At 58.5% G+C, this 50,029-nt stretch carries 47 protein-coding genes and 1 pseudogene (2 of these 48 only partly in view); 34 read left to right on the forward strand and 14 right to left on the reverse strand.

The features are described from left to right. The 3 genes from ACK3EW_RS20380 to ACK3EW_RS20390 all read left to right on the forward strand — a co-directional run. Nucleotides 1-311, forward strand: partial view of an STAS domain-containing protein gene (locus tag ACK3EW_RS20380; RefSeq protein ID WP_493807601.1) — the 3' portion only. 28 nt of this gene lie to the left of the window's left edge; only the last 311 of its 339 coding nucleotides appear in the window; its start codon lies beyond the left edge, outside the window; it ends in the stop codon at nt 309-311. Beyond that, complete coding sequence (locus ACK3EW_RS20385; protein ID WP_493807602.1) at nt 277-735, forward strand: ATP-binding protein; 459 nt, start codon at nt 277-279, stop codon at nt 733-735. The genes ACK3EW_RS20380 and ACK3EW_RS20385 overlap by 35 nt, the downstream gene beginning before the upstream one ends. Nucleotides 736-1,034: 299 nt before the next feature. Next, the gene (locus ACK3EW_RS20390; protein ID WP_085630459.1) at nt 1,035-2,612 is read left to right on the forward strand and encodes a gamma-glutamyltransferase family protein; all 1,578 of its coding nucleotides are present in this window, start codon (nt 1,035-1,037) and stop codon (nt 2,610-2,612) included. 58 nt (nt 2,613-2,670) lie between these two features. On the opposite strand, the gene ACK3EW_RS20395 is transcribed toward ACK3EW_RS20390, so the two are convergent. From ACK3EW_RS20395 to ACK3EW_RS20405, 3 genes are all read right to left on the reverse strand, one after another. After that, complete coding sequence (locus ACK3EW_RS20395; protein ID WP_439118638.1) at nt 2,671-4,041, reverse strand: glutamate--cysteine ligase; 1,371 nt, start codon at nt 4,039-4,041, stop codon at nt 2,671-2,673. A 63-nt stretch (nt 4,042-4,104) separates the two neighbouring features. Continuing rightward, nucleotides 4,105-4,635, reverse strand: coding sequence for a hypothetical protein (locus tag ACK3EW_RS20400; RefSeq protein ID WP_493807603.1), 531 nt, complete (start codon nt 4,633-4,635; stop codon nt 4,105-4,107). Between the two features lie 64 nt (nt 4,636-4,699). Further along, nucleotides 4,700-5,431, reverse strand: coding sequence for a 16S rRNA (uracil(1498)-N(3))-methyltransferase (locus tag ACK3EW_RS20405; RefSeq protein WP_493807604.1), 732 nt, complete (start codon nt 5,429-5,431; stop codon nt 4,700-4,702). Nucleotides 5,432-5,443: 12 nt separating this feature from the next. Between ACK3EW_RS20405 and ubiA the strand changes: the two genes are divergently transcribed. From ubiA to ACK3EW_RS20425, 4 genes are read left to right on the forward strand one after another with little or no spacing between them, the layout of a single operon-like run. Continuing rightward, nucleotides 5,444-6,409: a 4-hydroxybenzoate octaprenyltransferase gene (gene ubiA, locus ACK3EW_RS20410; protein WP_493807605.1), complete on the forward strand. Its 966-nt coding sequence runs from the start codon at nt 5,444-5,446 to the stop codon at nt 6,407-6,409. A gap of 59 nt (nt 6,410-6,468) precedes the next feature. After that, nucleotides 6,469-8,385, forward strand: coding sequence for an OmpA family protein (locus ACK3EW_RS20415; protein WP_493807606.1), 1,917 nt, complete (start codon nt 6,469-6,471; stop codon nt 8,383-8,385). Beyond that, nucleotides 8,372-8,698, forward strand: a complete 327-nt coding sequence (locus tag ACK3EW_RS20420) for a hypothetical protein (protein WP_493807607.1) — start codon at nt 8,372-8,374, stop codon at nt 8,696-8,698. Before ACK3EW_RS20415 ends, ACK3EW_RS20420 begins: the two co-directional genes overlap by 14 nt. Nucleotides 8,699-8,726: 28 nt before the next feature. Continuing rightward, nucleotides 8,727-9,341: a hypothetical protein gene (locus ACK3EW_RS20425; protein ID WP_493807608.1), complete on the forward strand. Its 615-nt coding sequence runs from the start codon at nt 8,727-8,729 to the stop codon at nt 9,339-9,341. A 3-nt stretch (nt 9,342-9,344) separates the two neighbouring features. Here ACK3EW_RS20425 and ACK3EW_RS20430 read toward each other — a convergent pair whose 3' ends face one another. After that, nucleotides 9,345-10,283: a pirin family protein gene (locus ACK3EW_RS20430; protein ID WP_493807609.1), complete on the reverse strand. Its 939-nt coding sequence runs from the start codon at nt 10,281-10,283 to the stop codon at nt 9,345-9,347. A gap of 181 nt (nt 10,284-10,464) precedes the next feature. Next, a complete protein-coding gene (locus ACK3EW_RS20435; RefSeq protein ID WP_493807610.1) occupies nt 10,465-10,785 on the reverse strand; it encodes an HNH endonuclease in 321 nt (106 codons plus the stop codon). A 91-nt stretch (nt 10,786-10,876) separates the two neighbouring features. Between ACK3EW_RS20435 and ACK3EW_RS20440 the strand changes: the two genes are divergently transcribed. The 4 genes from ACK3EW_RS20440 (at nt 10,877) to ACK3EW_RS20455 (ending at nt 16,126) form a co-directional block, all read left to right on the forward strand. After that, on the forward strand, nt 10,877-12,205 hold the full coding sequence (locus ACK3EW_RS20440; protein WP_493807611.1) for a mechanosensitive ion channel family protein: 1,329 nt from the start codon (nt 10,877-10,879) through the stop codon (nt 12,203-12,205). Continuing rightward, nucleotides 12,202-13,383, forward strand: coding sequence for a TIGR03862 family flavoprotein (locus ACK3EW_RS20445; RefSeq protein WP_493807612.1), 1,182 nt, complete (start codon nt 12,202-12,204; stop codon nt 13,381-13,383). Before ACK3EW_RS20440 ends, ACK3EW_RS20445 begins: the two co-directional genes overlap by 4 nt. 66 nt (nt 13,384-13,449) lie before the next feature. Further along, nucleotides 13,450-15,477: a 2,4-dienoyl-CoA reductase FMN-binding domain-containing protein gene (locus ACK3EW_RS20450; RefSeq protein ID WP_493807613.1), complete on the forward strand. Its 2,028-nt coding sequence runs from the start codon at nt 13,450-13,452 to the stop codon at nt 15,475-15,477. A gap of 88 nt (nt 15,478-15,565) precedes the next feature. Further along, entirely contained in the window at nt 15,566-16,126 is a 561-nt protein-coding gene (locus ACK3EW_RS20455) for a type 1 glutamine amidotransferase domain-containing protein (protein WP_493807614.1), read from the forward strand. Nucleotides 16,127-16,177: 51 nt separating this feature from the next. Here the strand turns inward: ACK3EW_RS20455 and ACK3EW_RS20460 are convergent, their stop codons facing one another. Next, nucleotides 16,178-16,621: a DUF4399 domain-containing protein gene (locus tag ACK3EW_RS20460; RefSeq protein WP_493807615.1), complete on the reverse strand. Its 444-nt coding sequence runs from the start codon at nt 16,619-16,621 to the stop codon at nt 16,178-16,180. A 216-nt stretch (nt 16,622-16,837) separates the two neighbouring features. On the opposite strand from ACK3EW_RS20460, the gene ACK3EW_RS20465 reads away from it, so the two are divergent. The 4 genes from ACK3EW_RS20465 (at nt 16,838) to ACK3EW_RS20480 (ending at nt 19,873) form a co-directional block, all read left to right on the forward strand. Further along, nucleotides 16,838-17,743, forward strand: coding sequence for a LysR family transcriptional regulator (locus ACK3EW_RS20465; protein ID WP_439118652.1), 906 nt, complete (start codon nt 16,838-16,840; stop codon nt 17,741-17,743). A 143-nt stretch (nt 17,744-17,886) separates the two neighbouring features. Beyond that, nucleotides 17,887-18,675, forward strand: coding sequence for an exodeoxyribonuclease III (locus tag ACK3EW_RS20470; protein WP_493807616.1), 789 nt, complete (start codon nt 17,887-17,889; stop codon nt 18,673-18,675). Between the two features lie 148 nt (nt 18,676-18,823). Continuing rightward, nucleotides 18,824-19,078, forward strand: coding sequence for a DUF6356 family protein (locus tag ACK3EW_RS20475; RefSeq protein WP_493807617.1), 255 nt, complete (start codon nt 18,824-18,826; stop codon nt 19,076-19,078). 3 nt (nt 19,079-19,081) lie between these two features. Beyond that, complete coding sequence (locus ACK3EW_RS20480) at nt 19,082-19,873, forward strand: class II glutamine amidotransferase (protein ID WP_493807618.1); 792 nt, start codon at nt 19,082-19,084, stop codon at nt 19,871-19,873. Here the strand turns inward: ACK3EW_RS20480 and ACK3EW_RS20485 are convergent. Then, the gene (locus ACK3EW_RS20485) at nt 19,870-20,658 is read right to left on the reverse strand and encodes a FadR/GntR family transcriptional regulator (protein ID WP_439118656.1); all 789 of its coding nucleotides are present in this window, start codon (nt 20,656-20,658) and stop codon (nt 19,870-19,872) included. The two genes, ACK3EW_RS20480 and ACK3EW_RS20485, sit on opposite strands and share 4 nt — an antisense overlap. A 320-nt stretch (nt 20,659-20,978) precedes the next feature. Between ACK3EW_RS20485 and ACK3EW_RS20490 the strand changes: the two are divergent. From ACK3EW_RS20490 to lpdA, 6 genes and pseudogenes are all read left to right on the forward strand, one after another. Beyond that, nucleotides 20,979-22,031: pseudogene (locus ACK3EW_RS20490) on the forward strand (TRAP transporter substrate-binding protein). 115 nt (nt 22,032-22,146) lie between these two features. Next, nucleotides 22,147-24,213 carry a TRAP transporter large permease subunit gene (locus ACK3EW_RS20495; RefSeq protein WP_493807619.1) on the forward strand — a complete coding sequence of 689 codons (2,067 nt, stop codon included), beginning with the start codon at nt 22,147-22,149 and terminating at the stop codon, nt 24,211-24,213. Nucleotides 24,214-24,236: 23 nt separating this feature from the next. Next, nucleotides 24,237-25,919, forward strand: a complete 1,683-nt coding sequence (gene dld, locus ACK3EW_RS20500) for a D-lactate dehydrogenase (RefSeq protein WP_493807620.1) — start codon at nt 24,237-24,239, stop codon at nt 25,917-25,919. Nucleotides 25,920-26,103: 184 nt separating this feature from the next. Further along, nucleotides 26,104-28,764: a pyruvate dehydrogenase (acetyl-transferring), homodimeric type gene (gene aceE / locus ACK3EW_RS20505; RefSeq protein ID WP_493807621.1), complete on the forward strand. Its 2,661-nt coding sequence runs from the start codon at nt 26,104-26,106 to the stop codon at nt 28,762-28,764. A gap of 19 nt (nt 28,765-28,783) precedes the next feature. Next, a complete protein-coding gene (aceF, locus tag ACK3EW_RS20510) occupies nt 28,784-30,046 on the forward strand; it encodes a dihydrolipoyllysine-residue acetyltransferase (protein ID WP_493807622.1) in 1,263 nt (420 codons plus the stop codon). Between the two features lie 13 nt (nt 30,047-30,059). Next, nucleotides 30,060-31,799, forward strand: a complete 1,740-nt coding sequence (gene lpdA / locus ACK3EW_RS20515) for a dihydrolipoyl dehydrogenase (RefSeq protein WP_493807623.1) — start codon at nt 30,060-30,062, stop codon at nt 31,797-31,799. 55 nt (nt 31,800-31,854) lie between these two features. On the opposite strand, the gene ACK3EW_RS20520 is transcribed toward lpdA, so the two are convergent. Further along, nucleotides 31,855-32,508 carry a ChrR family anti-sigma-E factor gene (locus tag ACK3EW_RS20520; RefSeq protein WP_493807624.1) on the reverse strand — a complete coding sequence of 218 codons (654 nt, stop codon included), beginning with the start codon at nt 32,506-32,508 and terminating at the stop codon, nt 31,855-31,857. A gap of 7 nt (nt 32,509-32,515) precedes the next feature. Beyond that, nucleotides 32,516-33,055 (reverse strand): sigma-70 family RNA polymerase sigma factor, encoded by a 540-nt coding sequence (locus ACK3EW_RS20525; protein ID WP_085630509.1) that lies wholly within the window; start codon nt 33,053-33,055, stop codon nt 32,516-32,518. 232 nt (nt 33,056-33,287) lie between these two features. Here ACK3EW_RS20525 and ACK3EW_RS20530 point away from each other — a divergent pair, with 232 nt between their 5' ends. Genes ACK3EW_RS20530 through ACK3EW_RS20555 form a run of 6 tightly spaced genes read left to right on the forward strand, consistent with a single transcriptional unit; the run spans nt 33,288 to nt 38,247 of the window. Continuing rightward, entirely contained in the window at nt 33,288-34,586 is a 1,299-nt protein-coding gene (locus ACK3EW_RS20530) for an NAD(P)/FAD-dependent oxidoreductase (RefSeq protein WP_493807625.1), read from the forward strand. Next, nucleotides 34,583-35,338 (forward strand): DUF1365 domain-containing protein, encoded by a 756-nt coding sequence (locus ACK3EW_RS20535; RefSeq protein ID WP_493807626.1) that lies wholly within the window; start codon nt 34,583-34,585, stop codon nt 35,336-35,338. Before ACK3EW_RS20530 ends, ACK3EW_RS20535 begins: the two co-directional genes overlap by 4 nt. Next, nucleotides 35,338-36,570, forward strand: coding sequence for an MFS transporter (locus tag ACK3EW_RS20540; RefSeq protein ID WP_493807627.1), 1,233 nt, complete (start codon nt 35,338-35,340; stop codon nt 36,568-36,570). The genes ACK3EW_RS20535 and ACK3EW_RS20540 overlap by 1 nt, the downstream gene beginning before the upstream one ends. A gap of 4 nt (nt 36,571-36,574) precedes the next feature. Then, a complete protein-coding gene (locus ACK3EW_RS20545; RefSeq protein ID WP_439118667.1) occupies nt 36,575-37,141 on the forward strand; it encodes a DUF3833 family protein in 567 nt (188 codons plus the stop codon). After that, nucleotides 37,138-37,869 (forward strand): SDR family NAD(P)-dependent oxidoreductase, encoded by a 732-nt coding sequence (locus ACK3EW_RS20550; protein ID WP_493807628.1) that lies wholly within the window; start codon nt 37,138-37,140, stop codon nt 37,867-37,869. The genes ACK3EW_RS20545 and ACK3EW_RS20550 overlap by 4 nt, the downstream gene beginning before the upstream one ends. Nucleotides 37,870-37,929: 60 nt before the next feature. Next, nucleotides 37,930-38,247, forward strand: a complete 318-nt coding sequence (locus ACK3EW_RS20555) for a DUF3775 domain-containing protein (RefSeq protein ID WP_085630521.1) — start codon at nt 37,930-37,932, stop codon at nt 38,245-38,247. Nucleotides 38,248-38,250: 3 nt separating this feature from the next. On the opposite strand, the gene ACK3EW_RS20560 is transcribed toward ACK3EW_RS20555, so the two are convergent. Next, nucleotides 38,251-39,504: a DNA polymerase IV gene (locus tag ACK3EW_RS20560; RefSeq protein ID WP_493807629.1), complete on the reverse strand. Its 1,254-nt coding sequence runs from the start codon at nt 39,502-39,504 to the stop codon at nt 38,251-38,253. 65 nt (nt 39,505-39,569) lie between these two features. Here ACK3EW_RS20560 and ACK3EW_RS20565 point away from each other — a divergent pair, with 65 nt between their 5' ends. Next, a complete protein-coding gene (locus ACK3EW_RS20565) occupies nt 39,570-39,968 on the forward strand; it encodes an NUDIX domain-containing protein (protein WP_493807630.1) in 399 nt (132 codons plus the stop codon). On the opposite strand, the gene pyrF is transcribed toward ACK3EW_RS20565, so the two are convergent. Then, complete coding sequence (pyrF, locus tag ACK3EW_RS20570; RefSeq protein WP_493807631.1) at nt 39,953-40,669, reverse strand: orotidine-5'-phosphate decarboxylase; 717 nt, start codon at nt 40,667-40,669, stop codon at nt 39,953-39,955. The genes ACK3EW_RS20565 and pyrF overlap by 16 nt on opposite strands. A gap of 382 nt (nt 40,670-41,051) precedes the next feature. On the opposite strand from pyrF, the gene clpB reads away from it, so the two are divergent. After that, nucleotides 41,052-43,667 (forward strand): ATP-dependent chaperone ClpB, encoded by a 2,616-nt coding sequence (gene clpB / locus ACK3EW_RS20575; RefSeq protein WP_493807632.1) that lies wholly within the window; start codon nt 41,052-41,054, stop codon nt 43,665-43,667. A gap of 167 nt (nt 43,668-43,834) precedes the next feature. Continuing rightward, a complete protein-coding gene (locus ACK3EW_RS20580; RefSeq protein ID WP_439121165.1) occupies nt 43,835-44,491 on the forward strand; it encodes an MT-A70 family methyltransferase in 657 nt (218 codons plus the stop codon). Between the two features lie 60 nt (nt 44,492-44,551). On the opposite strand, the gene ACK3EW_RS20585 is transcribed toward ACK3EW_RS20580, so the two are convergent. From ACK3EW_RS20585 to ACK3EW_RS20595, 3 genes are all read right to left on the reverse strand, one after another. Further along, entirely contained in the window at nt 44,552-45,286 is a 735-nt protein-coding gene (locus ACK3EW_RS20585) for a BglII/BstYI family type II restriction endonuclease (RefSeq protein WP_493807633.1), read from the reverse strand. A gap of 128 nt (nt 45,287-45,414) precedes the next feature. Next, entirely contained in the window at nt 45,415-45,900 is a 486-nt protein-coding gene (locus tag ACK3EW_RS20590; protein WP_085630535.1) for a fasciclin domain-containing protein, read from the reverse strand. Between the two features lie 187 nt (nt 45,901-46,087). Further along, nucleotides 46,088-46,531: a DUF302 domain-containing protein gene (locus ACK3EW_RS20595; protein WP_493807634.1), complete on the reverse strand. Its 444-nt coding sequence runs from the start codon at nt 46,529-46,531 to the stop codon at nt 46,088-46,090. Nucleotides 46,532-46,632: 101 nt separating this feature from the next. On the opposite strand from ACK3EW_RS20595, the gene ACK3EW_RS20600 reads away from it, so the two are divergent. The 4 genes from ACK3EW_RS20600 to msrP all read left to right on the forward strand — a co-directional run. Further along, nucleotides 46,633-48,117: an FMN-binding glutamate synthase family protein gene (locus ACK3EW_RS20600; protein WP_493807635.1), complete on the forward strand. Its 1,485-nt coding sequence runs from the start codon at nt 46,633-46,635 to the stop codon at nt 48,115-48,117. Beyond that, nucleotides 48,114-48,545 (forward strand): VOC family protein, encoded by a 432-nt coding sequence (locus ACK3EW_RS20605; protein ID WP_493807636.1) that lies wholly within the window; start codon nt 48,114-48,116, stop codon nt 48,543-48,545. Before ACK3EW_RS20600 ends, ACK3EW_RS20605 begins: the two co-directional genes overlap by 4 nt. Before the next feature lie 93 nt (nt 48,546-48,638). Further along, nucleotides 48,639-49,079: a ribose 5-phosphate isomerase B gene (gene rpiB, locus ACK3EW_RS20610; protein WP_493807637.1), complete on the forward strand. Its 441-nt coding sequence runs from the start codon at nt 48,639-48,641 to the stop codon at nt 49,077-49,079. Nucleotides 49,080-49,218: 139 nt separating this feature from the next. Then, nucleotides 49,219-50,029, forward strand: the 5' portion of a protein-coding gene (gene msrP, locus ACK3EW_RS20615) for a protein-methionine-sulfoxide reductase catalytic subunit MsrP (RefSeq protein WP_493807638.1). Its footprint extends 95 nt past the window's final position; only the first 811 of its 906 coding nucleotides appear in the window; it begins with the start codon at nt 49,219-49,221; its stop codon lies off the right edge, out of view.

The raw sequence follows: 50,029 nt of genomic DNA on the forward strand, positions 1-50,029 counted from the left end.
CCGCCACGCTGATCCGGGTGCACGCCACCCGCATCGACGCGCCCACCGCGCTTCAATTCAAGGAAGACATGCGCAAGCTTACGGGCCGCGATCAAGGGCGCTTTATTCTCGACCTGCGCCAAGTGGACTTCATCGATTCCAGCGGTTTGGGTGCCGTAGTCGCGTCGATGAAACAATTGCGCCCCGGCCAGACACTGGAACTGGCCGCATTGCAACCGATCGTCGATAAGGTGTTTCGACTGACGCGGATGGACACGATCTTTACGATCCACGGGGATGCGGATCAGGCCGTTGCAGCGGATCCGGTCTGAACAAAGGACTGTCCTTGTCCAATGCCTTCCGGCGTTAGATGTGGTGACGCCTTGTCTTTTGCGACGGGTGGCAGAGGCCTTGTCGGCCACGCAGGCTGCCCAGCTGCAAGACGACGTGCAGATTGTCATTGCGGAAGCGGTCAACAATATCGTCGAACACGCATATGCAGGGCAATCTTTGGGTGCCTTGGTCTTGCACATGACCGTTTCCGGCACATCGCTCGAGATTGTTCTGCTGGATTGGGGCCGCCCATTTCCACACCCGTATGCGCCGCCGACGCTCCCTGATCCCTGCGGATTGAGCGAAGGAGGGTATGGATGGTTCTTGATTCGCAGTCTTGTGTCGCACGTATGTCACTCTCGTGATGCTGGAAAAAACCGACTCAGCCTTACGTTTTCACTGCCAGACCCGCTACCTGCATGACGTGGTTTCGTCAAAATTGGTGCGATTGTTCCCGCTTTGGAAATAATCAGTAAATTAAGGGGCTTTTGGCCAATTCTCACGCAGAGTCGCCTAGGAAAAGCCCCATTCTCTTCGAACTCCGGCCTTGGTTGAACGTCATACAGTAAGGGTAGCTGCACAAAGCTTCACCTCGGCGTCGCGCCATTAACAGCCCCCACCCAGTGTGCGGCGTCGAGGTACTTCCTCCCCCCAACCATCATCTGATTGACCTGCCCCCGCGTCTGCCTATTTTGTGCCGCAAAAGGGGAGGGACAGAACCTATGCGCGATTTTCAAATGCCGGGGCGCTCTGCGGTCATGGCGACAAATGGTATGTGTGCAACATCGCACCCGCTTGCCGCCCAAGCCGCAATCGACATCCTCAAACGAGGGGGCAACGCGGTCGATGCCGCCATCGCGGGCGCTGTGATCCTCGGTCAGGCAGAGCCGGCCATGACAGGGATCGGCGGTGACTGTTTCGCACTGATCTCTCCGGCAGGTGGAGATGACGTGATCGCGATCAATGGTTCGGGGCGCGCACCAGCAGCGGCCAAGGCCGATGACCTGCGCAGCCGGGGCGAGACCTCCGTTCCACTCTATGGGCCTGAAGCGGTCACGATACCGGGGGCCATCGACGCCTTCTGTACCATGTCCGAACGTTGGGGGCGCCTTGGCTTGGCCGACTCTCTTGCGCCAGCCATCGACTACATGGAAAACGGTCTTCCCGTGGCAGACCGGGTGTCTTGGGATTGGGAAAAGAACGCCCATCTGCTGCAAGGGCATGCCCGGACGCACTACCTTCTCGAAGGATCTACACCCAAGCGGGGACAGGTGTTCCGCTTGCCAGGCAACGCCGAAGTGCTGCGCCGCATCGCCAAAGAGGGCCGGGACGGTTTCTACAAAGGCGAAGTTGCCGAAGACATGCTCGCTACCCTCAACGCGTTGGGCGGTGTGCACTCAGAAGCCGATTTCGCGAATGCCGCCACCACCATAGGCGCGCCGATCAGTGGCACCTATCAAGGGCGCGAACTTTTGGAGCATGCGCCAAATGGGCAGGGCGCAACGGCGATTCTGCTGCTCAACATCCTGTCCCAGTTCGACATCGCCTCGCTCGACCCGTTCGGCGCAGAGCGCGCCCATATTGAGGCCGAGGCGACCAAGCTGGCGTACGATGCCCGCAATCGGTTCGTGGCCGATCCCGAGCATATGACCAAGCTCGACCATATGCTGTCGATGGAAACGGCGCAGAAACTTGCCACGCTGATCGACCCGAAGAAGGCGATGACCGGGCCCGCCGCGATCAGCGAGGCAGTCCACAAGGACACGATCTACATCACTGTGGTCGACAAGGACCGCATGGTCGTGTCGCTGATCTATTCGGTCTTCCACAGTTTTGGGTCAGGTCTGGCGTCCGAGAAATTCGGCATTCTGCTCCAGAACCGCGGTGCAGGCTTTACCCTGCAAGAAGGACACGCCAACGAATATGGCGGCGGCAAGCGTCCAATGCACACGATCATTCCGGGCATCATCCGCGATGCGGGTCGTGTCGCCATGCCGTTTGGCGTGATGGGCGGTCAGTACCAGTCGTGCGGTCACGCCCGCGCTGTTACCAACATGACCGATTTCGGCCTCGCGCCGCAGGACGCGCTGGATGCGCCGCGGTGTTTTGCCGAAAACGGTAAGCTCATGGTGGAGCGCGGCTATTCCGACGCTGTGCGCGCGCAACTGGTCGAGATCGGGCACGAGGTTGAAACACCCGAGGTGGCCATCGGTGGTGCTCAGGCGATCCTGATCCACGAACACGGCGTTCTGGAAGGCGCCTCCGATCCGCGCAAAGACGGTTGCGCGATCGGCTATTGATCAAGGGAGCCCGGCTTTTCGAAAAGCCGGGCGCACCTCTTCGAAGAGGTGCCGTGCCTCAGTAGCTGTAGTCGCGATAAATCCGGCTGATGTCGCCGTTCCAATCGCCATTGTAATGGTCGATGAACTCATCGGCCAATGTCTTGCCAGTCTCGACGCTTTCCTTCAGCGCATTCAGGAAATGGGTCTCGTCCGGAACCAGCCCACCGGCACCGGGACGCGCCCGTGCCACCAGACCGGCCTCTGAAATCTTCAACGCTTCGCGCGCAAGATCGTGCATCTTGATCCCGTTCACCTCGGCCTGAAGCCCGTCGATGGACGCAGCCACGCGCAGACCTTCGCGGGTCTCGGCATCCCAATCCTTGACCAGATCCCAAGCCGCATCCAGCGCTGATTGGTCATACGTCAAACCGACCCAGAACGCCGGCAAGGCACACAGACGCCGCCACGGGCCACCATCGGCGCCGCGCATCTCGATGTATTTCTTCACCCGCGCTTCGGGGAAGATCGTTGTCAGGTGATCGGCCCAATCCGAAAGTGTCGGAATTTCGCCCGGCATTGCAGGCAGTTCGCCCTTGAGAAAATCGCGGAACGATTGCCCCAACGCATTGTGATAAACGCCGTCGCGGTAGACGAAATACATCGGCACATCGAGCGCGTATTGCACCCACGCCTCGAACCCGAACCCGTCTTCGAACACGAACGGCAACATCCCGGTGCGTGCATTATCCAAATGCCGCCAGACCCGCCCGCGCCAGCTTTTGTGGCCGTTCAGCTTGCCCTCAAAAAACGGCGACGTGGCAAACAGCGCGTTAGCAACCGGCTGCAATGCCAGCGCCACGCGCATTTTCTGCACCATGTCCGCCTCGGACGAGAAATCGAGGTTCACCTGAACCGTGCAGGTCCGCCGCATCATGGTCGTGCCAGCGGTGCCGACCTTTTCCATGTAGCTGTCCATCAGCTTGTAACGCCCCTTGGGCATCAGCGGCATGTCGTCGTGCTGCCAGATCGGCGCCGCGCCGAGCCCGATAAAGCCCACACCGATCTTGTCGGCGATATCCTTCACGTCGCGCAGGTGGTCGTTCACCTCATCGCAGGTCTGGTGAATGGTCTCAAGCGGCGCGCCCGACAGCTCCAGCTGACCGCCCGGTTCGAGCGAAATGTTCGCACCATCCTTTACCAGCCCAATCAGGTTCTGGCCTTCCATCACGGGGTCCCAGCCGTGCGCGTCGCGCAGCCCCTGCAGCACCGCCAGAATTGACCGCTCGCCCTCAAAGGGCAGGGGTTTCAGACTGTCTTTGCAATAGCCGAACTTCTCGTGTTCGGTGCCAATGCGCCAGTCTTCCTTGGGCTTGCAACCAGAGGCGAGGTATTCGGCCAACTGGTCGTGATGTTCAATGGGCCCGCCGCCGGATTGGGGTATGGACATGGCGCGTCTCCGGTCTGTCTGATCTTCAATCGGGGTCAGCCTTGGGCTGATTTCCCGGGGCTGTCAATGCAGGCTCTGGATCCGTTTCGAGAGGTCGGGTCTGCGCCAAAGCACAATTGGGGCGGTGCCTTCATGTTTCAAGGTCGATGCGACACGGCCCGGACTAAGGCCGGGGAGGCTGGCGAAGGCGTCGAACAGCACATCCGCCCCTTCGGCGTTCACGGGAATGTGCAGCGCTGGCCCGCCCTCATGGGTGATGACCCAGTGGCGCGGGTGTTCGGTTGGGTCGAGGCTGAGCGAGGTCACCGCGTCCAGATCGACCAATCCGCCATTCAGCGGCCCGAAATACCCGATGCGCCGTTCTACCACCTGCACCACGCCCGGTCCTCCACCACCCATTCGGGCGCGCCCGCGTTGCAGACCGGCAAAGAACAAGGCGGCCCCCAGAAACAGCGCCAGATAGCCGATCCAGACAAGCAAGCCCGGCGTCACGCCAAGAACCCAGTAAAGCCCAAGCAAAAGGATCGCGGCCCCCACCAGCGCCTCGCGCCAGCGCAGGATCGCCGCGCGTACTTCCGGTCGGACAAAGCTCATCTTGCGGCTCCCGGTACGGCACATCCGTCGACGGATGTGCGATTTTCGGTCGACCGAAAATTCGTCACACCCAGTCCCCCAGGGTGCTTTGCCAGAGGGTCAGCGCCGCCACCGCCGCCGTATCGGCCCGCAGAATACGCGGCCCAAGGCTGATCGGCGTGGCATGGTCCATCCCTCGCAGGCGTTTGCGTTCATCTTCGGAAAACCCACCTTCCGGCCCGATCAAAATCGCCCAAGGCCCCGGCGCATCCGGCAACCGCCCGGTTTCTCCCGCCAGCGCTTCGTCGCAAAACGCGATTTGCCGGGCAATGTCCCAGGTGTTCAAAAGCCGGTCGAGTTTGGTCAGTTCCGCCACCTCGGGAACGAACACTCCGCCGCATTGCTCGGCGGCCTCGACCGCATGCGCCTGCAACCTGTCCTGCCGGATGCGTTGGGAATTGGTATGGGCTGTTTGTACTGGCACAATGCGCCGAACGCCCATCTCTACCGCTTTTTCGACGATGAAATCGGTGCCCGCCTTCTTGATCGGCGCAAAAAGCAACCAGACATCTGGCGGCATCACCTGCGACTGCGTCTGCTCGCGACAGACCAAGATGCCGCCGCGCTTGCCCGCCTCGGCGACGTCGGCCTGCCATTCTCCATCGCGCCCATTGAACAGCGCAACTGCATCGCCCACTGCCATCCGCATCACACCAAAAAGGTAATGGGCCTGTTCCCGCGTCAGAGGAACCGGTTGTACCGCCCCAAGCGGCTGCTCTACAAAAAGCCTGACTTTCGCACGCAGTTTTTCAGTCATGGAGCAACACATATGCCCGGTCCGCAGATTTCACCAGACCAGAGCGGTCAGGTTGCAGACGCCGTTACGGGCAATTGGGTCGACACACTGGCCCCTGCGTGGACCCGCCCTTATCTCCGGCTAAGCCGGGCAGATCGGCCCATCGGCACATGGCTGCTGTACTTGCCCTGCGTCTGGGGCACTCTCTTGGCGATGTTTCATACGGGCGAAGCCCGGCTCTTTGATGCGTGGATCATTCTTGGGTGTGGCATAGGTGCATTTCTCATGCGCGGTGCAGGCTGTACATGGAACGATATCACCGACCGCGATTTCGATGGCTCTGTTGCCCGCACCGCGTCGCGACCAATTCCTTCGGGTCAGGTGACTGTGAAACAGGCGCTGGCCTGGGCGGTGATCCAATCGCTGATCGCCTTTTGCATCCTCATCACCTTTCCTGTGCAAGCGATTCTGCTAGGGATCATCGCTCTGGTGCCGGTTGCGATTTACCCTTTCGCCAAACGCTTTACGTGGTGGCCCCAGGTGTTTTTGGGCATCGCGTTCAACTGGGGCGCGCTGCTGGCTTGGACAGCGCATACCGGGCAACTACAATGGCCAGCCGTGTTTCTTTATTTGGCTGGCATGGCGTGGACGCTGTTTTATGACACGATCTACGCCCACCAAGACACCGAGGACGATGCGCTGATCGGCGTGAAATCCACCGCGCGGCTTTTTGGTGAAAAGACACCAAAATACCTTGCATGGTTTCTCGTTCTGACAGTTGCCTTGATGGGGTTTGCCATCATCCTCGCGGCCCCCCGCGGCGAAATTCTCGCGCTTGTCATCGCCCTCGGCGGACCTTGGGCGATGGGCTGGCACATGATGTGGCAGATGCGGCGCTTGAAACTCGACGACATGGACCGCCTGCTGCAACTCTTCCGGTCGAACCGGGATGCGGGGCTGATCCCTGTGCTGTTTTTCGCCGCTGCTCTTTTCGCGTGATTGCCATCCGGGGCGGTGCAGCGTATCGCTTTGCCAACCTCAACTGACGCGGAACGTGGATGCGCCTGTCTTCTGTCTTCATTCTCTTCTGTGCCTTCGCATTTGCAGCGGTCTTCAGCATTGGTGCCGCTTGGGTGGCAGCAGGTGCTGTCGAGGAAAGCTCGGAACGGGCTGTGCGCACGGAACTCGACCGAGACGCACTGACTTGGGCGGACGTGGATACCGACGGGCTGTTGGTGTTTCTCATTGGAACCGCCCCCACCGAAGCCGCCCGCTTTCAGGCCCTCAGCGCGGCCGGTCGGGTGGTCGATTCCGCAAGGGTCATCGACCAGATCGACATTATAGATCGCGACGGCATTGCCCCGCCGCGCTTTTCGGTCGAACTGTTGCGCAACGACAGCGGAGTGTCGATGATCGGTCTGTTGCCCGCCAGCATAGACCGCGATCAATTGGTGGAAGATATCACCCGAGCCGTGCCCAACGCGCCGTTGTCTGACTTACTTGAAGTTGCGGACTATCCGGTGCCCGACGGTTTGGACGACGCGCTTGAATATGCCGTGTCGGTACTCCGCGTGCTCGACCGGTCCAAGATCTCGATCGAGGCAGGTCGCGTGACGATCAAGGGTGCGGTCGAGAACGAAGACACCCGCCGCCGGGTCGAAGCCGATCTGGCCCGCCGTGCCGGGGACGATCTGCGCCTTGCGCTGGACATCACCGCACCACGCCCGGTCATTTCGCCGTTTACGCTGCGTTTTATCAAGGATGCCGAGGGTGTGCGCTTCGATGCATGCGCCGCACCAACCGAAGATGACCGGTCCCAAATCCTGAAGGCGGCAGCCGATGCTGGGCTGGAGGGCAAGCTTGATTGTCGTCTCGGTCTTGGTACTCCGACCAAAGAATGGGGATTGGCGTCAGCTCTGGGCATTCGCGCCATTGATGCACTTGGCGGTGGCAGCATCACCTTCGCGGATGCCGATGTGACGCTTTTTGCGCTTGAAGGGGCCGACCAATCGTTGTTCGACCGGGTCGTGGGCGCACTCGAAGCCGACCTGCCGGATGTGTTTGTGGTCAACGCCACCCTACCCACACCGCCCGAGGCAGCGCCCGAAGGCATTCCCGAATTCACCGCAACCCGCAGCCCCGAGGGCGACGTGCAGTTGCGCGGGCGCATCAACAGCGAAATCGCCCGCACAACCGCTGACAGCTTTGCACGCGCCGCATTTGGATCCTCGACCGTGCGCACCACTGCGCGGGTTGACGAAACGCTGCCTGCCAATTGGTCCAGCCGTGTGCTCGCAGGGCTGGAGGCGTTGTCGCGTCTGTCGAATGGTGCGGTCATGGTAACCCCGGACGCGCTGTCGATCAGCGGCAACACGGGCAACCAGAACGCCAGTTCGGAAATCGCGGGTCTTTTGGCCGACAAGCTGGGTGAGAGCGAACATTTCGAGATCGAAATCACCTATCAGGAAAAGCTTGATCCCCTTCTCGGCATTCCGACCCCAGAAGAATGTGAAGCCCAGATCGTCGAGATTATCGGCGACCGTAAGATCACGTTCGAACCGGGTTCTGCGACGCTCGATCTTGCGACGCAGGACATTATGGATGAAATCGCCGAGCTGTTGCAAATCTGCGGTGACATCCCGCTGGTGATTGCGGGCCACACAGACAGCCAAGGGCGTGAAGCGATGAACCAGCAACTCAGCCAAGAGCGTGCACAAGCCGTGGTTGATGCGCTGCGCCAGCGTCGCGTGCTGACCGCCAGCTACGAAGTGCGTGGCTACGGCGAAGAACAGCCCATCGCCACAAACGACACCGAAGAAGGCCGCGAGGCCAATCGCCGGATCGAATTCAAACTACGTCGTCCCGAACCCGTGGAAGAAACAGAAACAACGCTCGAAAGTATTGCAGATTCCGCGCCAACAGACGAAACATTACAAACTGACGGCGCAGAGGACACCAGCGATGGACAGAACTGAGTTTGTGATCACAACTGCGATCATTCTCTTCGTGGCGTTCTGCCTCGGATGGTTCGCCAATTGGCTCGTGCATCGCTTCACCCGCGTCAGTCAGGCCGACATGGATCAGCTTGAACGGATGAGTCAGGAACTCCACGAAGCCGAAGAAACCCGCGATCAGGCGATCACTTATCTCCAGCAGCGCGAAGCAGAACTCACCAATCAGCTTGCCCAGACCGAGGCCGAGCTGACCGCCGCGATGGAAGGCCTGCGCGACGCCCGTCACGACGCCGAGGAAATGCGCGTCTACGTGGAGCGGATAAGCGCCAGCTGACCAGCCAGCCCGGCACAAGAGAGACGCTATGCCATTGAACCGCGTAATGTCTCTGGTGATGGGTGCGGCCCTCGTGGCCAGTCCGCTCTTGGCCGAGGGCGATGTTCCGCCCGGCACGGTTTTTGTCTGCGACGAAGGCAGCGCCACATCCCCATATATTCAGGTCGTCATTCCGACACGCTCGGATGGCAGTGCAACGCTCATGCTCGAAAGCGAAGCGCTCGAGATGGCGCCGGTCCCGGTTGGGTCGGGCTTTGGGTACGACATCGTGTTGCCCGCCGGGCATTTCCTCGTTCGCGGCAAAGGGACCGAGGTGATGCTCTTCGTCGATGATCAGGACCCGAAACTCTGCGTTCTGCAAGCGGGGTATCAGCCTCCGGAAACCTCCTCCCAAATCTTAGCCGCGTCTTTGGGCGGCAACGTCCGCACAGGACCGGGGATTGATTTCGCCCGCTCCGACAGCTTGTCTTACGGGAAAGCAATCTTGATCGTCGCCGCCACCGGGATCATCTTCGATGGGTACGAATGGTTCGAGATCGAATATTCCGAAGGCCTGCGTGGCTTTCACTGGGGCGGCATCATGTGCACCATGACCGATGGCGAGGTGGGGCTTTACAGCCTGTGCCCCGCCGACATCCAGTAAACCTCACCGATCCGGCAACGGGATGAACTCTGCATCATCCCCCTGCGGCAGCTGGAACCGGCCAGCCGCCCAATCTCCGGCGCGCCACGCCTCTTTGGCCTCTTCGATGCGCTCCTTGGACGATGCCACGAAGTTCCACCAGATGTGCCGAGGCCCTTCAAGCGTTTCACCGCCCAGCAGCATTACCCGCGCGCCCGTTGGCCCGGCCTGCATCGACAGCCGGTCACCCGGTCGGAACACCATCATGCGTCCCGCCTCATAGGTCTCTCCTGCAATAGTCACCGATCCTTCGACAACATAAACGCCCCGATCCTCGTGATTGTCGGGCAGCGGGATCGCCGCGCCCGCTTCAAGCATTGCATCGGCATAGAACATCTCGGACGCTGTCTTGACCGGAGCACGTTCGCCCCACGCATCGCCAAGGATCAGCCGCACGGATTTGCCTTCACCTTCAAGGAACGGCAGCGCCTCTACGGGTGCGTGTTCGAATTCGGGCGCGCGATCCTCGTGATCCTTGGGCAAGGCGACCCATGTCTGAATCCCGAAGAATGGCATCGGGTCGGTCTGCGTGGCGTCATCCGTGCGCTCGGAATGGGTGATCCCATGTCCAGCCACCATCCAGTTCACCGCACCCGGTTCGATCCACGCATCCGTGCCCAGACTGTCGCGATGGTGCATCCGACCCCGGTAGAGGTACGAAATCGTGGCCAACCCGATATGCGGGTGTGGCCGCACGTCGAGCCCCTTGGTCGGCAGGAATTCTGCTGGTCCCATCTGGTCGAAGAAGATGAAAGGACCAACCATCTGACGGCGCGGCGCCGGCAGCGCTCGACGCACTTCGAACCCACCCAGATCGCGGGCGCGGGGAATAATCAGGGTATCGATGGCGTCCACCTGATCTCCGGTGGGGCAATGCGGATCTAGGGCTGGGTTCCAACTCATCGGGATGCTCCAATCTGTTTGTTTGCATCAAGATAGCCGAAAAGCAAATTTGCACAATTATATCAAAATGCGTAAAATATGCGCGAATTTGCACATATACGTAAACTCGCTAACAAACCCTTAAAGGGTCCGATCCGGCCCCATTGTTTCGCGCGCGAAACAATGGGGCGTACAAGCTGACCTATCTCCTGTGCTTCCGCGACCGCTGCTTGCGCAGGCTGCTGCGCCCCCGAGCATGAAACTCGGGTGGCCGTTTCGACACCCACTGGAAGAACCCGGAAAGCTGCGGATGTGCCCTCAACGCTTCGGGCGTATTGAAATCCCGCGCCAACTCGGCCTCGGTCAGAGTCGCGTGGATCTCCTGATGGCAAATGTGATGCACCAAGATCGTTGGCCCACCCTTGCCGCCCTTCAACTTGGGGATCAGGTGGTGCTGGCTTTGCTTCACGCCCGGCGGAATGGGCCGCAAACACAGAGGGCAGATCGGGTCAGTCTCGGTCAAAGCGGCATGTCTCCGGCCCACGAGGCTTGTGCTAAAGCGTGGGTCAAGGCATCTAGCTGAAACATTTGGGCGAAATTTCAAGGGAATCGTCATGGATTGGGACCTGTCGGCGCAACCGCCCATCGTCCAGACTGCGGTCGGCTTTGCGATCCAGGGATATGAGATTGCCTTGGTCTGGCTCTTGTCCCCGGCAGCATGGTCTCAATTTGCGCTTCTGATCCTGTCCTATGTCGCAGCGGTTGTCCTGACCCGTCGCATCCGCCCGGTGCTGAGCCGCGTGCTGACGCCACCCGACGATAGCGTTTCGATGTTTGCCCGGATGCGACGCAGCGTGCTGCTGACGCTTCCGCTCTTGCTGCCGGTTCTGGCCTATATGTTCGCGGCGATTGGCGAACAGGTGACCCGCAGTGTATTCGGGACAGGCACAGTGATCGCATTTGGCAAGGGGCTCTTCCTGTTCCTTGCCGCCCGTGTCCTTGTTCGGGACATCATCACCGACTCGTTCCTGAAACTTCTGGGCCGCTATGTGCTGCTGCCCGTTGTCGCGCTCTATGCGGTGGGACTGCTCGATCTGTTGACCGATCAATTGAACACCACCACCGTTTCGCTGGGAAACATCTCGTTCTCGGTCATGGCCCTATTGCGTGGTGTGATCGCTGGGTCGCTCTTGTTCTGGTTGGGGCGCTGGTCGAATGATCAATCCGCCGCCTATATCAACAAACAGGAAGAGATGCGCCCGGCCACCCGCCAGCTTGCCGCTAAAGCGGCAGAGCTTCTGATCTTCGGCCTCGCCTTTATCCTGCTGATGAACATCATGGGTGTGCCGCTCACCTCGCTGGCCGTGCTGGGCGGTGCGATCGGTGTGGGTCTCGGCTTTGGTCTGCAGAAGATCGCGTCGAATTACATCTCGGGTGTCATCCTGCTGCTCGAAGGGCAGGCGACCGTCGGCGACTATGTTGAACTCGACAATGGGCAGGCGGGCACCATCGTCAAGACAACTGCCCGCGCGATGATCCTCGAAACCTTTGATGGGCGCTGGATCGTGGTGCCGAACGAGGATTTCATCACCACGCGGATCATCAACTATTCCGATCAGGGCAGCGCCAACCGGCTCGAGGTGGCTTTCTCGGTCAGTTATGACACCGACATCAATCTGGTGCCGGATATCATTGTGGAAGCCGTTTCAAGGCATCCCGGCGTGCTGCAATCCCCCGAACCGCCCGACGTTGAACTGCGCGGGTTCGATGACAGTGGCATCGACTTTGGCGTAGAGTTCTGGGTGAATGGCATCGACGATGGCAAGAATAAGTATGCGTCCGATGTGCTGTTCCTGATTTGGAACGCGCTCAAAGAGCACAACATCGAAATCCCCTATCCGCACCGTGTTGTCGAACTGCGCAACGCACCTTCGGCAGAGTGACGGACGCGCTGGTCATCGGAGGCGGGCCTGCGGGCCTGATGGCGGCAGAGGCGCTATTGACGGCGGGGCGGACGGTAACCTTGGTCGAGGCGAAACCGTCTATCGGACGCAAGTTCCTGATGGCGGGAAAGTCGGGGTTGAACCTGACCAAGATGCAGGCGTTCGGGCCGTTTCTTGCCTCCTACGGCGCGGGTTTGCATCCAACCATGCGGGCCTGTCTCAAGGCGTTTGGACCGGACGAGGTGAAAGCCTGGACCGAAGGCTTGGGCCAGACGACCTTCACCGGATCGACCGGACGGCTGTTTCCCCATGCGATGAAAGCGTCACCCTTGCTGCGGGCTTGGCTGGCGCGGCTAGAGGCATTGGGGCTTGAACGGCACACCCGCTGGTGCTGGGTCGATTGGGAACGGAACATCCACCATTTCGAAACGCCCGAGGGCAGCCGCGTTTTGACCCCGCGCGTGACAGTCTTTGCGCTGGGCGGCGCAAGCTGGGCGCGGCTGGGGTCGGACGGGCAATGGGCAGAGCGTTTCGCAGCGAACGGGATCGAGGTCGCCCCGTTTCAGCCGTCGAATGTCGGGCTGGTGGTGGAGTGGTCAGAACATATGACACGCCATTTCGGTGCGCCGTTGAAGGGAATCGCTCTGCACGCCGGCCATCAGGTGTCACGGGGGGAAGTGGTGATCTCGAAACGCGGACTGGAAGGCGGCGGCGTCTATCCCTTGGCGCCTTGGCTGCGCGAAGGGGCTGATTTGACCTTGGACCTACTGCCCGATCTTAGCTCTGAGGCGGTCGCGGATCGACTGTCGAAACCCAAAGGTAAGGCCAGCCTGTCGAACCACCTTCGCCGGGTGTTGAAGCTATCCCCTGCGGCGCAGGCCATTCTGCGGGAGTTTGTGCACCCGTTGCCTGAAGGCCCGACCTCTTTGGCGAAGGTGATAAAGGCTGTGCCGATCCACCACGCGGGCCTGCGCCCGATGGACGAAGCGATCTCGACTGCGGGCGGCGTGTCCTTCGATGCGCTGGACGAAACGCTCATGCTCAAGGACCGGCCCGGCACGTTCTGCGCGGGCGAGATGCTAGACTGGGATGCGCCGACGGGGGGCTATCTGCTGACCGCCTGTTTCGCGACAGGGCTTTGGGCAGGGCGTCACGCGGCGGAATACGACCGGCCGTGACGTGACGTTGGGGCGTGACACGTCAACTTGGGGCGTGTCAGGTGATGCCAACGGAGGAGTTCTGCCATGTCACATTATCCGCATATGTTGGCCCCGCTCGATCTTGGGTTCACGACGCTGAAGAACCGCGTGCTGATGGGGTCGATGCACACCAACCTGGAAGAGACCGGCGACTGGAACCGCGTGGCCGAGTTTTATGCCACACGCGCACGCGGCGGCGTGGCGCTGATGGTCACTGGCGGCATGGCGCCGAACCGCGAAGGTGGGGTGTTTCCGGGGGCGTCTGGGCTGTTCACCGATCAGGACATCGCGAACCACCGGATCGTCACCGACCGGGTGCATGAGGCCGACGGCAAGATCGCGATGCAGATCCTCCATGCGGGGAGGTACGCCTATGGTAAGGAATGTGTGGCACCCTCTGCGGTGAAATCCCCGATCTCTCCATTCCCGCCGATTGAATTGGATGAGGACGGGATCGAGAAGCAGATCAGCGACATCGTGACCGCTGCGAAACGGGCGCAGGAAGCTGGGTATGACGGGGTCGAGGTGATGGGGTCGGAGGGATATTTCCTCAACCAGTTTCTGGTGACCCACACCAACAAACGTACGGACAGGTGGGGTGGACCGTACGAAAACCGGATGCGCCTGCCGGTCGAAGTGGTCCGCCGGGTGCGCGAGGCGGTGGGGCCAGAGTTCATCGTGATCTACCGGTTGTCGATGATCGACCTTGTGCCGAACGGGTCGACGCATGAAGAGGTCGTCCAGCTTGCGCAGGCGATTGAGGCGGCTGGTGCCACGATCATCAACACCGGCATCGGCTGGCACGAGGCGCGGATTCCGACGATTGCGACGAGCGTGCCGCGTGCGGCCTTTGCCTGGGTAACGAAAAAGCTGATGGGCAAGGTGGGGATTCCGGTGATCACGTCGAACCGGATCAACACGCCCGAGGTTGCGGAGGAAGTCCTGGCAACCGGATGCGCCGACATGGTCAGCATGGCGCGTCCATTCCTGGCCGATCTGGATTTCGTTTCGAAAGCGGCGGCGGGCAAGGCGGCGCAGATCGCGCCTTGTATTGCGTGCAACCAAGCCTGTCTGGATCACACGTTCCAGATGAAGATCTCGTCTTGCCTTGTGAACCCCAAGGCGTGTTTTGAGACCGAGTTGAAAGTTGAACCAACCGTAAATGCCAAGAGCGTTGCGGTTGTGGGCGCCGGCCCGGCGGGCCTGTCGGCGGCAATCACAGCGGCAGAGCGCGGGCATCAGGTGACGCTGTTCGACAGGGCCGATGAGATTGGTGGACAGCTGAACATGGCGAAACAGGTGCCGGGCAAGGAAGAGTTCTGGGGGCTGGTCGATTGGTTCCGCACGATGGTGGCGGAAACGGGCGTCACGGTGTCCTTGGGCGCAGAGGTGAGCGCGGACGATCTGACCGGCTTTGACGAGGTGATCATCGCCACGGGCGTTCTGCCGCGCGATCCGCAAATCCCCGGTCAGGACGGGCCGAACGTGCTGGGCTATGTGGATGTGCTGCGCGGCAAGGCTGCGGTTGGGGATCGTGTGGCGGTCGTGGGTGCCGGAGGCATCGGATTTGATGTGTCCGAGTACCTTGTCCATGAGGGCGAAAGCCCGACCGAGAACCTGCCCGAGTGGATGAAGGAATGGGGGGTCACTGATCCTGCTGACCAGAGGTCTGGTCTTGTACCGGAGGGGCCGCAGCCCAGTGCGCCTGCACGTCAGGTGACGCTGCTTCAGCGCAAGGCGGAAAAGCCGGGCAAGCGGTTGGGCAAGACGACGGGTTGGATTCATCGCGCGAGCCTGATGATGAAAGATGTGCAGATGAAGGCGGGTGTGAACTACGAGCGCATCGACGCCGAAGGTCTGCACATCTCCTACGGCGAGGCGCGGGAACGGCCCGAGGTGATCGCTTGCGATACGGTTGTTCTGTGCGCCGGGCAGGTCTCGGAGCGGTCTCTGGCGGATGCGCTTGAGGCCAAAGGCGTGACCTGCCACGTGATCGGTGGTGCTGATGTGGCCGCAGAACTGGACGCCAAGCGGGCGATTGATCAGGGCACGCGTTTGGCGGCGTCACTGTAAGGAACAGGTTGGTTGCCTGATGCGTTGATGAGTCAGACGGCGGGGCAAGAGGCCCCGCTTGGACATTTAATTCATCAGGAGGCTAAAAATGCCTGCAATCAGTGACGCAAAGATCCTACTCATTTCGACCCACGGTTTTGAACAATCCGAACTGGAATTCCCGCGCGACCAGCTGCGCGCCAAAGGCGCCACGCTGCATGTGGCGACGCCGGATGGCAACGCCATCAAGGGTTGGGAAGGCAGCGACTGGGGCCGCGAGGCCGAGGCCGATGCCAAGATCGCGGACGTGTCCGCCGACGACTACGACGCGCTGGTCATTCCCGGCGGTCAGATCAACCCGGACCTTCTGCGTGTCGATGAGGACGTGCTGGAATTGGTCCGCGCGTTCCATGATCAGGGCAAAACGATTGCCGCTGTCTGTCACGCACCGTGGGTGCTGATCGAAGCGGGTGTCCTGAAGGGGCGCGACGCGACTTCGTACCATTCCATCAAAACCGACGTGATCAACGCCGGTGCGAACTGGAAAGATGAAGCGGTGGTCGTCGATCAAGCGATCATCACGAGCCGTCAGCCGGACGACCTCAAGGCGTTTGTGGCGAAGATCGTGGAAGAGATCGAAGAGGGCAAACACGCGCGCAAGGCTGCGTAAGGCGTGATACCTATACGGAACGGAAAGCCGGGCTTTGTGCCCGGCTTTTTGTCATTCGGTGACGGTGATCGTAATCACCTCGCTGACCACAGGAGGATTGTGGGGGACGTGGAAATGGTCGCCCAGCACCAACTGAATTGTGTGCGTACCGGCTGGTAGATCAAGACTGGCCTGTGTCTGGCCACCACCGAAATGCAGGTGGTTTTCGTCGGACGGAATGCCGTTCGCGATCAGTTCGGCGTCGTCTGTGCCTTCGCCGAACGGCGCGCGGTTGAGAAGAATGTGGTGATGACCGGTCGCCTCTTTTTCGACACCTGCAGGGGCCACGCCCATTCCGGCAAGTCCGAAGATCACAGTGACCGGGGATTGTACGGTCGTGCCGTTTTCGAGATTGACCACATAGACCGCCGCGTCGGCGGGCGCGGGCGTTTCGTTGGCTTGGGCAAAGGTGGCAGACGCAAGGGCAATCGCAGCCCCGAAAATAAATCTATGCATGAATACTCCTCCCTGATGAGGAAGTGTGCCTTCCCCTAGGTCAAAGATAGGCCGGGATATGCAATTCGCACAATCACGGTTACGCCATAAGAAGGTTAATTTGCCGTTTCCGTCTGCACGACATTGCCCAACAAAACCCAGATATTGTCTGCAGAGTGCCTAAGTCGCGCCTGATTTGACGATCATACCGTCCTCAACGAAACACGAGGAATACGTATGGACCGTCTTACCGAAATGGAGGCCTTTGCCACAGTTGTGGATCAGGGTGGCTTCACTGACGCGGCCAAGAAGATGGGGATTTCAAAATCCGCTGTCTCGAAGCATGTGTCCTCTTTGGAAGCGCGACTTGGTGCGCGGCTTTTGAACCGGACAACGCGGCGTGTGAGCCCGACCGAGATCGGCCTTGCCTACTACGATCGGGCCCGTCGGGTGCTGAACGATGCGGGCGAGGCAGATGCGCTGGTCACGTCGATGCAATCTGCGCCGTCCGGTTTGTTGCGGATCAGCGTGGCAACCGATTTCGGGGTGAACCACCTGTCGCCTGTGCTGGGCGAATTCCTGTCGGATTTCCCGGATATCACGGTGAACATGGTTCTGAACAACCGCTACGTCGAACTGATTTCTGAAGGGTTCGATATGGCAGTGCGCATCGGTGAGCTGGAAGACAGCACGCTGCGGGCGCGCAAGCTGACCGAGACCACCAAGCGCATGATCGCAGCGCCGGGGTATTTCGAGAAATACGGCCGTCCGCGTCGGATCGACGATCTGAACGAACACAAGCTTTTGCATTATTCGAACCAGTCGAGCGGCAACGTATGGAAAGTGACGGCACCTTCGGGTGAAAAACGCCAAATCCGCACGGCTGGTTGGCTTTCGGTGAACGATGGTCAGTCGTTGCTCAATGCCTGTGTGGCTGGTCTTGGCATCGCGTATTTGCCGTCCTTTCTTTATGCGGACGCAATGGAGCAGGGATTGGTCGAGGACGCGATCCCCGATCTGCCCGTGGACACACAAGGCATCTATGCCGTCTACCCACCGGGACGGTTTACCCAGCCCAAGGTCCGCGCCTTTATCGACTTTCTGGTACACCAGTTCGCGGACAAAGGTCCGAAGGACTGGTAAGACATCCTCCCTCGTCTGTTCGCAGACTACCTTCACGCCCCGGACGCCATAGCCGGGGCGTTTTTTTGTGTCGGTTTCCGGGTTGCGACCTGTGGCTGCTGGAGGCAGTGTCTGGCGACCTGATCCCCTGACGGAGCGACGCCATGCCCTTTACCCTTGCCACTTGGAACATCAATTCGGTTCGTCTGCGCGAAGGGCTGGTGGCCAAGCTGATGTCCGAGGAGGCGCCAGATGTGTTGTGCCTTCAGGAGTGCAAAAGCCCGGTCGAGAAAATCCCGATGGAGCAGCTTCAGGCGCTGGGCTATGGGCACATGGTTGCACGGGGGCAGAAGGGCTATAATGGCGTTGCCATCCTGTCGAAGCTGCCGATCGAAGATCTGGGCGACAAGGATTTCGCCAGTTTAGGGCATGCGCGACATGTTGCGGGACGGCTGGAGAATGGTGTGACCATTCACAATTTCTACGTGCCTGCGGGTGGAGATGTGCCGGACCGCGAGGTGAACGAGAAGTTTGGCCAAAAGCTCGATTATCTGACTGAGATGCGGGATTGGTTTCATGCGGAGCGGCCCGAGAAGGCCATTCTTGTCGGTGATCTGAACATCGCGCCGCGCGAGGACGATGTCTGGTCGCACAAGCAATTGCTCAAGGTAGTGAGTCACACGCCGATTGAAGTCGAGCATTTCGGCGAAACGCAGGATGCGGGTGGCTGGGTCGATGTGACCCGGCAGGATATCCCCGACGGGTTGCTCTATTCTTGGTGGAGTTATCGCGCCAAGGATTGGGATTCAGCAGATAAGGGGCGGCGGCTCGACCATGTGTGGGCGACGCCTGACATTTCGAACGCGGCGCATTCCAGTCGGGTTTTGCGGGCTGCGCGCGGGTGGGAGCAACCCAGCGATCATGCACCGGTGTTTGCGACGTTTGATCTGTGATTGTGTGGTTGAGTGGGATTTTTTCTCATCAATGAACCATGGGCTATGAAAAATTCCCAAAATCAATGCGACACGCCATGGTTTTTGGGAAAACCGCTCTTTGCTGATCTGCCATGATGTTGGCAAGCATCGAACCAAGGAGCATCCCATGGCAGTTCAAGACACCGACACAGCAGCGCGGCCCGGTTTTCTTCGCGGGTTTGTCGACCATCCGGCGAGTGTGAATGAAACTTACCTGCAACATGCGGGCTTTGCGTTTGGTTTTGCCGGGCGGCTGTTTCTGGCGTCTATGGCGGCGCTGATCCATGCGATCATTCCGCCGCTGTTCGAGACCACGGCAAGCCGAATGATCCGTAAGATGCACGCGCGTATTGAAGCGCGGCATACCCACGCCGGGCACTAAAAAATGTGTCGCCTTGCCGCCTATCTGGGACCGGCCGTTCCGATTGCGCATGTTGTTGTCGATCCGGCGCATTCTTTGTTGGAGCAGAGTCAGCACGCAAATGAGGCCAAGTTGGCTGTGCAGGGTGATGGATTTGGGTTTGCGTGGTACGCCGAAGGCGAAGGGCCGGGTTTGTATCGTGATGTTCTGCCTGCATGGTCTGATGGCAACCTTTTGAGCCTGTGCAAGATGATCCGGTCGCCGCTGTTTCTGGCGCATGTCAGGGCGTCCACCACAGGTGAAACCACGCGGTTGAACTGCCATCCCTTTGCGCATCGGCGCTGGTCGTTCATGCACAATGGGCAAGTGCCGGATATCGACCGTATTCGTCGCGCACTGGAAGCATTGTTGCCGGATGATCTGTATCTGGCGCGTAGGGGGACGACGGACTCTGAATTGATCTTTCTGTTGCTTTTGGCGCATGGGCTTGAGGACAATCCCGCAGATGCCGTGCAGTCCGTTGTGGCGCTGTTGCAGGAGCACAGTTGCTATGGGCAGGGTTGCGACGAGGCGGTGCGGCTGACCTGCGTGATGTCAGATGGTGAGGCGATCTATGCGTTCCGTCATTCCAGTGATGCGCGGGCGCCCAGCCTTTATGCGGCGGAAACACGCGAGGGTGGCTGGATTCTGGCGTCAGAGCCATTGGACTCCAAAACGCTGACGTGGGCTGCGATTGAACCGGACGGGTTGGTGACGCTGTCGCACGGTGGTGTATCGCGGATCCCTTTGGCTTTTAACGTGGCCCGCGCGGCTTAGGCGCGCATGTTCAGTAGGGCCTTGCGGCGGCGCGAGACCGTTTCGCGCCGGTCCTGCGCCCGTCCGACCCGGAAACTGCGCGCAACGAAATCAATGTGATCGGCGGCTGCATCGGCCGCTTCTTCTGGTTTGCCACGAATGATTGCATCAGCGATGCGCTTGTGCTGGTCCAGCAGCATTTCCCCTGTGCCGTCGATGGCGCGCAGAAAATCCCGATTGTAGAACACGTTGCGCGCCATGAGCTGATAGATTGCTGCCATGGTGTGGACCATGAGCGAATTGTGACTGGCGTCGACGATGGCGGCATGAAACCGGACGTCGGCATCGCGTGAGGTTTCGGCATCGCCTTTGGTATGGGCCTCTTCAAGCTCCTGGATGATGCCCTTGAGAAGCTCCCAATCCTCTTCGGTGGCGCGTTCGGCGGCCAGCATTGCGGCAAAGCTTTCCTGTTCGCGGCGAAATTCGAGGTAATCCTCGAACGCGGTAACGTGGCGTGCGTAGAGATCGACCAGCGCAGGCGACATCGCCGACCCGACAAGGGGGGCGACGAAATTGCCTTCGCCGTGGCGGACGATGATTAGCCCGTTTTCTTCGAGCCGTTTGAGCGCCTCGCGCACCTTGGGGCGGGAGACTTTCATCTCGTCCGCCAATGTGCGTTCGGACGGTAGGCGGGTGCCGTCCTTGAGCACGCCGGACACGATTAGCTCTTCGATGTGGTGAACGATGGTGTCCGCCACCGATTCGTGACCGACGGGTCCGAAGAGATTTGCGACTGAGTTCGGCATAGGGTGTCCTGCGTGTCAGATCGTATAGTGGTAAAATAAGTGATCCTTTAAAGTGATCAACGAAAATGTCGCAGCTATGCGTTGGGCGCGGGTCTGGGTTGCACATAAAGAATATTAAAATCAGAAGTTTGCCCAAAAATTACTTTCAGAAATATTTTTTGAAGAGAAACGGTGAGGAGCCGCATTTCGCATGGGTACTGTGGGCAGTGGTCACAAAATCGTTGATTTCAAGAGGTGGTAAATAATATGAACCACTACATCCCGGGTGAGCGGCCCGGTGATTTTTCCCGGCGCAGGCCGGAAGACCCTGAGGAGGAAATATGAAAAACGTACTCACCAGCCTGGCCGTGGCAGCGGCTGTTCTGACAGCCCCGGCCGCCCATGCCGCTGACAAGCTTTTGCTTAAAACGCCGATTGCGTTCTCGACCGCGTTGCCGGGTCTTGGCACGCCGATCCCGCGTGTGGCGGATCAGCTTGACCTGATGTCGGGCGGCACTCTCAAGATGAAGGTCTATGAGCCGGGCTAGCTTGTTGATCCGTTTGAAATTCTGGACGCGGTCAGCACTGGGAAGATCAATTCGGGCTATACGACCGCCGGTTATTGGGCGGGCAAGATTCCTGCGTCGCCGCTGTTTTCCGCCGTCCCGTTCGGGCCCGAGGCGGGCGAGTACATGGCGTGGCTCTATTACGGCAATGGCATGAGCCTGTACCAAGAGATGTACGATCAGGCCGGATACAATGTGCATGTCCTGCCTTGCGCGATCATTGCGCCAGAGACGTCGGGTTGGTTTGCGAAAGAGATCAACACGCCTGCCGACCTCGAAGGGCTAAAAATGCGGTTCTTCGGTCTGGGTGGCAAAGTCATGCAGAAGCTGGGCGTGACGACATCGCTCTTGCCCGGTGGTGAGATTTTCCCGGCGCTGGAAAAAGGCGCGATCGACGCGACCGAGTTCTCGATGCCTGCGATCGATGCGCGTCTTGGGTTCCACAAGTTGGTCAAGTACAACTACTTCCCCGGCTGGCACCAGCAGGCGACCGTGTTCGAGCTGATGATCAACAAGGACGTCTGGAACGAGGCCACAGAACAGCATCAGGCGATCATCACCAACGCGTGCAAGGCGTCGATGGCCGACAGTTTTGCCGAAGGTGAGGCGCTTCAGTTCAATGCCATGATCGACAACGTCGAGAACAACGGCGTCGAGATCAAGCAGTGGTCGGATGAGATGCTCGCGACCTTTGAGGCGACATGGGACGCGGTTGCCGAAGAGGAAGCGGCAAACAACGAGTTCTTCGCCAAGGTCCTGGCGGACCTGAATGACTTCCGCGATGGCTATTCGCTTTGGAAAGAGAACGCTTTCCTGCCGCGCAAATAATTCTGCGCACCGGCGGCGGCCCCGGTGAAGGGTCGCCGCGCTTTATTCGTTTTGCACTTTTCACTGGTTTGGACGCCGGGTCTTTTCTGCCCGGTGAGGGACAGGAGGCACCATCATGTCAGAGACTGTAAGAGCCATAGAAAACCCGATTGAAACATACGAAAACATCCTCGAACACGAGGACAAGGACACGCAGGCGCTTGCCGTCGGGATCGACAAGATGGTCAAGGGCGTGGGTCATGTGGTCATGTGGGCGAATGTCCTGCTGATCGGAGCCATCGTCGCGCAGGTGCTGTTTCGCTATCTGCTGAACCAGAACTTCCCTAAACTGGACGAGATCCAGTGGCATTTCTACGGACTGGTGACGATGGTCGACATTTCATATGCGCTGGTCACCGACAGCCATGTCCGGGTGGATATCCTACACCTGCAACTGAGCCGTCGTGCGCAGCGGATCATCGAAGTGCTGGGCATCCTGACGCTGGTGGCGCCGTTCCTCTATCTGATGATCGATCAGGGCTGGGATTATTTCTATGAAAGCTGGCGTGTGAGTGAGCGGTCTTCTTCGCCGACCGGTTTGCCCGGGCGCTGGGCGTTCAAGGCGATCATTCCGATCTCGTTTGTCCTGCTGTCCTTTGCGGCGCTGGCGCGGCTGATCCACGATGTGCACGCTTTGTTTGTGGCCGGTTCCGACGAGCGGCAGGGCAAGGATTTGCGCCTTATCCTTTGGGCGTTGGTGAGCTTTGCCGTGGTGGCGTTCGCGTTGACCTTTCTTGTGCACACGACCGAGGAAAAGCTGGTCATTGCGATGTTCCTGACCTTCATCGCGCTTTTGTTCACCGGGTTTCCGGTGGCTTGGGTTCTGGCGGGGACAGGCGTGCTTTATTGCGGGATCGCGTATCTGTTCGACAACGGGATGATGAACTGGACCGGGCTTGAAGAAACGCTGATCGGTCTGGATTACCTGAGCCTCGGCGCGGTGGTGAACCGGGTATACGCGACGATGTCGAACGCGGTTCTGGTTGCGCTTCCGATGTTCATTTTCATGGGGCTTATGCTGGATGAATCCGGTGTGGCAGAAAAACTCATGACGTCGATGCAGCGTCTGTTCGGGCGGACACGCGGTGGTCTGGCGATCACAGTGACGATGATCGGGATCATCCTTGCAGCCTCTACCGGGATTATTGGTGCCTCCGTGGTGTTGCTGTGTGTGCTAGCCCTGCCGTCGATGGTGGAACAGAAATATTCGCCGCTGCTTGGAACAGGTGTTGTCGCGGCGTCGGGGACATTGGGCATTCTGATCCCGCCGTCGATCATGCTTGTCATTATGGCCGATCAGATGGCGCTTTCCGTGGGCGACCTGTTCATGGCGGCAATGCTGCCGGGTGTGTTGATCGGGTTTCTGTACCTGACTTATATCTTTGTCATCTCATACCTGAAGCCGTCGGTTGCGCCGGCACCTGAGGGGGCTGTGCGTCCGGATTGGGCTGTGGTTAAGGATGTGTTGGTGGCGGTTCTTCCGACATTGGGACTCATCCTTGCGGTTTTGGGGTCGATCTTTGCCGGGATCACCACGCCCACTGAGGCGTCTGGCATCGGGGCCATCGGTGCTACGGTGTTGGCGCTGGGGTATCGCAAACTGACGCTGCAAAAGCTGATCAATGTGCTCAAGTCCACGTTCAATACGACTGCCTATATCTTCGCCATTTTCCTTGGCGCGACTGTATTCTCGTACGTGCTGCGCGAACTGGGTGGGGATCAGTTGATCGAAGACATGATCCTTGGCACCGGGTTCGGCCCGAATGGCACTGTGATCGTGATCCTTGCCATCGTTTTCCTGCTGGGTTTTGTGCTGGATTGGATCGAGATCACATTGATCGTGCTGCCGCTGATGCGTCCGATCATCAATGCGCTGGGTCTGGATATTCCGGGTTATGGCGTCGTCGACGAGGCCGCGCTGGTCTGGTTCGTGATCCTTGTGGCGGTGACCTTGCAGACCTCTTTCCTTACGCCGCCGGTTGGATTCGCCCTGTTTTATCTTAAGGGTGTGTGCCCGCCAGAGATCAAGTTGGGACATATCTACAAGGGGGTGGTGCCATTTGTCCTGTTGCAGCTGACCGGGTTGGCGTTGGTATTCTTCATGCCATGGCTCGCAACGTGGCTGCCTTCGGTGGCATACTGAGCTGGACAAGGGGGAGAAGACCGATGACGGACGACGACCTTCTGAAACATTTGCGCGCGGTGGTTGGGACACGTCATGTCCTTACCGGCGCCAAGCAAACTGAGCGGTTCCGCAAAGGGTTCCGCTCGGGTGAGGGTGACGCGCTGGCGGTGGTGCAACCCGCAACAGTTCTGGAACAGTGGCAGGTTTTGAAAGCCTGTGTGGCGGCGGATAAGATCGTCATCATGCAGGCGGCCAATACCGGGCTGACGGAAGGGTCGACGCCGAAAGGGTCGTATGACCGCGATGTGGTACTGATCAACACGCGGCGGATGGATGCGATCCACACCTTACGCGGCGGTGAGCAGGTGGTGAGCCTGCCGGGGGCGACGCTGTTCGCCTTGGAAAAGCTGCTGAAGCCCATGGGGCGGCAGCCGCATTCAGTGATCGGGTCGTCCTGTATCGGCGCGTCCATCGTTGGTGGCGTATGCAACAATTCTGGCGGGTCGTTGATCGAGCGGGGGCCGAGCTATACCGAGTTGTCGCTGTTTGCACGGATCACGGAAGCAGGTGATCTGGAGTTGGTGAACCATTTGGGGATTGCGCTGGGCGATACGCCGGAAGAGATTCTGACCCGCGTGCAGACAGGCACGTTTGGCGAAGCTGATCTGGAGGCGACCAACAAGCGGGCGTCGGATACGGAATATCATCGTCGGGTGCGCGATGTGGATGCCGACAGCCCGGCGAGGTTCAACGCGGACAAGCGGCGGCTTTATGAGGCGGCTGGATGTGCTGGGAAGCTGGCGGTGTTTGCTGTGCGGCTGGACACGTATCCGGTCAATGTGGTTGAGCAGACATTTTACATCGGGACCAATGATCCCGGGGCGTTGACCGATCTTCGACGGCATGTACTGTCAGACTTCGACAGTCTGCCTGTTTCGGGCGAATACATGCACCGGGAGTGCTTTGATATTTCAGAGGCCTACGGCAAAGACACAGTGTTGATGATCGACAAGCTCGGCACCGACAAACTGCCGATGTTCTTTGCGATGAAGGGCGCGGTTGATGCGCGGCTGAACAAGCTGGCGCTGACGCGCGGGTTTACCGACCGGTTCATGCAATTGGTGTCCCGCATGGTGCCTAAGCTGTTGCCAAAGCGGCTGACTGACTTCCGGGACCAGTATGAGCATCACCTGATCCTCAAGATGCGGGATGGAGGTGTCGAGGAAGCGCAGGTTTTCCTAAAGGCATTTTTTGCCGAGCGGGACGGGGGTTTCTTTGAGTGTACGCCGCGCGAAGGGAAGTTGGCCGGGTTGAACCGTTTCGCCGCTGCCGGCGCTGCGATCCGCTATCAGAATGTCCATCGGGACGAGGTCGAGGATATTCTTGCGCTGGATATCGCGTTGAAGCGGAATGAGCGGAACTGGTTGGAACAGTTGCCCGAGCATATCTCGGACAAGCTGGTGCATCGGCTCTACTACGGGCACTTCTTCTGTCACGTACTGCATCAGGATTACATCGTGAAGAAGGGGGTGGATGTGGCTGCGCTCAAGGCTGAGATGCTTGAACTGCTGGATCAGCGCGGGGCGGAATACCCGGCCGAGCACAATGTGGGCCATATCTACAAGGCCAAACCGGACCTGGCCGATTTCTACAAGTCCATCGACCCGACCAATTCGTTCAATCCCGGCATTGGCAAGATGTCGCGTTGCAAGCACTACGCGTGAAATATTTGTTTAACTCTGAACTACTTTGCCATGCGCCTGTTGCATGGAAGATATGACGTGGACTTACTGCCCCAAGGGAACCGGGCATGCTAGGAGCGCGTTGCATGGTTGAGTGAAGTTGTGCGCAAGCAATTTGTTCAACGATAAACTAATGGCCAACGGCCAGACTAAGGGAAGAGGGATTATGAAAGACAGCCCGCAAGATATTGACCCGGTCGAATCCCAGGAATGGCAAGACGCGATTGAAGACGTGATCCTTCGGGATGGCGCTGATCGTGCGCATTTCCTGCTCGACAAGGCAGTTCAACAGGCGCGTGCCGCCGGTGCCAAACTGCCATTCTCGGCGACCACGCCGTACCAGAACACAATTGCATCGGACGACGAAGTCGACATTCCCGGCGACACCGAAATGGAGTGGCGCATCCGAACCATCAACCGATGGAACGCGATGGCCACGGTGGTGAAGCGGAACAAGGAAAGCAGCGAATATGGCGGGCATATTGCGTCGTTCGCATCTTCTGCGGCGCTTTATGATATCGGGCTGAACCACTTCTGGCGGTCGAAATCGGCGATCCACGGCGGCGATCTTGTGTTTTTCCAAGGTCACGTGATCCCCGGCATTTATGCGCGCTCCTTCATGGAGGGTCGCATCAGCGCTGAACAGCTTGAGGCATTCCGGTCCGAGGTTGATGGCGGTGGTTTGAGTTCTTATCCGCACCCATGGCTGATGCCGGATTACTGGCAGTTCCCGACCGTTTCGATGGGTCTGGGGCCGCTGATGGCGATCTATCAGGCGCGGTTCATGAAATACATGCACAACCGCGGGCTTATCGACATGGGCGACCGCAAGGTGTGGTGTTTCCTTGGCGATGGCGAGATGGACGAACCGGAAAGCCGGGGGGCCATTGATCTGGCGCATCGCGAAGGCCTTGATAACCTGATCTTCGTTGTGAATTGCAACCTGCAGCGTCTGGATGGCCCGGTGCGCGGCAATGGCAAGATCGTACAGGAACTCGAGGGTGACTTCCGCGGTGCCGGTTGGGACGTGATCAAGCTGCTTTGGGGCCGTGGCTGGGACGAGTTGTTGGAGCGCGACGCGTCGGGCAAGCTGCGCCAGTTGATGGATGAAACCGTCGACGGTGACTACCAGACGTTCAAATCCAAAGACGGCGCGTATATCCGCGAACACTTCTTCGGCAAATATCCTGAAACTGCGGCTCTGGTCGAAGACTGGACCGACGATCAGATTTGGGCGCTGCGTCGTGGCGGGCATGACCCCAAGAAGGTGTATAACGCCTTCCTGCGGGCCAGCAAAGCCAAGGGCACGCCAACCTGTCTGCTGGTCAAGACCGTCAAGGGCTATGGCATGGGCACTGCTGGCGAAGGCCAGAACACCACGCACCAGCAGAAGAAGATGCAGTTTGACCAGCTTAAGGCGATGCGGGATCGGTTCCAGATTCCGGTCACGGATGAAGAGCTGGAAAAGGAACTGCCGTTTGTCAGCCTGAACAACGCGCAAAAGGCCTATCTGGCGGATCGGCGCAAGGAATTGGGCGGGTCGTTCCCCAAGCGGGATTGGCGCGATGCACCAAAGCTGGAGATTCCGGCGCTGGAGCAGTTCAAGGGCCAGCTTGAGTCCACTGGAGACCGTGAGATTTCCACGACGATGGCGTTTGTGCGTATCCTGACGACGCTGTTGCGGGACAAGAAAATCGGCAAGAATATCGTTCCGATCGTGCCGGATGAAAGCCGCACTTTCGGAATGGAAGGTTTGTTCCGTTCGGCGGGCATCTACAACCCGCTGGGGCAGAACTACACCCCGCAGGATAAAGACCAGATGATGTTCTACAAAGAGAGCCTGGATGGCCAGGTTCTTCAGGAAGGCATCAACGAAGCAGGCGCGATGGCGGACTGGATTGCGGCGGCGACGTCGTATTCGAACCACGGCGTGCCGATGATCCCGTTCTTCATCTACTACTCGATGTTCGGGTTCCAGCGGATCGGCGATCTGTGCTGGGCCGCAGGCGACAGCCGTGCGCGGGGCTTCATGCTAGGCGGGACTGCTGGGCGGACCACGCTGAACGGCGAAGGTTTGCAGCACGAGGATGGGCACTCGCACATTCTGGCGAGCACCATTCCGAACTGCATCAGCTACGATCCGACCTTCAGCTATGAAGTCGCGGTCATCGTGCAGAACGGGTTGCAGCGGATGTTCGTCGATCAGGAGGATGTGTATTTCTATCTGACCCTGATGAACGAGAACTATCAGCATCCCGAGATGCCGATGGGGGCCGAGGAAGGGATCATCAGAGGTCTCTACAGAATGCACAAGACCGCTAAGCCGGGCAAAAAGCATGTGAACCTTTTGGGCTCTGGGACGATCCTTGTTCAGGCAATCAAGGCGGCTGAGATGCTGAAGGAAGACTTCGGTGTCACATCGGACATCTGGTCGGCCACGTCGCTGAACGAACTGGCGCGGGATGGTCAGGATTGTGCACGTCACAACCGTCTGAACCCGCTGGCCGAACCTAAGGTGCCCTATGTCACCCAGCAGCTTGAAGGTGCGAAAGGCCCGGTGATTGCCGCGACGGACTACATGAAGAACTACGCTGAACAAATCCGCGCCTTTGTGCCGGGTCGGTTCACGGTTCTGGGCACCGACGGCTATGGCCGTTCGGACAGCCGAGTGAACCTGCGCCGGTTCTTTGAAGTGGACGCCAACCACATCGCCGCCGCTGCGATGGTCGATCTCTTCCGCGACGGTGCGGTGACCGAGAAAGACCTGCAACTGGCTTTGAAGAAATACGACATCGACGGCGGTAAGCCGAACCCGCGTCTGGTTTGAGCGGGAGGAGAACAAGACTATGACCGTAGAAGTTAAAGTACCCGACATCGGCGATTTCAACGATGTGCCTGTCGTCACCGTTCTGGTGAGCGTGGGCGATACGATTGCTGTGGAAGACCCGATTGTCGAACTCGAGTCCGACAAGGCCACGATGGAAGTGCCAAGCTCTGCCGCCGGTGTGGTGAAAGAGATCAAGGTGTCCGAAGGCGACAAGGTGTCGGAAGGATCGCTGATCCTGATCCTTGAGGCTAATGGCGCTGCTGATGCGCCGAAGGACGCGCCCAAGGCCGAGGCCCCGAAAGCCGAAGCACCTGCCGCTGCTGCTCCGGCAGCCGCACCTGCACCTGCACCCGCAAAGACGGATGCAGGCTTTGGTAAGGTCCATGCGTCGCCGTCTGTTCGGGCTTTTGCACGAACTGTCGAAGTTGATTTGGCGACTGTGAACGGCACTGGCCGAAAAGGCCGGATCCTGCGTGAAGACGTGATGAAGGCGCTGAAGGCGACGGCGGCCCCTGCTGCTTCGGGTGGTGCCGTGTCTGGTGGTATGGGCATCCCGCCGATTCCTGCGGTCGATTTTTCCAAGTTCGGGCCGATCGAAGAGATCGAAATGCCCCGGATCAAGAAGATCTCTGGTCCGGCGCTACACCGGTCCTGGCTCAACATTCCGCATGTCACGCATAATGACGAGGCGGACATCACGGACCTCGACAAGTACCGCAAAGAAATGGACACAATGGCCAAGGACAATGGCTATCGCGTGACCCTGCTGTCCTTTGTAATCAAGGCGTCTGTGTCGGCGCTCAAAGAGCATTGGGAGTTCAACAGCTCAATCCATCCCGATGGCGACAAGCTGATCAAAAAGGACTTCTACAACATTGGCTTTGCGGCAGACACACCTAACGGTCTGATGGTTCCGGTGATCAAGGACGCGGACCGCAAAGGTCTGGTCGACATCTCCAAGGAACTGATGGACCTGTCCAAAGCGGCGCGCGAAGGCAACCTGAAGTCCAAGGATATGCAGGGCGCAACCTTTACCATCTCGTCGCTGGGCGGCATCGGGGGCACCAGCTTTACCCCCATCGTGAATGCACCCGAAGTGGCGATCCTTGGCCTGACACGGTCCAAGATGGCGCCGGTCTGGAATGGTGAGGAATTCGTGCCGCGCCTGATGCAGCCGCTGTCGCTGTCTTACGATCACCGTGCCGTCGATGGGGCCTTGGCCGCGCGCTTCTGCGTGACGCTCAAGACCCTGCTTGGTGATATGCGCAAGTTGATGTGGTAAGGGGGACGATCTGATGGATGTTAAAGTACCCGATATCGGGGATTTCAAAGACGTACCCGTTGTGACCGTTCTGGTCAGCGTGGGCGATATGGTTTCCGCCGAAGATCCGCTGATCGAATTGGAATCTGACAAGGCGACAATGGAAGTACCATCGCCGGCGGCTGGCAAGATCGCCGAGATCAAGGTGGCCGAAGGTGACAAGGTCTCCGAAGGCACCGTGATCATGGTTCTAGAAAGCGCGGACGCCAAAGCGGACGAGGCGCCAAAGGTGGCAGAGGAAGCGCCTGAAGCGCCGAAATCTGTCGCGGCCACCGGCACAGCGTCCGGCAAGGGCGATGTGCATGCCGAAGTGGTGGTTCTGGGCTCTGGCCCCGGTGGCTACACGGCAGCATTCCGGGCCGCTGATCTAGGCAAGAAAGTTGTCCTGATCGAAAAGTATCCGTCGCTGGGTGGTGTGTGTCTGAACGTGGGCTGTATTCCGTCCAAGGCGCTGCTGCATGTTGCCAAGGTGATCACTGAGGCCGAGGAAATGTCCTCGCACGGGATCAGTTTTGGCAAGCCAAAGATCGACCTAGATGAATTGCGCGACTTCAAGAACAGCGTTGTTGGTCAGTTGACTGGCGGTCTGAGTGGTCTTGCCAAGGGTCGGAAAGTTCAGGTCGTCCAAGGCTATGGCACCTTTACCGGGCCGAACATGATCGAAGTGATCGGTGACAGCGGTAAGACCAATGTCAGCTTTGACCAGTGCATCATCGCCGCTGGCTCTGAGCCTGTGAACCTGCCGTTCATCCCGCATGACGACGAGCGGGTGATCGACTCGACCGGAGCTTTGGAGCTGAGGGACATACCGAAGCGGATGCTCATTCTGGGCGGTGGCATCATCGGTCTGGAAATGGCATGTGTCTATGACGCGTTGGGATCGAAGATTTCGGTCGTGGAGTTCATGGACCAGCTGATGCCGGGGGCTGACAAGGACATCGTCAAGCCACTGCACAAGCGGATCGAGGGCCGGTACGAAAACATCTGGCTCAAGACCAAGGTGACGAATGTCGAGGCGCAGAAGAAGGGTCTCAAGGTCACGTTCGAGAACGACAAGGGCGAGACCTTTGACGATACGTTCGACAAGGTGCTAGTGGCCGTGGGTCGCAAGCCGAATGGCAAGGTGATCGATGCCGAAAAGGCCGGTGTGGTTGTGGATGACCGTGGCTTTATCGCCGTGGACAAGCAGCAGCGCACTGGTGTGCCGCATATCTTCGCCATTGGTGATGTGGTCGGCCAGCCGATGCTGGCGCACAAGGCCGTGCATGAAGGCAAGGTCGCAGCCGAGGTTTGCGCCGGGCACAAGCGGTTCTTCGATGCGTCGCTGATCCCGTCGGTTGCCTATACCGATCCCGAAGTGGCGTGGTGCGGCGTGACCGAAACGCAGGCCAAGGCGCAGGGCATCAAGTACGAAAAGGGCGTGTTCCCGTGGGTGGCCTCTGGCCGGTCCCTGGCGAATGGACGGAACGAGGGCATCACCAAGCTTTTGTTCGATCCCGAAGATGACCGCGTGATTGGCGCTTGCATCGTGGGCACCAATGCGGGCGATCTGATTTCGGAAGTGGCGCTGGCCATCGAGATGGGCGCGGATGCGGTTGATCTGGGCCACACGATCCACCCACACCCGACATTGTCTGAGACGGTGAACTTTGCAGCCGAGATGTTCGAAGGCACAATCACCGATCTGATGCCGCCGAAGAAGAAAAAAGCCTAAGCACAAAAAAAAAGGGGGCCGATTGGCCCCCTTTTTTGTTGGTCTGTCGGTCGGCTTATATGCCGAGAAACGGCTGCGCGATGCGCGGTACCAGACCTTTGAATTTAAGCGGTGCATCAGTGACCGCGAGGCAGATACAATCTTCGGAAATGTCAGCGACAGGCGTATGATTCAGATCTTCGCTGGCCACTTCGATATCGCCACGCCCGAAATACCCGCCTTCATCCTGAAACGCGCCCTTGAGAACGAGAGTCAGTTCTAGCCCGTGGTGGCCGTGATCGGGGATTGCGGTACCTGCCGGGATATAGAGCAGACGGGCGGTTGCGTGCTTGGACGTTGGCAGGATCGCCTGCTTCACGCCCATGCCCGCTGAACGCCAGCGTACATTTTCCAGCCCGCCACCGACGTAATCCACCAGAGGTGCGGGCAGAACGTCGTCTTGCACCATGGCTGACGCGGGCTTGTCCTGAACCTGACTGTCTTGGGCGTGGATCATGTCCAAGACAGATTTCAAGCTGTTCTTCGCCATTTCAACGCTGGCGCAGGTGTCGAGAACGGCGCCGCCCACAGCGTCATAGCTGCCCAGTGCCGCCCTGCATTCATCGCAAAGCGAAATGTGGGTCGCGACGATCAGATTGACGGCTTCGGGCAGGTCGCCTGCCGAATAAGCCATCAAGAGATCGTCTGTAAGGTGGTGGTTTACGGTCATTTCAGTATCACTTCATCGAGTGGCGCAGTCGCTCAAGCGCCAACCTAATACGAGATTTGATCGTGCCCAGTGGCAAGCCTGTCTGATCGGCGATTTCGCTGTGAGACAGCTCGCCAAAATAGGCCTTTTCGATCAACTCTCTTTGTTTCTCGGGCAGGTCGCGCAAGGCACGACCCAGTTGCTCGCTCTCCTGTTGTAACCCGATGACCTCTGCCTGATCGGGTTCTGCTTCCGGTCCCCAAGGCAAGTCTTCGGGTTCGGGGCGCCGCTGTTTACGCAGCACGTCTATTTTCTTGTTCCGGGCGATGGTGAAAATCCACGTTGATGGACTGGCCCGGGTGGCATCGTAGAGATGCGCCTTGTTCCAAACCGTCACGAGCACTTCCTGCGCGCATTCTTCGGCAAGAGCCGCATCCATGCCAGTACGCATCAGGAAGGCCTTTACCCGCGGTCCGAAATGGCCGAACACCCGAATAAATGCTGCCTCGTCCCGCGCATCGCGGACCGCCACCATGTCATCCACCCAAGGGACGACCTCGTTTGTCATTCCTGCAATCAAACTACCCGTTCCGTTCGCGCCTACCCTGCTCGAATCGCGCATTTCCATTCCCTTGGCAACGGGAGAGGCATGGCAGTCCGAGGAAAGCACGGTTGTCGTGAACATGTAGAAGATACGGCACAAGTACAGGTTTGGATCACAGATTATTTTCTTTTTCTTTTCATCCGTTCTGTGGCTTGGAGCGTAAACAAAACTAGACACATCAGAAAGTGAGACGACTATGCCATTTGAAGCCCGCGCCAACGCTCCCAAGAAGATTGCCGTGATTGGCGCAGGGATTTCGGGGATGGGCGCAGCTCATATGCTGTCCGAGGATCATCACGTCACTCTTTACGAGGCCGAGCCTCGATTGGGGGGGCATGCGCGAACCATCGTTGCGGGCAAGAATGGAGATCAACCCGTCGATACCGGGTTCATCGTCTTCAACTATGCCAACTACCCGCATCTTGCGCGGCTGTTTAAATCACTGGATGTGCCGGTCACCAAAAGTAACATGAGCTTTGGTGCAAGCCTTGACGGAGGGCGCATCGAATACGCGCTGGCGACTTTGGGGTCGGTCTTTGCGCAGAAAAAGAACATGGTGAACCCCAAGTTCCTGCGGATGCTGGCGGACATCGCAAAGTTCAACAAGCGTGCGCTGGATGCCACCCGTGACCGGAACCTCAGCCTTGGTGCTTTCCTTGAGCAGATCGGCACAGGCGAGTGGTTCCGCGATTATTATCTGCTGCCGCTGACCGGTGCGATCTGGTCGACGCCGACGGACAAGATCATGGATTTCCCAGCACATGCTTTGGTGCAATTCATGGAGAACCACGCGCTATTGTCCGTGTCGGGCCAGCACCAATGGTATACGGTTCAAGGTGGGGCGGTCGAATATGTGCGGCGACTTGAGGCGTCGATGAAAGAGCGGAATGTCACTCTGCGCCTTGGAGCTCCGATTGACGCGGTTCGCCGTGATGCCACTGGGGCCGAGGTCAAGGCGCAGGGCGCAGAATGGGAACAGTTTGATGAGGTGGTTTTCGCCACTCATTCCGACGACACCCTGCGGCTTTTGTCCGATGCGACGCCACTGGAAAAGCGCGCTTTAGGCGCAATCAAATATCAGCCCAACCGGATTGTTCTGCACGCGGATGCGAGCATCATGCCGACGCGGCGTGTTTGCTGGTCGTCTTGGAACTATACCGAAAGCGCAGCCAAAGAGCTGAACACGATCGACCTTACCTATTGGATGAACAGCCTTCAGCCGATCCCGGAAAGCGACCCGCATTTCGTGACATTGAACACCACGCGTCCGATCCGGGAAGAGTTGATTTATGACGAATGCACCCTGCGTCATCCCGTATACGATCTTGAGGCGCTGGCTGCACAAGACACTGTGCGCGACATGAACGGAACGAACCGGACATGGTTCTGTGGCGCTTGGATGAAGAACGGTTTTCACGAAGACGGTCTTGGCAGCGCGGTGGATATTGTTGATGCGATCCGGGCGCGCAACGCGGTGGCGGTGGCTGCGGAATGACGGGTGTCGATCATATCGTCGGGCACACCTATCACGGTCGGAAAGGGAGCACGGACAACGCGTTTCGCTATTCCATCGACTATGTGATGGTGGATGCCGAGGCAAAGCCGAAGACACCGTGGCTCTTTTCCCGCAACAAGGGCAACGTGGCGAGCTTGCAGGACTGCGACCACGGCGGAGCGCCGGGTGAAGGGCGCGGAGCCGTCTGGGCACGTGAGGTGCTGGATGCCCATCAAATCAGGGCGCGCGGCCGGTTGCTGTTGCTGGCGCAGCCACGGTTTCTGGGCCATGTTTTCAACCCGGTGTCGTTCTGGCTGGCGCATGACGAAGAGGAAAATCTGGTTGCGGTGATCGCCGAGGTTTCCAACACGTTTGGCGACCGTCATTCTTACCTATGCCGAAAGTCCGACAATTCGCCCATCGGCGCGTCGGATCGGCTGCAAGCGACAAAGATCTTCTACGTCTCGCCCTTCCAGCCGGTTGAGGGCGGATACGAGTTCCGGTTTGACATCCGGCCCGACAAAATCGGCATTTGGATTGATTATACGCAGGCCGCGGGTGGCTTGATTGCAACCCTGACAGGCCCACGCAAGACGATCAGCAACGGGTCGATCCTGCGGTCGTTGCTGCGGCGTCCATTTGGGTCACGCCGGGTTTTGGCGCTGATCCATTGGCAGGCGCTGAAGCTGTGGCGGAAAGGATCGCGTTATCGCACTCGCACCGAACCACCGTTGGAAGAAGTCAGCCAGTAATGGTAGTTGGTCGGCAAAACCTTGGTGGCTACGCGGTTTTCGCGGCGGTCCTCGCGGCGGCGGGTTTGCCGATCTATATCCATGCGCCCAAGTTTTATGTTGATGGATATGGCGTGAGCCTTGCGGCTTTGGGCTCTGTGCTGTTCGGGCTGCGTTTGTTGGACGTTGTGCAAGATCCGCTGCTGGGCAAACTTGCCGTAGCGGTACGGCATATTCAGGGGGTTGCCGTCGCTGTGACGCTTGCGATCATGGGCGCGGCAATGCTGGGGCTTTTTGCGGTAACGCCGCCGACAAACCCGATCCTGTGGTTCGCGGTGATGCTGACCTTGGTTTTTTCTGCGTTCAGTTTCCTGACCATCAATTTTTATGCCCGTGGCGTGCAGAAGGCGAAATCGCTTGGCGGCGACGTTGGTTATCTGCAGGTCGCGCGGTGGCGCGAGACCGGGGCGTTGCTTGGGGTCTGCGTGGCGTCCGTTCTGCCGTCGCTCTTTCTTGCCATCGCGTGGCCCGAATTCGTGGCATATGCCGCCGTCTTCGCGCTGGCCTGTCTTGTGGCCGGGATCGCGATGCACAACGAATGGCGCGGGGCGACGACAGAGCCATCGGCTGGTTTTGGGATTGTCCTGAAGGACCAAATCTCGCGTCGGCTGTTGCTGATCGCGTTGGTCAATGCGGCGCCGGTTGCGGTGAGTTCGACCTTGTTCCTGTTCTTTGTGGAAAGCCGCCTGGACGCGCCGGGTTGGGAAGGACCGTTGTTGCTGTTGTTCTTCTTGGCAGCGGCTGCTGCCGCTCCGCTTTGGGGGGCTTTGGCCGAACGGGTTGGTGCGAAGTCCGCGTTGCTGGCAGCGATGGTTCTGGCAATTGTCGCGTTCAGCTTTGCCATGATGCTGGGCAGCGGGGATACGATTTGGTTTGCCATCATCTGTCTGGCGTCTGGTGCTGCGGTTGGGGCAGACCTTACGCTCCTCCCGGCGGTCTTTGCGCGGCGCATGGAAACTGTCGCCCCGAACGCGTCCGAAGGCTTTGCGCTTTGGGGGTTCGTGTCGAAATTCACCCTGGCTTTTGCGGCCATCGCGTTACTGCCCATCCTTGAAGCCAGCGGGTTCGTCTCGGGTGCCGAGAACAGTGATGCCGCTCTGACGACTTTGACTTTGCTCTACGCAGGAGTGCCCTGCGCTTTGAAACTGGTGGCGATCGGCCTTCTGATCGCGACACCACTCGGAAAGGAATGACGTCATGGAGACTGTCTTTCTCGTATTTCTCGGAGCAAGCCTGATGCTTATCCTTGGCTATCTGAAGAGCCGGTATTTTGGATTCTTCGGTCAAGCTCCATCTGATTATGCAAACGCGCCCGGTGATGCGTTTGACCTGCGCACGCACCTGAACGGCGAGATCATCTGCGAAGGTGTGATTTACGGCCCGACAGGGCGTGTGACCTCGCGCTTTGTGGGCGATTTCGACGCCGCTTGGACAGGCAACACCGGGGTGATGAAGGAACGGTTTGTCTATGACAGCGGTGACGAGGTCCTACGGGAATGGAATCTTACCCTTGGCAATGACGGGCGCATCCGCGCGACTGCCTCTGACGTGGTGGGCGAAGGGCAGGGCGTGCAAAGCGGGCCGACTGTTCAGCTCAAGTATAAATACAAGCTGCCCGAAGAGCAGGGCGGGCATGTTCTCGACACAACCGACTGGATGTATCTTGCGCCGAATGGAACCATCGTGAACCGCAGCCAGTTTCGGAAATATGGAATTAAGGTGGCCGAACTGGTGGCCACGATGCGCAGGAAGGAAGCGGCGTGATTGAATGGGCAGGCAAACGGTATTGGTTGGTTGGAGCAAGCGAGGGTCTTGGCGCGGCTTTGGCGCACAAGATGAGCGCGGCCGGTGTTCACCTGATCCTGTCTGCCCGCAGTGAAGACAAATTGAACGCGCTGGCTGCAAGCCTGCCGGGCAAGTCCGAGGTTGTTACCGTTGATGTGTCCGATACCGAGTCGGTAAAGGCGGCCGCAGCAGCAGTGGGCGATATCGACGGGATCGTTCAGATCGCGGGTGTCTATTGGCCGTTTGGAGCCAACAAGTGGGACGCTGATCAGGCCATCGCGATGGCGGATATCAATTTCACAGGTGCAATGCGCCTGATGGGTGCGGTTGTTCCGAAATTTGTCGAACGTGATGCAGGGCACATCGTCCTGACCGGGTCGTTGTCCGGTTTTCGCGGATTGCCCGGGGCCGCCGCCTATACCTCGTCAAAGGCGGGGGTGATGACATTGGCAGAGTCGCTGTATGCTGATCTGCACAAAACGAATGTACGTGTGCAGTTGGTCAATCCGGGCTTTGTGAAGACCCGTCTGACTGACAAAAACGATTTCAACATGCCGTTCATCATGGAACCAGAAGACGCCGCGCGCGAGTTCTTTGAGCACATGAACACCGACGCTTTCAAACGAAGCTTTCCGACTCTGTTTTCATGGGTGTTTCGTGGCAGTCAGTTCCTGCCGGATTGGCTCTATTATCGGCTGTTTGCGTAAGATCAAAGTCAAAGATTCTTTTGTCGCCCATGTTTGGTTCAACGGCATGGGAGAATCGTAATGGAACATATCAGTGCAAACACGGTGGCGGCGGTCATCGTGATGGCCCGCGAACTGGATCGCGCCGAAGGCGAACTGCGCGCTTTCATCGATCGGATGAACGAAGAGGCGCAGGCGGCATTGGTGGCGGTGATGTGGATCGGGCGGGGCGCGTTCGAAGTCGAAGAATGGGACGAAGCGTTCGAAACAGCCATGAACGAGGCGACGACACCAACGGCGGACTATCTGATTGGAACACCTCATCTGGCGGACAATCTGGAAGCCGGGCTTGATGCGATGGGCATCTCGGCTACCGACGAAGAAAATCAGTTGATGTGATCTCTAGCGCAACGCGCGTCCCTTGAGGATTGCGTCTGGCCCAAACTTGTCGCGGATTGCATCGGTCGCACGTTCGGCCTTCGCGCGCTTGACGCCCTGTGGATCAAGCAAGTCTGCCGACACATCTGCTCCGCCGGCTGCACTCAGGTCGCTGATCCCGGCCCCCAGAAGGCGGTAGGGGCCTTGATCCCCGACCTGATCGAACAGCACGCGTGCCGTGCGATAGATGCGGTCGGCGATCTGGGTCGGGTCACTCAGCGATGTGCGCTTGGTGATCAAAGTGAAATTCGACCTCTTCAGCTTGAGCGTGACCACGCGACCTGCAAGGCTTTTAGCCTTGGCGCGGTCCGATACCTTTTCGCACATACGCCATAAATGCCCGTCCAAAAGGTCTGGATCATTGGTGTCTTCGTTGAACGTGGTTTCGTTCGAAATTGATTTCATCGGGCTGTGCGCCGAGACGCGCCGCTGATCCTGACCGCGGGCGAGGTGCCAGAGGCGATGGCCCATAGTGCCAAACCGGTGTGTGAGATCATCCAGTTCCCACCGCAGCAAATCATCAAATGTGCGAATGCCCGCTCGGTCTAGAGACTCTTGCGTGGCGGTGCCGACCCCCCAAATCAGACGCACGGGTTTTGGTCGCAGGAAGGCCTCGGTTTCCGCTTTGCCGATCACCGAAAAGCCGCGCGGTTTGTCGAGGTCCGACGCGATCTTGGCAAGGAATTTGTTGTGGCTGAGGCCGATGGAGCCTGACAGACGCAATTCCTCCCGCATGCGTTTGATCAGACGCGCCAGCATCACGGCAGGAGGATGGCCATGCAGGCGTGCCGTCCCGGTCAGGTCGATGAAGGCTTCATCCAGTGAAAGAGGTTCGATTGATGGGGTCAGCTCCTCCATCAAATGCCGGATGGCGCGCGATGCTTCGACATAAGCATCCATTCGCGGCTTGACGATCACGGCATCGGGACACAGCTGCAGCGCCTTGAACATTGGCATCGCCGATCGCACGCCCCTGATCCGCGCGACATAACAGGCGGTCGACACTACCCCACGTCGGCCGCCACCGATGATCACGGGCTTGTCTGCGAGTTCGGGATTGTCACGTTTTTCGACAGACGCATAGAACGCGTCACAGTCCATGTGCGCGATGCTCAGATCATAGAGTTCAGGATGGGAGATCACACGCGGGCTTCGGCACGTCGGGCAGCGCGCACCGGCGTCAAATTCAGTCAGGCAATCACGACAAAGGGCGGGCATGGCTTGGGTATCCGAACGAGCCTGTGCAGGGTACACCCAGCTTGGGTCAGACAAAAGGTTGGTTCATGCAGGACTTTGGCGGAGCAAAGCTCATTCTGTTTATCGGAGATCGGATTGTCGTCCTGCGTCGTGACCAAAAGCCGGATATTCCGTGGCCGGGACGGTTGGATCTGCCGGGTGGGGGACGCGAACGGGATGAAACAGCCGAAGCCTGTGTTCTGCGCGAAACCCGCGAAGAGGTTGGCCTGTATCTAGAGCCGAGCGCGCTTGTCTGGCGGCAACAGCTTAACCGGGGCGTATTCTTTGACGCACATCTTCCAGCGCATTCGGAGGAACAGATCGTATTGGGTAGCGAAGGGCAGGGCTGGTTCTTGATGGAGCCTAACACATATGTTGCACACCCGGAGGCGATTCCGCATTTTGCTGAAATGGTAAAGGCTTACAGGGATCAGGCGTTTGGTTGAATTGCCTGTGTTGACTGCATCTCGGCCACGATGGCCTTGGCCGCTGCGCGCGGATCGGCAGCTTTCCAGACCGGGCGCCCGACAACGATGTGATCTACGCCGTTCTTGACTGCATTTGCCGGTGTCGCAACACGTTTTTGATCACCAAGATCTGCCCCTGCAGGCCGCAAGCCCGGTGTCACGATCAAACGATCCTTGGCTTCGGGCAACGCGCGGATTAGGGCGGCTTCGTTTGGCGAGGAGATCACACCATCCGCACCTGCATCGAAGGCCCGGCCCGCACGTTCGACTACAAGGTCAGACACGTCGCCGTCTTTTATCAACGCGCCGTCCAGATCGCTGCGTTCAAGCGAGGTGAGGATGGTTACAGCAAGGATCTTTAGGTCAGACCCGGCAGCGCCTTCTTTGGCAGCGCGGACGACATAGGGATCACCATGTACCGTAAGGAAATCCAGATCGAATTGAGCAAGACCACGAACTGCAGCTTCAACCGTCGCTCCGATATCGAACAGCTTCATGTCAAGAAAGATGCGTTTGCCGTGTTCTCGCTTGAGTTCGTCAGCTAACGCCAGCCCGCCTCCCGTCAGCATACCGAGGCCGATTTTGTAGAACGAAACAGAATCCCCAAGTTTTTCGGCAAGCTCAAGCCCGGCCAGTGCATTCGGTACATCCAGCGCTACGATCAGACGGTCATCGGACATGGGCATTTCCCCTCGCAAGTTCGCCCCGTCTTACAACCGTGCGAGCAAGCGTCAAGGAACAACGGTCTGGACTACGCGTTCTCTTCTCAACACAGGAGAGACAGATGCAGTCAAACGGCAGTCTAAAGACCAGATTTTCCATTGTCCGGCCTTTGGTGATCATTACCGCCGCAGTGGTTTTGGTAGGATGGGCTATTTCTCAGATCGGATCGGGCGATTACGCAAAATCCAACCCGTATCTTACGGACGTTTTGAGCGAGCCAAGCTCTCGCTCTTGAACAGGGGTGTATTTGTCCCCATTTCTTTTGCGAAGGCCCCACTATGGGACGTGCCGAATTCGGGCGTTTCCGATCACAGGGGTGCTTGGCGAAAGGAGAATGCCATGAACTTAGAGAAGTTCACGGAACGGTCGCGTGGGTTTATCCAGGCGGCACAGACCATTGCAATGCGGGAAAGCCATCAGCGGCTGGCACCCGAACACATCCTCAAAGCTTTGATGGACGATGATCAGGGACTTGCGTCGAACCTGATCCAGCGGGCTGGCGGTGCGCCACAGCGCGTTGTGCAGGCTTTGGACGGCAAGCTGGCCAAGATTCCAAAAGTATCTGGTGATGCCGGACAGGTGTATCTGGACAGCGCTACCGGCAAGGTGCTGGACGAGGCTGAGACGATCGCGAAAAAAGCTGGCGACAGTTTTGTTCCGGTTGAACGCATCCTCATGGCGCTTGCCATGGTCAAAAGCGCAGCGAAAGAAGCGCTGGATGCCGGCGCGGTGAACGCGCAGTCATTGAATTCCGCGATCAACGACATTCGCAAAGGTCGAACCGCTGACAGTGCCAGTGCCGAAGATCAGTACGAAGCATTGAAGAAGTTCACACTGGATCTGACCGAACGTGCCCGTGAAGGCAAAATCGACCCGATCATTGGCCGGGACGATGAAATTCGTCGTGCCATGCAGGTGCTCAGCCGTCGGACCAAGAACAACCCCGTTCTGATCGGGGAGCCGGGTGTGGGTAAGACCGCGATTGCCGAAGGCCTTGCGTTGCGCATCGTCAATGGTGACGTGCCGGAATCCTTGCGCAACAAACGTCTGTTGGCTCTCGACATGGGCGCGCTGATCGCTGGTGCGAAATATCGCGGTGAGTTCGAGGAACGTCTGAAAGGCATTCTGTCCGAAGTGACGAGCGCTGCGGGCGAAATAATCCTGTTCATTGACGAGATGCACACGCTGGTGGGCGCCGGTAAGGCGGATGGCGCGATGGATGCGGCCAACCTGATCAAGCCTGCTTTGGCACGGGGTGAACTGCATTGTATCGGTGCAACCACGCTGGATGAATATCGCAAGCATGTCGAGAAAGACGCGGCTTTGGCCCGTCGCTTCCAGCCTGTGATGGTGTCAGAGCCGACAGTCGAAGACACGATCTCGATCCTGCGGGGCATCAAGGAAAAGTACGAATTGCACCATGGTGTGCGGATTTCGGACAGCGCCTTGGTGGCAGCAGCAACGCTGTCGCATCGCTACATCACGGATCGGTTCCTGCCGGACAAAGCCATCGACCTGATGGACGAAGCGGCAGCGCGTCTGCGGATGGAAGTCGACAGCAAGCCTGAAGAACTCGACAACCTGGACCGCGATATTCTGCAAAAGCAGATCGAGGCGGAAGCCTTGCGTCTTGAGGACGATCAGGCATCCAAGGACCGTCTTGCCAAGCTGGAAAAAGACCTTGCCGATTTGCAGGACAAGTCGTCGGAAATGACGGCGAAGTGGCAGGCGGAACGGGACAAGTTGGCGTCGGCACGCGATGTGAAAGAGCAACTCGACAAGGCGCGGGCCGAGCTTGAGATCGCCAAACGCGAAGGCAACCTCGCCAAGGCGGGTGAGCTGTCTTATGGCGTGATCCCGCAGCTTGAGAAGAAGCTGGCCGAGACCGAAAGCACTGACGATGGTGTCATGGTCGAGGAGGCGGTGCGCCCCGAGCAGATCGCGGGTGTGGTGGAACGCTGGACCGGTATCCCGACCTCGAAGATGCTGGAAGGAGAACGGGACAAGCTCTTGCGGATGGAAGACGGTCTGCACAAGCGGGTCATCGGTCAGGATCAGGCGGTGCGCGCCATCGCCAACGCAGTGCGCCGCGCGCGGGCTGGTCTGAACGATGAGAACCGTCCGTTGGGCAGTTTCCTGTTCCTCGGGCCGACCGGCGTCGGCAAGACCGAATTGACCAAGGCGGTGGCCGAGTTCCTATTCGACGACGACAACGCCATGGTGCGGATCGATATGTCCGAGTTCATGGAGAAACACGCGGTATCCCGTCTGATCGGCGCGCCTCCGGGCTATGTCGGCTATGATGAGGGCGGTGTTCTGACCGAAGCTGTGCGGCGGCGACCCTATCAGGTTGTATTGTTCGACGAGGTCGAAAAGGCACATCCGGACGTGTTCAACGTGCTGTTGCAGGTTCTTGATGATGGCGTGCTGACCGATGGTCAGGGCCGGACCGTGGACTTCAAGCAGACGCTGATCGTGCTGACGTCGAACCTTGGATCGCAAGCGCTGAGCCAACTGCCGGATGGTGCGGACCCGAGCCAGGCCAAGCGCGATGTGATGGATGCGGTGCGGGCGCATTTCCGGCCCGAGTTCCTGAACCGTTTGGACGAAACCGTGATCTTCGACCGGCTCAAGCGCGAGGATATGCACGGGATCGTGGACATTCAGATGGCGCGTTTGCTCAAGCGGCTTGCTGCGCGCAAGATCGACCTGCAACTGGACGATGCCGCACGCAAATGGCTGGCCGAAGAAGGGTACGATCCGGTGTTTGGTGCTCGTCCCTTGAAGCGGGTGATCCAGCGTGCGCTGCAGGACCCACTGGCTGAAATGCTGCTGGCCGGAGACATCGCGGATGGTGATCTGGTACCGGTGACGGCGGGTGCTGACGGTCTTATCATCGGGGACCGTGTGGCCGCATCCAACAGGCCGCGTCCGGACGATGCCGTAGTGCATTAAGCTTTGACGGAAGTGACAAAGGAAAGGCGGGGGAGATCCCGCCTTTTTCGCGTTTGCCAATCGTTAAGGCTTGGCGCGCAAAATCGCTGTGGACAGCTTGTGATCTTTGTTTGCCCGATACCAAATATTGATTTAGACAGGTGTGAACCCACAATAAGAGGTGAGTCATGACAGCTGCGGACGATCTGCGCAATTTTCTGGGCGACGACCGTTTTGCCACCGTTATGGCAGACCCGCCGTGGCGGTTCCAAAACCGTACCGGCAAGGTTGCGCCCGAGCACAAACGTTTGGCGCGCTATCCCACGATGGAGCTTGATGAAATTTGTGCTTTGCCTGTGGCGGAACATCTTGAGGACCGCGCGCATTGCTATCTCTGGGTGCCGAACGCGCTATTGCCGGAAGGACTACAGGTCTTGAAGGCTTGGGGATTTGAGTACAAGTCCAACATCATCTGGGAAAAGGTGCGCAAGGATGGTGGTCCGGATGGCCGGGGTGTTGGATTCTACTTCCGCAACGTAACGGAAATCCTGTTGTTCGGCGTGCGCGGCAAGGATGTTCGGACATTGGGGCCGGGTCGGTCGCAGGTGAACTACATTGAAGCCGAAGAGCCGGACGGTGACGTGCTGAAGACCCGCAAGCGCGAACACAGCCGCAAGCCGGACGAGCAGTACAAGATCATCGAAGGATGCTCCTGGGGTCCGTATCTGGAACTTTTCGGACGCGGCAGGCGTGACGGATGGACGGTTTGGGGCAATCAGGCGGACGACGATTACAAACCGACCTGGAAGACCTATAAACACAATTCCGGCGTGGCGGCAGAGTAAAGGCGTTTCGATCATCGAAACACGCTGGCGTGCTGAGTCATCAGCGGTGTCAATCTTCGCTCAGGCCTTGATGATAGAGGCCGGCAATCCGATCAGCAGAAGCGGACACGGGTTGCCGACGCCTCTGTCGATCCGATCTTTCAGTTTTTGCCAATGCGTGGTGGCCGCACCGAACTTATCGCTGACAAAGTGCTTGGAGAAGGCTTCGGCAAATGGTGTGTATTGGTCGATCATCCGCTGGACCGCATCGCGTTGGCGTTTGGTGCGGTCTTTCATGCCAAAAGCCTCGACCATTTCAGCCTCATTGATGAAGCTGTGCTTTTCGATGCAGCGCTGGATGATGTCGCGCATATCGTCCTGAAGGCTGGTGCCACGTGTAATCAGAATACCGACCGAGATTGCGGATTGTGCATGCAGGCGCTGAAAGTTTTCCAAGTCCCGATCAAAGAACGGGTCTTTGTTGTTCCATTCGATCTCAAGCGCGACCTTTCCCAAAGGCGTGCTGCGAATGTGGTCGATTTCGTGGCTGTTGGACACAGTTTCGCGGCCGTCCACGATCAGACGGAAGTCGAACGTGTGTTTGGGCCAGTTTTCAGCGTAGAGCCGTTTGCGCAATCGTTGCGTCGAGGGTGCCTCACCGCCGCCGGAACCGATGAGTTCCTCGGCAGGGATGCTCAGGTCAAGCAGGGCAGATTCAAGCTCGCCCGCGATTTCGGGGAAATCGACAGAAAGAATGGCACCCGCATGGTTGCGGGTTTCAACATCATATCCCTGTTGGCGCAGCTGTTCGAACATGCGCGCAGCTTAAGGCATTGATGCACCGCCTCAAGCGGCGTTTCAAAGTGCAGGAGACGTCTTTCGGTCTAGGCCACGAAAAAGGGCGGCCCGAGGGCCGCCCTTGTTTGCGCCGATGCGCGAAGGTCTTAACCTTCCGGCAGGATCACAGTGTCGATGACATGGATCACGCCGTTCGACGTTTCGATGTCGGCTGTCGTTACGGTTGCGTTTTCAACCATTACGCCGTTGTCGAGGTCGATGGTCACCGACGAACCCTGAACGGTTTCGGCTTCCATGTCGTCCATCAGGTCGGTCGACATCACTTTGCCGGGCACGACGTGGTAGGTCAGGATCGCAACAAGCTGATCTTTGTTCTCGGGCATCAGCAGGCTTTCGACGGTGCCTTCCGGCAGAGCGGCAAAGGCTTCATCTGTCGGTGCAAACACAGTGAACGGGCCTTCACCCTTCAGCGTGTCGACCAGACCTGCAGCCTGTACAGCGGCAACAAGAGTTTCGAACGTGCCAGCATCGACAGCGGTGTCGACGATATCCTTGGAGTGACCTCCGGCGAAAGCGGTGCCTGCCAGCAGGGAAGCGGCAGTTGTGAGGGCGATTGTTGTCTTACGAAACATGTGTGTCGTCCTTTTTGTCATGCATTGCGATGTGTCTCGCACATCTGATGGTTAAACGCGGACAAACAGCGTTTGGATCTGTGGGGGAATCCGCCGATGTCGCTTGACAAAATGGGCTTGCCGCCTAAGCCGCAAGTCTTTGCTTCTTCAAGTGAAATTCTTGTGATCCGGCGTCAGGATTGCGTCATCAGTCACGCCCGATTGCGGTCTTCGAAATGCCATTCAACAGCGCTTCGACCGACTTCATGGCACCGTCGGGAAAGGTCCGAAACCCGATGGTCGTGACATCCGGCCTATCGGGGCGAACCATAACAAAAATCGTGTAGGGACAGAAAACGATGTTCATCGGATCGGCCTCCATCACCTCGCGCGAAACCTTGGCCGAGCAGAAGCTATAGACGTCGGCGTTGAGAAACAGCGTGACGTCGGATCCAACATCACCCTTGGTGCGTTCCAGCATATCGCCCGTGTGGCTGACGTGGTCGATCACCAAGCCTGCGTCGAGGATCGCGTTTTCAAGCCCGAAGGTGACATCGTCAAAAGATTGTTCCGTGTCATAGGTGATCAGATCGGCGGCAGAGACCGCGGATGCCGCGAATGTCAGGGCGAGTGTGGCGAGCAGGCGTTTCATGGGGTTTCCTTTTGTGGCAAGCGTTGCCGTAAGCTGGGATGGTTGAGGTCAGTCTAACGTGTTCCTTATTATAGATGCAATGAATTGAATGTGAGGTTGATATGGGCGTCGCCATGTATGCACTGAATTTTCTGGCGCTTTTATTTGTCGGCGTGATCGGGTTGGTCATCCTTGTGGCGATTGTGCTGGGGGTCATTGACCGCACACAGACCAGCGACGCGATCAGGCGCAATTATCCGGTACTTGGGCGGTTCAGGGAACTGTTTTCGACTTTGGGAGAGTTCTTTCGCCAATATTTCTTTGCGATGGATCGCGAGGAATTGCCGTTCAATCGGGCGCAGCGTGAATGGGTCAAACGGTCAGCCGAAGGTCATGGCAACACGGTTGCCTTCGGTTCGACCCGTAACACCGGGATCGTCGGTACTCCGATTTTCGTCAATGCGCCGTTTCCGCCAATCGACAATCAGTTTGCCAAATCCGAACCCAAGGTGATCGGCCCCGGTGCGCGTATGCCGTATACAGCGACATCATTCTTCAACCTGTCAGGCATGAGTTATGGCGCAATATCGAAACCCGCTGTGCGTGCGCTAAGCAAAGGCGCGAAACGTGCGGGCATCTGGATGAACACCGGCGAGGGCGGGCTGTCACCCTATCACCTCGAAGGTGGCTGCGACATCGTCTTTCAGATCGGCACTGCCAAGTACGGTGTGCGCAACGCCAATGGTCGTTTGGATGAAGACAAGCTGCGTGACATCGCTGCGCATGAAACCGTGCGCATGTTCGAGATCAAGCTGAGCCAAGGGGCCAAACCGGGCAAGGGAGGGATCCTACCAGGCGAAAAGGTGACAACCGAGATCGCGCAGGTGCGTGGAATTCCCGTTGGCAAGGATAGTATCTCACCCAATCGCCATGAAGAGGTGGACGATTGGGACGATCTTCTTACCATGATCGACCGCGTTCGGCAGATCACGGGCAAACCGACGGGCATCAAGATGTGTGTCGGCTCTGAAGAAGGGGTTGCGGGGCTTTTCGATGCCATCGCAGCGCGTGGTGTCGATGCTGCCCCCGATTTCATCACTTTGGACGGTGGCGAAGGTGGCACCGGTGCTGCACCGATGCCATTGATTGACCTCGTTGGCATGAGTATCCGCGAGGCGCTGCCCATGGTGGCCAATATTCGCAATGCACATGGGCTTCGCGACCGCATTCCCTTGGTGGCCAGTGGCAAGCTGGTCAATCCCGGTGATGTGGCTTGGGCGCTGGCAACGGGCGCGGATTTTGTGACGTCGGCGCGCGGCTTCATGTTCGCGTTGGGCTGTATTCAGGCGCTCAAGTGCAACCGAAACACCTGTCCCACAGGAATCACGACGCACAATCCGCGGTTCCAATCTGGTTTGGTGGTCGAAGACAAAGAACTGCGTGTCGCTGCTTATGCGAAAGAGATCATCAAGGAAGTCGAGACCATCGCACATTCCGTCGGTGTGGCAGAGCCGCGTCTGATGCGCCGTATTCATGTACGCGTGGTTCAGCCTGATGGGCGCAGTATCCTGATGTCTGAGCTATGGCCGCAATCGGTGTCTGTATGACACGAGGCTTCACACCGCGTGCCTTGGGCGAAGTTGCGATCCGGTGCCGGGATTACACTGCGATGGTGGATTTCTACGAGAATATGATCGGGTTGACCGTGCTTGAGGGTGGGAGCCGCGGAGTCGCGCCACAGAGAATCACGTTCTTTCACCTTGGCGAAAGCTTTGGCGGCCATGCTGCCGTACTTGCCCTGTTCGAAGACGTCGAAGGAACTGCGCACAATGGCACCGGTTCCTCATTGCATCATATCGCCCTGAGCCTGCCATGGGATGAACAGGACGGGGCAAAGACGTGGTTGGAAGCTCATGGTCTGCCTGTTCGGTTCCAAGATTTCGATTGGGTCGGCTGGCGGGGACTTTTTACATGCGATCCCGACGGGAACACGGTGGAACTGGTTGCCGCCGTGCCGGAAGGCCGTACCGGTTAAGCGTAGTAAGCCCAAGTCATCCGGGGCAATTGACGTGACCGAACGCTTCTGGTCCAAGGCCACCAATGACATTCTTGACCGGGATCGACTGCCATGACCAACACCAAACGCATTGTTATTTCCAGCGATCACGCGGCCATCGACTTGCGTCAGGCTGTCGCCCGGCACATTGAAGCCCAGGGATGGGACGTCGTTGATATTGGCCCCACGACCCCTGAAAGCACACATTACCCTTTGCACGGACAGGCCGCTGCCGAGCGTGTGGCGTCTGGCGATTGCCGTCTTGGCATCATCCTGTGCGGCACAGGTCAGGGCATCATGATGGCGGCCAACAAGGTAAAAGGTATCCGCTGCGGCGTCTGTTCCGACACCTTTTCGGCGCGGATGATTCGTCAGCACAATGATGCGAATATCTTGTCCCTCGGTGCGCGGGTTGTTGGTGAGGGGTTGGCGTTGGATATTGTCGACGCTTTTCTGTCGGCCGAATTCGAAGGCGGCCGCCATGCTACTCGTGTAAACATGATCGAGGGCTGATCGGTCACTGGACTGCTGCCAGATGTGACGTCACACTGGCCGAACATTTCAAAACGACCACGCACACGTGAGACAAGTTGGTTTGGTCGTTTTCTCTTCTGCCTCTATGTCTTTGTTGAACACGGACAAAGAGGATTTCATGGCGCATCGTTGGAAAAACACCCTGACGGCACAGGACGTCACCCCATACTCTGCCTTCTTGAACCGCAGGCAGTTGATGGCCGGCCTTGCCGCTGGTGGTATCGCAGGGGCCTTGCCCCGTAGTGCTGCTGCACAGAACTCGCTTGAGCCAAACACGTTTGAGGAGATCACCAACTACTGCAACTATTATGAGTTCGGCACCGGCAAGGAAGATCCGGCGCGCAACGCACATCGTCTGACTATCGATCCTTGGACTGTACGGATCGACGGTCTCGTGGACAAACCCGGAGACTACAGCTTTGCCGACCTCCTGTCCCAGATGACCATTGAGGAACGCATCTACCGTTTCCGCTGTGTCGAGGCGTGGTCGATGGTTATTCCTTGGAACGGGTTTGAACTGGCCGATCTGCTGAATTGGGTCGGCGTGCAATCCAATGCAAAATACGTCGCGTTTGAGACCGCCCTACGCCCCGATGAGATGCCGGGTGTATCAAGCCGCGTGCTAGACTGGCCGTATGTTGAAGGTCTGCGCATTGATGAAGCGATGCACCCGCTAACCATGATGGCGACCGGGATCTACGGTAAGGATATCCCGAAACAAAACGGTGCCCCGATGCGTTTGGTGGTTCCATGGAAATACGGCTTCAAGTCGATCAAGTCGGTGGTCCGAATCTCATTGGTAGAAGAAGAGCCGCCCGCAAGCTGGAATGTCGCAAATCCTGCGGAATATGGCTTCTACAGCAATGTGAACCCTGAAGTGGATCATCCGCGGTGGTCGCAAGCCACGGAGCGTCGCATAGGGAGCGGGC

It is taken from the genome of Marivita sp. NO-S04, from assembly GCF_059070475.1.

Excerpts from the sequence above, each read along its gene's own strand:
- ACK3EW_RS20385 (WP_493807602.1), top strand. The coding sequence starts at position 277 with ATGCGGATCAGGCCGTTGCAGCGGATCCGGTCTGAACAAAGGACTGTC.
- ACK3EW_RS20390 (WP_085630459.1), top strand. The coding sequence starts at position 1,035 with ATGCGCGATTTTCAAATGCCGGGGCGCTCTGCGGTCATGGCGACAAAT.
- ACK3EW_RS20395 (WP_439118638.1), bottom strand. The coding sequence starts at position 4,041 with ATGTCCATACCCCAATCCGGCGGCGGGCCCATTGAACATCACGACCAG.
- ACK3EW_RS20400 (WP_493807603.1), bottom strand. The coding sequence starts at position 4,635 with ATGAGCTTTGTCCGACCGGAAGTACGCGCGGCGATCCTGCGCTGGCGC.
- ACK3EW_RS20405 (WP_493807604.1), bottom strand. The coding sequence starts at position 5,431 with ATGACTGAAAAACTGCGTGCGAAAGTCAGGCTTTTTGTAGAGCAGCCG.
- ubiA (WP_493807605.1), top strand. The coding sequence starts at position 5,444 with ATGCCCGGTCCGCAGATTTCACCAGACCAGAGCGGTCAGGTTGCAGAC.
- ACK3EW_RS20415 (WP_493807606.1), top strand. The coding sequence starts at position 6,469 with ATGCGCCTGTCTTCTGTCTTCATTCTCTTCTGTGCCTTCGCATTTGCA.
- ACK3EW_RS20420 (WP_493807607.1), top strand. The coding sequence starts at position 8,372 with ATGGACAGAACTGAGTTTGTGATCACAACTGCGATCATTCTCTTCGTG.
- ACK3EW_RS20425 (WP_493807608.1), top strand. The coding sequence starts at position 8,727 with ATGCCATTGAACCGCGTAATGTCTCTGGTGATGGGTGCGGCCCTCGTG.
- ACK3EW_RS20430 (WP_493807609.1), bottom strand. The coding sequence starts at position 10,283 with ATGAGTTGGAACCCAGCCCTAGATCCGCATTGCCCCACCGGAGATCAG.
- ACK3EW_RS20440 (WP_493807611.1), top strand. The coding sequence starts at position 10,877 with ATGGATTGGGACCTGTCGGCGCAACCGCCCATCGTCCAGACTGCGGTC.
- ACK3EW_RS20450 (WP_493807613.1), top strand. The coding sequence starts at position 13,450 with ATGTCACATTATCCGCATATGTTGGCCCCGCTCGATCTTGGGTTCACG.
- ACK3EW_RS20455 (WP_493807614.1), top strand. The coding sequence starts at position 15,566 with ATGCCTGCAATCAGTGACGCAAAGATCCTACTCATTTCGACCCACGGT.
- ACK3EW_RS20460 (WP_493807615.1), bottom strand. The coding sequence starts at position 16,621 with ATGCATAGATTTATTTTCGGGGCTGCGATTGCCCTTGCGTCTGCCACC.
- ACK3EW_RS20465 (WP_439118652.1), top strand. The coding sequence starts at position 16,838 with ATGGACCGTCTTACCGAAATGGAGGCCTTTGCCACAGTTGTGGATCAG.
- ACK3EW_RS20470 (WP_493807616.1), top strand. The coding sequence starts at position 17,887 with ATGCCCTTTACCCTTGCCACTTGGAACATCAATTCGGTTCGTCTGCGC.
- ACK3EW_RS20475 (WP_493807617.1), top strand. The coding sequence starts at position 18,824 with ATGGCAGTTCAAGACACCGACACAGCAGCGCGGCCCGGTTTTCTTCGC.
- ACK3EW_RS20480 (WP_493807618.1), top strand. The coding sequence starts at position 19,082 with ATGTGTCGCCTTGCCGCCTATCTGGGACCGGCCGTTCCGATTGCGCAT.
- ACK3EW_RS20485 (WP_439118656.1), bottom strand. The coding sequence starts at position 20,658 with ATGCCGAACTCAGTCGCAAATCTCTTCGGACCCGTCGGTCACGAATCG.
- ACK3EW_RS20495 (WP_493807619.1), top strand. The coding sequence starts at position 22,147 with ATGTCAGAGACTGTAAGAGCCATAGAAAACCCGATTGAAACATACGAA.
- dld (WP_493807620.1), top strand. The coding sequence starts at position 24,237 with ATGACGGACGACGACCTTCTGAAACATTTGCGCGCGGTGGTTGGGACA.
- aceE (WP_493807621.1), top strand. The coding sequence starts at position 26,104 with ATGAAAGACAGCCCGCAAGATATTGACCCGGTCGAATCCCAGGAATGG.
- aceF (WP_493807622.1), top strand. The coding sequence starts at position 28,784 with ATGACCGTAGAAGTTAAAGTACCCGACATCGGCGATTTCAACGATGTG.
- lpdA (WP_493807623.1), top strand. The coding sequence starts at position 30,060 with ATGGATGTTAAAGTACCCGATATCGGGGATTTCAAAGACGTACCCGTT.
- ACK3EW_RS20520 (WP_493807624.1), bottom strand. The coding sequence starts at position 32,508 with ATGACCGTAAACCACCACCTTACAGACGATCTCTTGATGGCTTATTCG.
- ACK3EW_RS20525 (WP_085630509.1), bottom strand. The coding sequence starts at position 33,055 with ATGACAAACGAGGTCGTCCCTTGGGTGGATGACATGGTGGCGGTCCGC.
- ACK3EW_RS20530 (WP_493807625.1), top strand. The coding sequence starts at position 33,288 with ATGCCATTTGAAGCCCGCGCCAACGCTCCCAAGAAGATTGCCGTGATT.
- ACK3EW_RS20535 (WP_493807626.1), top strand. The coding sequence starts at position 34,583 with ATGACGGGTGTCGATCATATCGTCGGGCACACCTATCACGGTCGGAAA.
- ACK3EW_RS20540 (WP_493807627.1), top strand. The coding sequence starts at position 35,338 with ATGGTAGTTGGTCGGCAAAACCTTGGTGGCTACGCGGTTTTCGCGGCG.
- ACK3EW_RS20545 (WP_439118667.1), top strand. The coding sequence starts at position 36,575 with ATGGAGACTGTCTTTCTCGTATTTCTCGGAGCAAGCCTGATGCTTATC.
- ACK3EW_RS20555 (WP_085630521.1), top strand. The coding sequence starts at position 37,930 with ATGGAACATATCAGTGCAAACACGGTGGCGGCGGTCATCGTGATGGCC.
- ACK3EW_RS20560 (WP_493807629.1), bottom strand. The coding sequence starts at position 39,504 with ATGCCCGCCCTTTGTCGTGATTGCCTGACTGAATTTGACGCCGGTGCG.
- ACK3EW_RS20565 (WP_493807630.1), top strand. The coding sequence starts at position 39,570 with ATGCAGGACTTTGGCGGAGCAAAGCTCATTCTGTTTATCGGAGATCGG.
- pyrF (WP_493807631.1), bottom strand. The coding sequence starts at position 40,669 with ATGTCCGATGACCGTCTGATCGTAGCGCTGGATGTACCGAATGCACTG.
- clpB (WP_493807632.1), top strand. The coding sequence starts at position 41,052 with ATGAACTTAGAGAAGTTCACGGAACGGTCGCGTGGGTTTATCCAGGCG.
- ACK3EW_RS20580 (WP_439121165.1), top strand. The coding sequence starts at position 43,835 with ATGACAGCTGCGGACGATCTGCGCAATTTTCTGGGCGACGACCGTTTT.
- ACK3EW_RS20585 (WP_493807633.1), bottom strand. The coding sequence starts at position 45,286 with ATGTTCGAACAGCTGCGCCAACAGGGATATGATGTTGAAACCCGCAAC.
- ACK3EW_RS20590 (WP_085630535.1), bottom strand. The coding sequence starts at position 45,900 with ATGTTTCGTAAGACAACAATCGCCCTCACAACTGCCGCTTCCCTGCTG.
- ACK3EW_RS20595 (WP_493807634.1), bottom strand. The coding sequence starts at position 46,531 with ATGAAACGCCTGCTCGCCACACTCGCCCTGACATTCGCGGCATCCGCG.
- ACK3EW_RS20600 (WP_493807635.1), top strand. The coding sequence starts at position 46,633 with ATGGGCGTCGCCATGTATGCACTGAATTTTCTGGCGCTTTTATTTGTC.
- ACK3EW_RS20605 (WP_493807636.1), top strand. The coding sequence starts at position 48,114 with ATGACACGAGGCTTCACACCGCGTGCCTTGGGCGAAGTTGCGATCCGG.
- rpiB (WP_493807637.1), top strand. The coding sequence starts at position 48,639 with ATGACCAACACCAAACGCATTGTTATTTCCAGCGATCACGCGGCCATC.